Source organism: Streptomyces sp. NRRL S-1813 (genome assembly GCF_000719605.1).
GTDB lineage: Bacteria > Actinomycetota > Actinomycetes > Streptomycetales > Streptomycetaceae > Streptomyces > Streptomyces decoyicus.
Genome location: NZ_JOHB01000022.1, coordinates 113,821 through 170,466, shown reverse-complemented (window position 1 = coordinate 170,466; position 56,646 = coordinate 113,821). Strand labels below are relative to the sequence as shown.

At 70.9% G+C, this 56,646-nt stretch carries 48 protein-coding genes, 1 tRNA gene and 3 pseudogenes (2 of these 52 cut by a window edge); 24 read left to right on the top strand and 28 right to left on the bottom strand.

The features are described 5' to 3' along the window. Window positions 1–1,357, bottom strand: the beginning of a protein-coding gene (topA, locus tag IF67_RS0126830) for a type I DNA topoisomerase (RefSeq protein ID WP_030989852.1). 1,481 nt of this gene lie to the left of the window's left edge; 1,357 of the gene's 2,838 nt are visible here — the first part of the coding sequence; its start codon is at window positions 1,355–1,357; its stop codon lies off the left edge, out of view. A 515-nt stretch (window positions 1,358–1,872) separates the two neighbouring features. On the opposite strand from topA, the gene IF67_RS0126825 reads away from it, so the two are divergent. Continuing rightward, window positions 1,873–2,565 carry a hypothetical protein gene (locus tag IF67_RS0126825; RefSeq protein WP_030989849.1) on the top strand — a complete coding sequence of 231 codons (693 nt, stop codon included), beginning with the start codon at window positions 1,873–1,875 and terminating at the stop codon, window positions 2,563–2,565. Between the two features lie 50 nt (window positions 2,566–2,615). Further along, window positions 2,616–3,020 carry a DUF2752 domain-containing protein gene (locus IF67_RS0126820; protein WP_234341355.1) on the top strand — a complete coding sequence of 135 codons (405 nt, stop codon included), beginning with the start codon at window positions 2,616–2,618 and terminating at the stop codon, window positions 3,018–3,020. Between the two features lie 63 nt (window positions 3,021–3,083). Here IF67_RS0126820 and IF67_RS0126815 read toward each other — a convergent pair whose 3' ends face one another. From IF67_RS0126815 to bldG, 7 genes are all read right to left on the bottom strand, one after another. Next, window positions 3,084–3,488 carry a hypothetical protein gene (locus IF67_RS0126815; protein ID WP_030989846.1) on the bottom strand — a complete coding sequence of 135 codons (405 nt, stop codon included), beginning with the start codon at window positions 3,486–3,488 and terminating at the stop codon, window positions 3,084–3,086. A 296-nt stretch (window positions 3,489–3,784) separates the two neighbouring features. After that, window positions 3,785–3,982, bottom strand: coding sequence for a hypothetical protein (locus IF67_RS0126810; protein ID WP_030989844.1), 198 nt, complete (start codon window positions 3,980–3,982; stop codon window positions 3,785–3,787). Between the two features lie 87 nt (window positions 3,983–4,069). Further along, window positions 4,070–5,617 carry a DUF7059 domain-containing protein gene (locus tag IF67_RS0126805; RefSeq protein WP_420708717.1) on the bottom strand — a complete coding sequence of 516 codons (1,548 nt, stop codon included), beginning with the start codon at window positions 5,615–5,617 and terminating at the stop codon, window positions 4,070–4,072. A gap of 132 nt (window positions 5,618–5,749) precedes the next feature. Further along, window positions 5,750–6,334 (bottom strand): hypothetical protein, encoded by a 585-nt coding sequence (locus IF67_RS0126800; protein WP_037839895.1) that lies wholly within the window; start codon window positions 6,332–6,334, stop codon window positions 5,750–5,752. Between the two features lie 218 nt (window positions 6,335–6,552). Further along, window positions 6,553–8,958 (bottom strand): sodium-translocating pyrophosphatase, encoded by a 2,406-nt coding sequence (locus tag IF67_RS0126795; protein ID WP_030989839.1) that lies wholly within the window; start codon window positions 8,956–8,958, stop codon window positions 6,553–6,555. 944 nt (window positions 8,959–9,902) lie between these two features. Further along, the gene (locus IF67_RS0126790; protein WP_030989836.1) at window positions 9,903–10,340 is read right to left on the bottom strand and encodes an ATP-binding protein; all 438 of its coding nucleotides are present in this window, start codon (window positions 10,338–10,340) and stop codon (window positions 9,903–9,905) included. 111 nt (window positions 10,341–10,451) lie between these two features. Further along, on the bottom strand, window positions 10,452–10,793 hold the full coding sequence (gene bldG, locus IF67_RS0126785) for an anti-sigma factor antagonist BldG (protein ID WP_004571875.1): 342 nt from the start codon (window positions 10,791–10,793) through the stop codon (window positions 10,452–10,454). A gap of 162 nt (window positions 10,794–10,955) precedes the next feature. Between bldG and IF67_RS0126780 the strand changes: the two genes are divergently transcribed. Further along, on the top strand, window positions 10,956–13,319 hold the full coding sequence (locus IF67_RS0126780) for a DEAD/DEAH box helicase (RefSeq protein ID WP_234341353.1): 2,364 nt from the start codon (window positions 10,956–10,958) through the stop codon (window positions 13,317–13,319). Window positions 13,320–13,457: 138 nt separating this feature from the next. Here IF67_RS0126780 and IF67_RS46370 read toward each other — a convergent pair. The 7 genes and pseudogenes from IF67_RS46370 to ssd form a co-directional block, all read right to left on the bottom strand. Continuing rightward, window positions 13,458–13,649: pseudogene (locus IF67_RS46370) on the bottom strand (Rv3654c family TadE-like protein); the annotation flags it as partial. 55 nt (window positions 13,650–13,704) lie between these two features. Continuing rightward, complete coding sequence (locus tag IF67_RS0126770; protein ID WP_078889646.1) at window positions 13,705–14,118, bottom strand: TadE family type IV pilus minor pilin; 414 nt, start codon at window positions 14,116–14,118, stop codon at window positions 13,705–13,707. Then, complete coding sequence (locus IF67_RS0126765; RefSeq protein WP_051818636.1) at window positions 14,105–14,311, bottom strand: DUF4244 domain-containing protein; 207 nt, start codon at window positions 14,309–14,311, stop codon at window positions 14,105–14,107. Before IF67_RS0126765 ends, IF67_RS0126770 begins: the two co-directional genes overlap by 14 nt. Window positions 14,312–14,562: 251 nt before the next feature. Beyond that, window positions 14,563–15,159 (bottom strand): type II secretion system F family protein, encoded by a 597-nt coding sequence (locus IF67_RS0126760; RefSeq protein WP_051818634.1) that lies wholly within the window; start codon window positions 15,157–15,159, stop codon window positions 14,563–14,565. Between the two features lie 258 nt (window positions 15,160–15,417). Next, window positions 15,418–16,326, bottom strand: a complete 909-nt coding sequence (locus IF67_RS0126755; RefSeq protein ID WP_030989825.1) for a type II secretion system F family protein — start codon at window positions 16,324–16,326, stop codon at window positions 15,418–15,420. Further along, complete coding sequence (locus IF67_RS0126750) at window positions 16,323–17,483, bottom strand: TadA family conjugal transfer-associated ATPase (RefSeq protein ID WP_030989824.1); 1,161 nt, start codon at window positions 17,481–17,483, stop codon at window positions 16,323–16,325. The genes IF67_RS0126755 and IF67_RS0126750 overlap by 4 nt, the downstream gene beginning before the upstream one ends. Then, window positions 17,480–18,760, bottom strand: a complete 1,281-nt coding sequence (ssd, locus tag IF67_RS0126745; protein WP_037839875.1) for a septum site-determining protein Ssd — start codon at window positions 18,758–18,760, stop codon at window positions 17,480–17,482. The genes IF67_RS0126750 and ssd overlap by 4 nt, the downstream gene beginning before the upstream one ends. Before the next feature lie 458 nt (window positions 18,761–19,218). Here ssd and IF67_RS0126740 point away from each other — a divergent pair, with 458 nt between their 5' ends. After that, window positions 19,219–20,124, top strand: a complete 906-nt coding sequence (locus IF67_RS0126740; protein ID WP_030989819.1) for an HAD family hydrolase — start codon at window positions 19,219–19,221, stop codon at window positions 20,122–20,124. Window positions 20,125–20,490: 366 nt separating this feature from the next. Here the strand turns inward: IF67_RS0126740 and IF67_RS0126735 are convergent, their stop codons facing one another. Further along, on the bottom strand, window positions 20,491–21,390 hold the full coding sequence (locus tag IF67_RS0126735; protein ID WP_051818632.1) for a hypothetical protein: 900 nt from the start codon (window positions 21,388–21,390) through the stop codon (window positions 20,491–20,493). A 101-nt stretch (window positions 21,391–21,491) separates the two neighbouring features. On the opposite strand from IF67_RS0126735, the gene IF67_RS0126730 reads away from it, so the two are divergent. The 9 genes and pseudogenes from IF67_RS0126730 to IF67_RS45240 all read left to right on the top strand — a co-directional run bounded on the left by IF67_RS0126730 (window position 21,492) and on the right by IF67_RS45240 (window position 31,832). Further along, window positions 21,492–22,478, top strand: a complete 987-nt coding sequence (locus IF67_RS0126730) for an ATP-binding protein (protein WP_030989815.1) — start codon at window positions 21,492–21,494, stop codon at window positions 22,476–22,478. A gap of 393 nt (window positions 22,479–22,871) precedes the next feature. Next, entirely contained in the window at window positions 22,872–25,208 is a 2,337-nt protein-coding gene (locus tag IF67_RS0126725) for a SulP family inorganic anion transporter (protein ID WP_030989814.1), read from the top strand. Window positions 25,209–25,358: 150 nt separating this feature from the next. Further along, the gene (acs, locus tag IF67_RS0126720) at window positions 25,359–27,323 is read left to right on the top strand and encodes an acetate--CoA ligase (protein ID WP_030989813.1); all 1,965 of its coding nucleotides are present in this window, start codon (window positions 25,359–25,361) and stop codon (window positions 27,321–27,323) included. Between the two features lie 165 nt (window positions 27,324–27,488). Continuing rightward, window positions 27,489–27,707: pseudogene (locus IF67_RS46365) on the top strand (IS30 family transposase); the annotation flags it as partial. A 117-nt stretch (window positions 27,708–27,824) separates the two neighbouring features. Further along, window positions 27,825–28,228, top strand: a pseudogene (locus IF67_RS39555) (IS30 family transposase); the annotation flags it as partial. Window positions 28,229–28,595: 367 nt separating this feature from the next. Continuing rightward, window positions 28,596–29,948: a Na+/H+ antiporter NhaA gene (gene nhaA / locus IF67_RS0126710; RefSeq protein ID WP_420708718.1), complete on the top strand. Its 1,353-nt coding sequence runs from the start codon at window positions 28,596–28,598 to the stop codon at window positions 29,946–29,948. 44 nt (window positions 29,949–29,992) lie between these two features. Next, the gene (locus tag IF67_RS0126705) at window positions 29,993–30,451 is read left to right on the top strand and encodes a phage holin family protein (protein WP_030989811.1); all 459 of its coding nucleotides are present in this window, start codon (window positions 29,993–29,995) and stop codon (window positions 30,449–30,451) included. Then, window positions 30,448–31,386, top strand: coding sequence for an alpha/beta fold hydrolase (locus IF67_RS0126700; RefSeq protein ID WP_030989810.1), 939 nt, complete (start codon window positions 30,448–30,450; stop codon window positions 31,384–31,386). The genes IF67_RS0126705 and IF67_RS0126700 overlap by 4 nt, the downstream gene beginning before the upstream one ends. Window positions 31,387–31,634: 248 nt before the next feature. Next, a complete protein-coding gene (locus IF67_RS45240) occupies window positions 31,635–31,832 on the top strand; it encodes a hypothetical protein (protein ID WP_078889645.1) in 198 nt (65 codons plus the stop codon). Between the two features lie 118 nt (window positions 31,833–31,950). Here IF67_RS45240 and IF67_RS0126695 read toward each other — a convergent pair whose 3' ends face one another. From IF67_RS0126695 to nth, 3 genes are read right to left on the bottom strand one after another with little or no spacing between them, the layout of a single operon-like run. Then, window positions 31,951–33,150 carry a MarP family serine protease gene (locus IF67_RS0126695; protein ID WP_030989808.1) on the bottom strand — a complete coding sequence of 400 codons (1,200 nt, stop codon included), beginning with the start codon at window positions 33,148–33,150 and terminating at the stop codon, window positions 31,951–31,953. A 13-nt stretch (window positions 33,151–33,163) separates the two neighbouring features. Beyond that, window positions 33,164–33,892 carry an NUDIX hydrolase gene (locus IF67_RS0126690; RefSeq protein WP_030989805.1) on the bottom strand — a complete coding sequence of 243 codons (729 nt, stop codon included), beginning with the start codon at window positions 33,890–33,892 and terminating at the stop codon, window positions 33,164–33,166. A gap of 53 nt (window positions 33,893–33,945) precedes the next feature. Further along, the gene (gene nth / locus IF67_RS0126685; RefSeq protein ID WP_078889644.1) at window positions 33,946–35,118 is read right to left on the bottom strand and encodes an endonuclease III; all 1,173 of its coding nucleotides are present in this window, start codon (window positions 35,116–35,118) and stop codon (window positions 33,946–33,948) included. 314 nt (window positions 35,119–35,432) lie between these two features. Here nth and IF67_RS0126680 point away from each other — a divergent pair, with 314 nt between their 5' ends. Both IF67_RS0126680 and IF67_RS0126675 read left to right on the top strand, forming a co-directional pair. Beyond that, window positions 35,433–36,107, top strand: a complete 675-nt coding sequence (locus tag IF67_RS0126680; RefSeq protein WP_006604164.1) for a Crp/Fnr family transcriptional regulator — start codon at window positions 35,433–35,435, stop codon at window positions 36,105–36,107. A gap of 249 nt (window positions 36,108–36,356) precedes the next feature. Beyond that, complete coding sequence (locus tag IF67_RS0126675) at window positions 36,357–37,166, top strand: nucleotidyltransferase (RefSeq protein ID WP_030989801.1); 810 nt, start codon at window positions 36,357–36,359, stop codon at window positions 37,164–37,166. A gap of 157 nt (window positions 37,167–37,323) precedes the next feature. Here the strand turns inward: IF67_RS0126675 and IF67_RS0126670 are convergent, their stop codons facing one another. From IF67_RS0126670 to IF67_RS43225, 4 genes are all read right to left on the bottom strand, one after another. Continuing rightward, window positions 37,324–38,160, bottom strand: a complete 837-nt coding sequence (locus IF67_RS0126670) for an MBL fold metallo-hydrolase (RefSeq protein ID WP_030989800.1) — start codon at window positions 38,158–38,160, stop codon at window positions 37,324–37,326. After that, a complete protein-coding gene (locus tag IF67_RS0126665; protein ID WP_030989798.1) occupies window positions 38,157–39,098 on the bottom strand; it encodes an NUDIX hydrolase in 942 nt (313 codons plus the stop codon). The genes IF67_RS0126670 and IF67_RS0126665 overlap by 4 nt, the downstream gene beginning before the upstream one ends. Window positions 39,099–39,223: 125 nt before the next feature. Next, window positions 39,224–39,688 carry a RidA family protein gene (locus tag IF67_RS0126660; protein WP_030989797.1) on the bottom strand — a complete coding sequence of 155 codons (465 nt, stop codon included), beginning with the start codon at window positions 39,686–39,688 and terminating at the stop codon, window positions 39,224–39,226. Continuing rightward, window positions 39,685–39,843, bottom strand: coding sequence for a DUF4177 domain-containing protein (locus tag IF67_RS43225; RefSeq protein ID WP_107050307.1), 159 nt, complete (start codon window positions 39,841–39,843; stop codon window positions 39,685–39,687). Before IF67_RS43225 ends, IF67_RS0126660 begins: the two co-directional genes overlap by 4 nt. Window positions 39,844–40,052: 209 nt before the next feature. Between IF67_RS43225 and IF67_RS0126650 the strand changes: the two genes are divergently transcribed. Together IF67_RS0126650 and IF67_RS0126645 are read left to right on the top strand one after the other, a co-directional pair. Further along, entirely contained in the window at window positions 40,053–41,111 is a 1,059-nt protein-coding gene (locus IF67_RS0126650; RefSeq protein WP_030989795.1) for an ArsA-related P-loop ATPase, read from the top strand. Beyond that, window positions 41,108–42,520 (top strand): ArsA family ATPase, encoded by a 1,413-nt coding sequence (locus IF67_RS0126645; protein ID WP_030989792.1) that lies wholly within the window; start codon window positions 41,108–41,110, stop codon window positions 42,518–42,520. Before IF67_RS0126650 ends, IF67_RS0126645 begins: the two co-directional genes overlap by 4 nt. Window positions 42,521–42,819: 299 nt before the next feature. Here IF67_RS0126645 and IF67_RS0126640 read toward each other — a convergent pair whose 3' ends face one another. Further along, window positions 42,820–43,161: a WhiB family transcriptional regulator gene (locus IF67_RS0126640; protein WP_030989791.1), complete on the bottom strand. Its 342-nt coding sequence runs from the start codon at window positions 43,159–43,161 to the stop codon at window positions 42,820–42,822. Window positions 43,162–43,543: 382 nt separating this feature from the next. On the opposite strand from IF67_RS0126640, the gene IF67_RS0126635 reads away from it, so the two are divergent. Further along, the gene (locus IF67_RS0126635) at window positions 43,544–45,751 is read left to right on the top strand and encodes a transglycosylase domain-containing protein (protein WP_030989789.1); all 2,208 of its coding nucleotides are present in this window, start codon (window positions 43,544–43,546) and stop codon (window positions 45,749–45,751) included. A 167-nt stretch (window positions 45,752–45,918) separates the two neighbouring features. Here IF67_RS0126635 and IF67_RS0126630 read toward each other — a convergent pair whose 3' ends face one another. Continuing rightward, a complete protein-coding gene (locus tag IF67_RS0126630) occupies window positions 45,919–46,383 on the bottom strand; it encodes a GatB/YqeY domain-containing protein (RefSeq protein WP_030989786.1) in 465 nt (154 codons plus the stop codon). A 128-nt stretch (window positions 46,384–46,511) separates the two neighbouring features. Between IF67_RS0126630 and IF67_RS0126625 the strand changes: the two genes are divergently transcribed. From IF67_RS0126625 to IF67_RS0126615, 3 genes are all read left to right on the top strand, one after another. After that, on the top strand, window positions 46,512–47,438 hold the full coding sequence (locus tag IF67_RS0126625) for a metallophosphoesterase (RefSeq protein WP_030989784.1): 927 nt from the start codon (window positions 46,512–46,514) through the stop codon (window positions 47,436–47,438). 256 nt (window positions 47,439–47,694) lie between these two features. Beyond that, window positions 47,695–48,423 (top strand): hypothetical protein, encoded by a 729-nt coding sequence (locus IF67_RS45820; protein ID WP_030989782.1) that lies wholly within the window; start codon window positions 47,695–47,697, stop codon window positions 48,421–48,423. Between the two features lie 12 nt (window positions 48,424–48,435). Continuing rightward, window positions 48,436–48,509 (top strand) — tRNA-Pro (locus IF67_RS0126615). 365 nt (window positions 48,510–48,874) lie between these two features. On the opposite strand, the gene IF67_RS0126610 is transcribed toward IF67_RS0126615, so the two are convergent. Further along, entirely contained in the window at window positions 48,875–50,149 is a 1,275-nt protein-coding gene (locus IF67_RS0126610; protein WP_030989780.1) for an LCP family protein, read from the bottom strand. 231 nt (window positions 50,150–50,380) lie between these two features. Beyond that, a complete protein-coding gene (locus IF67_RS0126605; RefSeq protein WP_030989778.1) occupies window positions 50,381–52,477 on the bottom strand; it encodes a bifunctional polysaccharide deacetylase/glycosyltransferase family 2 protein in 2,097 nt (698 codons plus the stop codon). A 57-nt stretch (window positions 52,478–52,534) separates the two neighbouring features. On the opposite strand from IF67_RS0126605, the gene IF67_RS43915 reads away from it, so the two are divergent. From IF67_RS43915 to IF67_RS0126590, 3 genes are all read left to right on the top strand, one after another. Next, entirely contained in the window at window positions 52,535–52,672 is a 138-nt protein-coding gene (locus IF67_RS43915; RefSeq protein WP_158713173.1) for a hypothetical protein, read from the top strand. A gap of 674 nt (window positions 52,673–53,346) precedes the next feature. Beyond that, entirely contained in the window at window positions 53,347–54,147 is an 801-nt protein-coding gene (locus tag IF67_RS0126595; RefSeq protein WP_030989773.1) for a TetR/AcrR family transcriptional regulator, read from the top strand. Between the two features lie 323 nt (window positions 54,148–54,470). Next, window positions 54,471–55,763 (top strand): cytochrome P450 family protein, encoded by a 1,293-nt coding sequence (locus IF67_RS0126590; RefSeq protein ID WP_030989770.1) that lies wholly within the window; start codon window positions 54,471–54,473, stop codon window positions 55,761–55,763. Window positions 55,764–55,902: 139 nt separating this feature from the next. On the opposite strand, the gene IF67_RS0126585 is transcribed toward IF67_RS0126590, so the two are convergent. Further along, window positions 55,903–56,646 carry the 3' portion of a class I SAM-dependent methyltransferase gene (locus IF67_RS0126585; RefSeq protein WP_030989769.1) on the bottom strand. Its footprint extends 90 nt past the window's final position, so 744 of the gene's 834 nt are visible here — the last part of the coding sequence; its start codon lies off the right edge, out of view — the gene reads right to left on this strand; it ends in the stop codon at window positions 55,903–55,905.

The following is a 56,646-nucleotide window of genomic DNA, read 5'->3' as shown; positions in this document are numbered from 1 at the left end:
AGGTGATGGTCTTGCCGGACGCGCTGAACTCGGCGTCCCGGCCGTCGGCGGCACGGCCACCGATCTTGACGGTGACGGAATTACCGGTCGCGTCCTTCATCTGGGAGGCGACGGTCCGCTTCCAGATCAGCTCGTAGAGCCTGAACTGGTCGCCGGTCAGACCGGTCTCGGCCGGGGTACGGAAGCGGTCGCCGGAGGGGCGGATCGCCTCGTGCGCCTCCTGGGCGTTCTTGACCTTGCCGGCGTAGGTGCGCGGCTTGTCCGGCAGGTAGTTCGCGCCGTACAGGTGCGTCACCTGCGCCCGGGCCGCGACGACCGCGGTGTCCGAGAGCGTGGTGGAGTCCGTACGCATATAGGTGATGAAGCCGTTCTCGTACAGCTTCTGCGCGACCTGCATCGTGGACTTGGCGCCGAAGCCGAGCTTGCGGCTGGCCTCCTGCTGGAGGGTGGTCGTACGGAACGGCGCGTACGGCGAGCGGCGGTAGGGCTTGGACTCGACCGAGCGCACCGCGAAGTCGGTGTTCTCCAGGGCGGCGGCGAGCGCGCGGGCGTTCGCCTCGTCCAGATGGAGGACGTCGTTCTTGAGCTGCCCGTTGGCGCCGAAGTCACGGCCCTGCGCAATACGGCGGCCGTCGACGGAGTTCAGGCGGGCGGTCAGCACCGACGGGTCACTGGCGTCGCCGGCGCGCCCCGTCGAGAAGGTGCCGGTCAGGTCCCAGTACTCGGCGGAGCGGAAGGCGATGCGCTCGCGCTCCCGCTCGACGACGAGACGGGTCGCGACGGACTGCACCCGGCCGGCCGACAGCCGGGGCATGACCTTCTTCCACAGGACCGGCGAGACCTCGTAGCCGTAGAGGCGGTCGAGGATACGGCGGGTCTCCTGGGCGTCGACCAGCTTCTGGTTCAGGTCGCGCGGATTGGCGACGGCCTCGCGGATCGCGTCCTTGGTGATCTCGTGGAAGACCATCCGGTGGACGGGGACCTTGGGCTTGAGGATCTCCTGGAGGTGCCAGGCGATGGCCTCGCCCTCCCGGTCCTCATCTGTGGCGAGGTAGAGCTCGTCGGACTCGGCCAGCAGCTCCTTGAGCTTCTTGACCTGGTCCTTCTTGTCACTGTTGACGACATAGATCGGCTGGAAGTCGGCGTCGACGTTCACGCCGAGGCGGGCCCAGGGCTCGCCCTTGTACTTCGCCGGGACCTCTGCGGCGCCGTTGGGCAGGTCACGGATGTGCCCGACGCTGGCCTCGACCACGTAGCCAGGGCCGAGGTAGCCCTTGATCGTCTTCGCCTTGGCAGGCGACTCGACGATGACGAGTCGGCGGCCGCCGCCGTCTGCGGTCTCGCTGGTCGGGGACAACTTCGCTCTTCTCTCCGGTCGACGCTGGAATTGCCCCCCGGCCGGACGCCGGGGTGCACTGCGGTGACGCTTGACGCTTGACGCTGCGGAGTGTGACGGTACCTCCCGGCCCCGTGTCAAACGGAAAAACCCCGCAACGCCACTCGAACGGTAACCCGACTACATGCCTTCATGCCGCCCGGACCGCATCAAGGCGCTCGCCACGGGCCCGGGACGCGCCTTGTGGATCATGGCAGGGCCGCGCTGCACCCCGGCGCCCACCTCGGCCGTTCCCCGCGCACCGCGGCTCCGGCGCCGTCGGTGATGTCACACAGTGACGGATCCCCGGCGCATCGCCCCTCGCCCCGGGGCCGCACACCGAACCGTCCGCGGGCCGACGACCGTCACAAAGCGGCGGCCGGATGCCGTCATTGCCTTGATACAGCACGTAAGCGGGCTGGCAGGATGGATACGGCACGGCTCGCCGTTCGAGTCGAGTACTGCCGTCATCACGCACCCTCGGGGGGACCTCACCCATGGCGAACCAGTACCCCGGACCGCCGCCGGATCAGCCGCCTGGTCAGCCCGGCCAGAACCCCTACGCCACGCCGGACGACGGCCGGCCCGCCGATGCCGGATACGGCTACCCGCAGGGCGGCCGCCCCGGGGACCCCGGGTACGGCTATCCGCAGGCCGGCTCGCAGCCCCAGCCCGGATACGGCTACCCGAGCGATGTCCTACAGCCGCCGCCCGCGCCCGGTTTCCCGCCGAGCACTGCGCCGCAGCCCGCGCCCGGGGGATTCCAAAGCGGTCCCGGGGGATTCCAGGGCGGCCCCGGCGGGCTCCAGAGCGGCCCCGGGGGATTCCAGGGCGGGGCCCAGCCCGGCGGGATGGCGCTGGCGCTGGGCGATATAGCGGTGACCGGGGACACGGTCGTCACACCCGCCGGGCCGATGCCGCTCAAGGGCGCGATATGGACGGCGACCGACATGTCGCGGACGGAGGAGAAGACGCCGGCGCACGCGGTCGTGCTCGCCATCGTCTTCTTTTTCTTCTGTCTGCTCGGTCTGCTCTTCCTGCTGATGAAGGAGCGGGTGACCACCGGTTTCGTGCAGGTCACGGTGAACAGCGGTGGCCGGCACCACTCCACGATGGTCCCGGTGCAGTCACGCGAGCAGGTGCTGTTCGTGCTCAACCAGGTCAACTACGCCAGGTCGCTGAGCGTGTGAGCCCCGGGGAATCTCGGGGTCCCGGGGAGTCCTGGGGCCCCGCCGAGCCCGTGGAGCCCACGGGGGCCTCGATCCGGACCCGTACCGTCCGCCGGGCATCGATCGCTCTCGGCGTCGGAGCGTCGGCCGCCGTCTATCTCTGGCACACCGATCCGCACCAACCGGGGCAGCTGCTGATCCCGTGCCCGTTCAAATGGGCCACCGGGCTGCTGTGCCCGCTGTGCGGCGGGACGCGGATGGCGTACGACCTGATGCACGGCGACGTCGTGACGGCCTTCCATGACAACGCCGTGCTGCTCGTGCTGGCCGGGCCGGCCGTCGCGTACGCCGTCGGGCGCTGGCTGGTCGCGGGGCTCGGCGGACGCGTCCACCGGCCACGGCTCTCGGCCCGCGGCAATGCCGTGGTGCTCGGCATCGCCGCGGTGTGGATGGTCGCCCGCAACCTGGTCTCCTAGGGGGCGACACCCCCTGGGAGACGTCCCGGAGAGTCCGGCCCCGCTGTTCCGGACCCTCGTGCGTCAGCGGACGGTGACCTTGACCACCGGCGAGACGGTGCTGCCGGCGCCCATACGGAGCTGGTTGACGCCCTTGATGCCGAGCTTGACCCGTACCGAGTACGTGCCACTGGCGTTGACCGGCGTCTGAGCGGGCAGCGAGACCCACTTCGTGCCCTGCTTCTGCTGGACGGTGACCTTGGTGCCGGCCTTGATGCCCTTGGCGGTGCCGGAGATCCGGAACTCCTGCCAGGCGTTGACGGTGGCCGCGCTGGCCTTGGCCGTCAGTGCCGCGGCGGCCGGGGCGCTGGCCACGACGGGCGTGGGCGAGTGGAGGTCCTTCGGCGCGGCGAAGGCCGCGGCCGAGCCGCCGGCGAGGAGGGAGACGGCGATGGCGCCTACGGCGACGTAGCGGAGTGCACGGTTCATGTGGGTTCCTCACTGAAGGGTCGTGAGCCTGCCGGTCGTTGCTGACCTTCACTGAGGAACATGCCCATCGGCCCGGAAAAGTTCCCGCGTACCGCCACACATCGGCCATCTGTCACAGAACTGGCCGGAAGTGAACGTAGCGGCTCGCAACGGGAGTTGTGGGCGGCGCCCCGGCACCGGCGGTACGGGCCCGACGGCACAGCGGCCCGGGCACCACGGCTCCCCGTCCCCGGCTCAGCAGTCAGGGCTCCCGGCTCCCGGCTCCCGGCTCCCGGCTCCCGGCTCCCGGCTCCCGGCTACAACGCTGCCAGCAACCAGCCGCCCGTGGCCAGGAACACGACCCCGGACAGCAGCGCCGTCACGGTGGCCACCGGGCGGCTGACGCCCTCGGCGACCGGCGCTCCGGTCCGTGCGCAGACGCCCGTCCACACCAGCAGTCCGGCGCCGAACAGCGCGAACGCCGCACCGGCAAATACCTCGGGTCCACTCTCCATGCGGGCAGCGTGGCACCCCACGACGGCATCCCGGCGAACGCCGGATGAACGACGTCCGCTCGCTCCGCACCGCTCCCCCGGCCTCCGTCAGCCGCCCGCGGCCACCGGCTCCAGGAACCCCTGCTCGACCAGCGACCGGATCGAAGCCGGCGTACGGTCCCGCAGCTGCACCGGGTCCTCGCCGACGAGTTGGGCGATGGCGTCCAGAATCCGCCCGGCCGGGAGCGAGCCGTCACACACCCCGGCGAAGCCTGCGGCGACCGTGTCCACCTTCGTCGCGCGCCGCATACCGCGGTTCTGACGCAGCACCACATGCTCGGGGTCCTCCGCCCCGGGCAGCCCGACCTGCTCCTGCAGCACTTCGTCGGCGAGCCGGAAGTGGCCGGCCAGCAGCGCCGCGTCGTCCATGGCCCGCAGATAGTCCTGGCGGGCGAAGTGCCGTACGACCGACTCCCCCAGCGGTTGTTCCACCGGATGCGGCCATTCCTCGACCGTGACGGACGGGGAGTCCGATCCGGACTTGCGCAGGGTGATCCAGCCGAAGCCGATGGCCTTGGTCCTGCGTGCCTCGAATTCGTCGAGCCAGGCGTCGTACCGCGCGGCATACTCCTCGTCGCCGGTACGGTGGTCGCCGGCGTCACGCAGCCACAGCTCGGCGTACTGGGTGATGTCCTGCACCTCGCGCTGCACGATCCAGGCGTCGCAGCCGCGCGGCACCCAGGAACGCAGCCGGTCGTGCCAGTCCTCGCCCGCCACATGCTGCCAGTTGGCCAGCAGCTGGCAGTATCCGCCGTCGTTGAGATGCGCGGCGGACTGCTGGACGAGTGTCCGGCACAGGTCGTCGCCGCCCATGCCGCCGTCGCGGTAGGTGAGGCGGGCGCCGGGCGAGATCACGAACGGCGGGTTGGACACGATCAGGTCGTACGTCTCGTCACCGACGGGCTCGAACAGCGAGCCCTCCCGCAGGTCGGCCGGCCCCGCCCCGGAGAGCGCCAGGGTCAGCGCGGCGATCCGCAGCGCCCGGGGGTTGAGGTCCGTGCCCGTGACGTGGGTGGCGTGCTGCGCGGCATGCAGCGCCTGAATGCCGGAGCCCGTGCCGAGATCGAGCGCTTTGGTGACCGGCCTGCGGACCGTGAGCCCGGCGAGGGTCGTGGACGCACCGCCGACGCCGAGCACCAGCTCCGCGCGGTCCCGTTCCCCGACGCCCCGGATGCCGCCGGCGCCGCCGACCGCACAGCCCAGGTCGGAGACGATCCACCAGTCCTGCTCCTCGGGGCCGCTGTACGGGCGCACGTCCACGCTCGCGCGCAGCTCCTCGCCGTCCTGCACCAGCCAGCCGTCGGCGAGGCAGTCCGCGACCGGCAGCGCGGCCTGCGCCCGCCGCAGCTCCACCGGGCGCTGCAACAGGAACAGCCGCACCAGGGTCTCCAACGGGCTGTCGCCGCGCGTCGCCCGCAGGGCGGGGACGGTCTCGCTGCGCGCCAGCGCGGCATAGGCCGGCGCGCCGAGCAGATCCAGCAGCCCGTCGGCGGTGAAGGCGGCGGCCAGCAACGCCTCGCGCAGCCGGGCGGTGCGGGCGTTGCTCTCGGGGTCCTGGACATCAGCGGTGGGGAGGTGCGTACTCACACCCACCATTGTCGGCCCTGCCACCGACAATCGGCGACGGCCCGGCGCCACGCCCTTCTCGGGCGCGTCGCCGGGCCGTACGGAGCCGTTGCTGTTCGCGTACGCCGCGGGCTCTCCCCACGGGTGCGGGCGCTCCTGCCGTTACGACTTCTTGGACTGCGTGGGAGCCGGGGCGCCGGACGCGGCCGGGTTCTGGCAGCCCTTCTGGGCGGCCATCGCCTTGCCGACGTCGCCGGCCTCCAGGTTCTTGAAGGCTGCCTCGCTCTGCTTGTTGAGTTTGTTGATGCCGCTGGAGAGATCGCGCAGACCGTCCGCGAACTTGAGCTTGTCCGAGGTGTCGAGTTTGTTGACCTGCTTCTGCAGGTCCGCGTAGCCCTTGGACAGTGAGTTGAGCTCCTTGACGGCGTTCTGCTGGGCCTGCTTGCCCTGTTCGGTCGGCGGCTGCCCGGCCTTCTCCAGGGACTTGGCCAGCGAGGCGTAGGCGCTGGAAATCTTCTGGAAGGCCGCCGAGTCCGTCTGCTGGACCTTCTTGGAGTCCGTGCTGCCGTCATCGGCCGTCTGCATGGCGCCGTTGGCGTCCTGGATCTGCTTGAACTGAGCCTGCGCAGGGTCGCAGAAAGTCTTCGCCCAGTCATTGAGCTTCTTGTTGCTGTCGTCGCTGCAGCCGGTCAGCGCGAGCACCAGTGCCGCACCGCCGGACAGTGCAGCCACAAGCTTCTTGTTCACCGGATTGGTCCCTTCCATGGCTCTCGGCCCCGGAACATACACGGCCAAAGGGCCTGGGCCACCGGTCGGGCATCCCCTCCGGCCCTCATTGCAGCCATTTGCACCAAGGACCGCAGGGCCACCCGAGCATGCGGAAGGCGGGTGGCCGGCAGCTGCAAAATACGCCGTCCACCCGCCCAGTTGAGCGGTCCGCGAGGCCTTCGGGAGGTCCTTTCCGGCTAGGACGCCACCGCCGTCTCGGCTGACTTGGCGATGCTTTCCGGATCTTCGGAGTTGTCTTCGTCACCTACGGCGATTCCCCGCCGCTTGGAGACGTAGACCGAACCGACGATGACGGCGATCGCCAGCGCCGAGACCACGATCCGTACGCCGACGCTCTTGTCCTGGCCGTACGAGAACTTCACCACAGCGGGCGCGATCAGCAGCGCCACCAGGTTCATGACCTTCAGCAGCGGGTTGATCGCCGGTCCCGCGGTGTCCTTGAACGGGTCACCCACGGTGTCACCGATGATCGTCGCGGCATGCGCCTCGCTGCCCTTGCCGCCGTGATGGCCGTCCTCGACGAGCTTCTTGGCGTTGTCCCACGCGCCACCGGAGTTGGCGAGGAAGACCGCCATCAGCGTGCCGGTGCCGATCGCGCCCGCCAGGAACGAACCGAGCGCGCCGACGCCGAGCGAGAAGCCGACCGCGATCGGGGTGAGCACCGCCAGCAGCCCGGGGGTGGCCAGCTCACGCAACGCGTCCTTGGTGCAGATGTCGACGACCCGCCCGTACTCGGGCTGCTCGGTGTAGTCCATGATCCCGGGGTGCTCGCGGAACTGCCGGCGCACCTCGAAGACCACCGCTCCCGCCGACCGCGACACCGCGTTGATCGCCAGCCCGGAGAACAGGAAGACGACCGAGGCGCCGAGGATCAGCCCGACCAGGTTGTTGGGCTGCGAGATGTCCAGGCTCAGCCCCATCCCGCCGGCGGCGTTGCCGACCTCCCGTACAGCGGTGGCGATCGCGTCCCGGTACGAGCCGAAGAGCGCGGCCGCGGCCAGTACGGCGGTCGCGATGGCGATGCCCTTGGTGATGGCCTTGGTGGTGTTGCCGACCGCGTCCAGGTCGGTCAGCACCTGCGCGCCGTCACCGGTGACGTCGCCGGACATCTCCGCGATGCCCTGCGCGTTGTCGGAGACCGGACCGAAGGTGTCCATCGCCACGATCACGCCGACGGTGGTCAGCAGGCCGGTGCCGGCCAGGGCCACCGCGAACAGCGCCAGGATGATGGAGGCACCGCCCAGCAGATACGCCCCGTACACGGCCAGGCCGATCAGCACCGCCGAGTAGACGGCCGACTCCAGACCGATCGAGATGCCGGCGAGGATGACCGTGGCCGGGCCGGTCAGCGAGGTCTTCCCGATGTCCCTGACAGGACGTCGGCTGGTCTCGGTGAAGTAGCCGGTCAGCTGCTGGATCAGCGCGGCCAGCACGATGCCGATGGCGACCGCCACCAGCGCCAGCATCCGCGGGTCACCGCTGCGGCCCAGCACCTCGGTGTCGGTGACACCGGTCAGGTCGCCGTAGCTGGACGGCAGGTAGGTGAACACCGCGATGGCCACCAGCACCAGCGAGATGCCCGCGGAGATGAAGAAACCGCGGTTGATCGCCGTCATGCCGCTGCGGTCGCTGCGCCGGGGCGCGACGACGAAGATGCCGACCATCGCGGTGAGCACCCCGATGGCCGGGACCAGCAGCGGGAAGGCGAGCCCGGCGTCACCGAAGGCCGCCATGCCCAGGATGAGGGCGGCGACCAGGGTCACCGCGTACGACTCGAAGAGGTCGGCCGCCATACCGGCGCAGTCACCGACGTTGTCGCCCACGTTGTCCGCGATGGTCGCGGCGTTGCGCGGGTCGTCCTCGGGGATGCCCTGCTCGACCTTGCCGACGAGGTCGGCGCCGACATCCGCGGCCTTGGTGAAGATGCCGCCGCCGACCCTCATGAACATCGCGATCAGCGCGGCGCCGAGACCGAATCCCTCCAGCACCTTGGGCGCGTCGACCGCGTACACGAGCACCACGCAGGACGCGCCGAGCAGGCCCAGCCCCACGGTGAACATGCCGACGACGCCACCGGTACGGAATGCGATCTTCATTGCCTTGTGCGAGACGGCCGTAAGATCCTTTTTCCCGGTGTCCCCCGCGGCCGGAGTGGCTTCCCGGGCGGCCGCCGCCACGCGCACATTGCTGCGTACGGCGAGCCACATGCCGATATAGCCGGTGGCCGCGGAGAATCCGGCGCCGATCAAGAAGAAGGCGCTGCGTCCGGCGCGCTGCGTCCAATTGTCCGCGGGCAGCAGCATGAGCAGGAAGAACACCACGACGGCGAATACGCCGAGGGTCCGCAACTGCCGTGCCAGGTAGGCATTTGCGCCTTCCTGCACGGCCGCCGCGATCTTCTTCATACTGTCGGTTCCCTCACCGGCCGCGAGCACTTGGCGGACCAGCACCGCCGCGACAGCCAGCGCCGCCAGGGCGACCACGGCGATCACCAGCACGAGGCCGCGGTTGCCCGCCGTAAGTGAGGGCCCCGCCAGAAAAGTGGGGGTGTCAAGCAACTGAGGGGTGTAAGGCCCCGCCATTCGTCCTCCTTGACGTTTGGCACATGGGCGCGCGGAAGCACGCTCAGGCGTCCTGAGCAAGATGTGGACGGATTGTAGGGAGCCACGGTTGATCAAAACAGTACGCGTCAAAGGGAATTCGCCGTGAGCAGCGAAGATCAAAAGGTCGACGCCACACGGAATTCGCCCGGACGAAGGAATGCGACGAATTCGCTGACCATCGCCCGATGATCTCTCTGTCGTACTGATCGCCCATTGATCGCAAACTGATCGTCGCTGCTCAAGGACATCGCCTCGGAGCCTGAGGCGATGGAGGCTTGCGTGACGCCGGAGAGAATTGATCCGCCCGTATACGACCGAACGGGTGCCCCGCAGCGCGCGGACCGCTCCCCGGCACCCGATGAGAGCCCGTCAGATCGAGTCCGGATCGCAACCCATGAGGGTTGGTGGGCGGGGGGCGGGATAGGCGCCTGGGCGATGGGCGGGAAACAGGGGCAGGCGGCAGGGCGAGGGGGGGCGGGGCCGAGGCAGGGGCGGGGGCCGGGGCCGGTGTCCGGGGTCGGCTTACGGTGCCGCGCGTGACGGGGTCAGCAGAGGCCGCCGGACAGCGGAGGCCGCGTCGGGCAGCGGCGGCCCGCACGTGTCACGGTGGGGACAGTGAGGAGGGGCGAGCCATGCCGCTGCCCGCCCCGGGGACGGCGTCGCTCAGCTCACCATCGCGTCGGCCGGCCCCGTCGGGCAGCCTGAGGGAGCCGACGGGCAAGATCGAGAAAAAACCGGCGGTCCGGGTGCCGGACGCCGGATGGGGCGCGAGCCCGATCAGCTCACGCGAGCGGCCGGGATGCGCTCGACCGGGGCGCGGCCGAACGGTCCACGAGGGCGGCAGGCGCAACGACGTGTGCCCCGCCGGCTACGGACGTACGCCGCGGCTTCCAGGGCATCCCACAAGGCGCTCCGCCGGAGCGCTACGGCAGGACAGCAGCCGTCGCGGTGGGCCAGGTCATGCGGATCAGTCCGCCGTCCTTGCCCGCGGTCACCTCGACATCGTCGACCAGTCCGCTGATCACGGCGAGGCCCATTTCGTCCTCGCCCTCGGCGTCGCTCTCCGCGGCGCCCTCGGTCTCGTCGGTGCCCCCGGACGTACCGGAGTCGCCGGACACCCCGTCGCCCACCTCGATCGAGAACTTCTTCTCGTCCTCGATCAGCAGGACACGGACGGGCTCCTCGATGTCATGGCTCTCGTGCAGCCCCACGGCCCGGCTGCACGCCTCACCGACGGCGAGCCGCACCTCGTCCAGTACGGCCTCGTCCACCCCGGCGCGCCGTGCCACGGCAGCCGCGACCAGACGTGCGGTGCGGACGTGCTCGGGAAGGGCGCTGAAGCGAAGTTCGACGGTGGCCATGCCATCCCCCTCGTTATGCGGGCGTGCGGCGCAGGGGGCCGGACACCGTGTCCGGGACCCCCCACTGCTTCCTCCCCCCGCACCTGATGGCGCGGGGGACCGGCGAAGTCGTCAGTCAGTAGCTGCGACGGCTTCGTCGACCGAGGTGTGAATCGGGAACACCTTGGTCAGTCCGGTGATACGGAAGATCTTGAGAATGCGCTCCTGGTTGCAGACCAGGCGCAGCGAGCCCTCATGGGCACGCACCCGCTTGAGTCCGCCGACCAGCACGCCGAGCCCAGTGGAGTCGAGGAAGTCGACACGTTCCATGTCCACCACGAGGTGGTAGCTTCCGTCGTTCACAAGCTCGACCAGCTGCTCCCGCAGCTTGGGCGCGGTGTATACATCAATCTCGCCACCGACCTCGACGACCGTACGGTCGCCAACGGTCCGGGTCGACAGGGACAGGTCCACGGATCCTCCAGCACCTTGCTATCGAGCGGTCGCCCCCCTGGGGCCTCCCCACCGAAGGTAGGGGCGGATCTGGCAGCCGCGATGGCATTCAATCACTTACCGGCAGGCGTGCACGACGCCCTTTGAGCATTGTCCGTCACTCCGGTGACACACTCGGTGCCGATGGCCTCCAATCCAGTCCCGCCGGATGCGGGCGCGCGCCCTTCCCCAGGCATGATTCTCGAACGTCTCGCCCGGGGCGCGACCCGCGCTGCGCGCATCACTCATACGGAGCACTTGCCCCCGCGCATCGGCCGCCATGCCGACTGGCCGGAACAGATCCGGCCGGAAGTGATCGATGCCATCCGTTCGGCCGGAATCGAGCGTCCCTGGGCCCACCAGGCACGGACATCCGAACACGCGCTGCGCGGCGAGTCGGTCGTCGTCGCCACCGGCACCGCCTCGGGGAAGTCCCTGGCGTATCTCGCGCCGGTCCTCTCCACGCTCCTGGACGGCTCCGAGGCCCCGAACGGGCGGGGCGCCACGGCCCTGTATCTGGCCCCCACGAAGGCGCTGGCAGCCGATCAGAGGCGTGCCGTACGCGAACTGGCCGCCCCGCTGGGCACCGCGGTGCGGCCCGCGGTCTACGACGGCGACACCCCCGTCGAGGAGCGCGAGTGGGTCCGCCAGTACGGCAACTACGTCCTGACCAACCCCGACATGCTGCATCGCGGCATCCTGCCGGCGCACGCCCGCTGGTCCTCCTTCCTGCGCGCGCTGCGCTATGTCGTCATCGATGAATGCCACAGCTACCGCGGCGTCTTCGGCTCCCATGTCGCGCAGGTCATCCGCCGGCTGCGCCGCATCTGCGCCCGGTACGGCTCCGAGCCGGTGTTTCTGCTCGCTTCCGCCACGGCCGCGAAGCCGGCGCAGGCCGCGACCCGGCTCACCGGTCTGCCCGTGGTGGAGATCACGGAGGACACCTCGCCGCGCGGCGAGTTGGTCTTCGCGCTCTGGGAGCCGCCGCTGACCGAACTCCACGGCGAGCAGGGGGCCCCGGTCCGCCGGACCGCGACCGCCGAGACCGCGGATCTGCTCACCGACCTGGCCGTCCAGGGCGTACGCACCGTCGCCTTCGTCCGCTCCCGGCGCGGCGCCGAGCTGATCGCCCTGATCGCGCAGGAGCGGCTCGCGGAGGTGGACCGCTCGCTGCCCGGGCGGGTCGCCGCGTACCGGGGCGGATATCTGCCCGAGGAGCGCCGCGCCCTGGAACGCGCTCTGCACAACGGCGATCTGCTCGGCCTGGCCGCCACCACCGCGCTCGAACTGGGCGTGGACGTCTCCGGTCTGGACGCCGTGGTGATCGCCGGCTATCCGGGGACCCGGGCGTCCCTGTGGCAGCAGGCCGGCCGGGCGGGCCGTTCGGGGCAGGGGGCGCTCGCCGTGCTCGTGGCCCGCGACGACCCGCTGGACACCTATCTCGTCCACCACCCCGAGGCGCTCTTCGACCAGCCCGTCGAGTCCACCGTCCTCGACCCCGACAACCCCTACGTGCTCGCCCCGCACCTGTGCGCGGCCGCCGCCGAACTCCCGCTCACGGAATCCGACTTCGTGCTCTTCGGACCCGCGGCCGGTGGTCTGATGCCGCAGCTGGAGGCCGCGAACCTGCTGCGGCGGCGCGCCAGGGCCTGGCACTGGACGCGCCGTGAGCGGGCCGCCGACCTCACCGACATCCGCGGCCAGGGCGGCCCGCCGGTGCAGATCGTGGAGGCCGGCACCGGGCGGCTGCTGGGCACCGTGGACGCCGCCGCCGCGCACACCACCGTCCACGACGGCGCGGTCCACCTCCACCAGGGCCGTACCCATGTCGTCCAACACCTCGACCTGGCCGACAACGTGGCGCTCGTCGAGGAGGCCAGTCCGCCCTATTCCACAACTGCCCGCGACACCACCGCCATCGCCGTCCTCGAGACCGACACGGAGGTCTCGTGGGGCGACGGCCGGCTGTGCTTCGGGTCCGTCGAGGTCACCAATCAGGTCGTCTCCTTCCTGCGCCGCAAACTGATCACCGGCGAGATCCTGGGCGAGACCAAGCTCGATCTGCCGCCCCGTACGCTGCGCACCCGCGCGGTGTGGTGGACGGTCACCGAGGACCAACTCGACGCCGCCCGCATCAACCCCGAGCAGCTGGGCGGCGCCCTGCACGCCGCGGAACACGCCTCCATCGGCATGCTGCCGCTCTTCGCCACCTGCGACCGCTGGGACATCGGCGGCGTCTCGATTCCTCTCCACCCGGACACCCTGCTGCCGACCGTCTTCGTCTACGACGGCCATCCGGGCGGCGCCGGCTTCGCCGAGCGCGCCTTCCACACGGCCGCCGCCTGGCTCACCGCCACGCGCGATGCCATCGCCTCCTGCGAATGCGAGGCCGGCTGCCCTTCCTGCATCCAGTCGCCCAAGTGCGGCAACGGCAACGACCCGCTCCACAAGCGGGGAGCCATCCGGTTGCTGGGCGAGCTGTTGCGCGGGGCGCCACGGGGGACGTGACGGGAGTGCCGCCACGGGCGGGGCCCGGACCTCGGCAGCCGTGGCGGGCCGGGCCCGCGCCGGGTCGCTGCGCCCCGCCGGTCCGGCGCGGGCCCGTACCCGCGAGGTGAACGGGCTGCGGCCCGCTTCGGCCGAGACATCGGCGACCGGCCCGGCCACCGCACAGCGCACCAGGCGGGTGTGCTGCGCGGCCGCCACCCGGCGGGCCGCCGCACAGGCGCCGGCCGGGCCCTGAAGTGCGTGATCAGCGGCGGCCAGCGCCGCCAGGTCCGCGGCGCCGCCCGCCCGGTGGCGTGCCGTGACGGCCTGTCCGACGGCGATCAGGGCCACGAAGACCGCACACAGCGCCGCCGCCGCGAAGACCGTCCAGACCGTCGCCGAGCCCTCATCGGCGCACCGTCTCCTCTGCAAGAGCCACCGCCTCCCCTCCGACCTGGACCGTCAGCTGCCCCACACCGGGCAGTTCGGCGTCGACCCGTACGCGCACCAGGTCGCCCTCCCGCGTCAGCGCGATCCGCGCGCCCCGTGGAGCCGCCCCCCGCGCCGCCGAGAGCGCCGCCGCCCGTGGTTCCGACCGCGCCGCGGCACGCGCCCCCGCCTGCGCCGCGTCCACACACTCGATACGGGCACAGACCGCCATCAGCCCCCAGATGAGCGCCGCCACCACCGCCACCAGCACGGGCAGGACCACGGCGGCCTCCGCGGTCACAAATCCGGCGTCCCGCGCGCCCCGCGGGGCGTCCCGGGTCCTGGGCCCGGGGGCCCGACGACGCGGGGCCCCGCGATCAGAACTGGACATTGATCGCCCTCTCGAGCACCGACTGGAGCAGCGCCTTCACCGGTCCGCTCGTCACGACCTTGTAGAGCACGGCCGCCAAGGCGCAGGCCGCGAGCGTCCCCACGGCGTACTCCGCCGTGGTCATCCCCCGGTCGTCGGCCCCGAGCGCACGCAGCTCCGCCCACCACCGTCGGAACATTCCACCCCGAAACATTGCATCCCCCTTTGTATGACCTCTGTGTGTGACCTCTGTTGGACGGCCTCGGATGATCGGTTGAAGGGCCTCGGATGAAGGGCCTCTGGCATGACCGTTGGCGGGTCTCGCTCGGCCACCGGTCATGCGGCCGGTGCGTGGGGCGTCCACCCACCGGCGACACAGCCGGTCAGCCGGACTCCTCCACCGCCGGCGTCCACCCGCCCCGCACCGTTTCCTCCCCCGGCCGTCGAACTCGCCTCGCTGCCCGCTCAGTTACGCCCCAGCAGACCGCCGGCCAGGCCGATCAGTACCGGCGCCACTCCGAGCGCCAGGAACGCCGGCAGAAAGCACGCCGACAGCGGCAGGGTGACCAGCACCCCGGCCCGTCGCGCACGCGCGGTCGCGGCTCGGGCCTGCTCCGCGCGGAGTTCGGCGGCGATCCGGGAGGCCGATTCGACGGCCGGGACCCCGGATATTCCGGCGCGTTCCATACAGCGCGCCAGCCCTTCGGCCCCGGGGAGAGCGGCCAGCCGCGGCCATACGACGGCGGGTTCACCGCCCAGACGCAGTTCCGCCGCCGCCTGACGCAGCCGCTCGGCAACCGGTCCGTCGAGCGACCGGCCCACCGCTTCGGCCGCTTCCCTCGGTCCGGCTCCCGCCGCGAGGCAGGCCGCCAGCAGATCACCGGCCGGTGCCAGTTCCGCCCGTACCTCCGCGTCGGCCAACCGCGTTGCCTCCGCGCCCCGTTGGTGCGCCAGCCGACGATGCGCGCCGTATCCCACGGCGAGTCCCGCCAGGACACCCGCCACGCCACCGACGAGAATGACCATGAAACCGGCCGCTCCCAGGGGCCCGGCCCACTCCATCGCCCGACCGCTCCGTGGCGCACCGCCCTTCGTCGTCGCCGCTCGCCCGCGCCATCGGAGCCGGATGAACGCCCCGCGGCGGGCGCCGCCCGCGCCGTACCGTTCGGCCCCACCGCGCCACACCCCCGGCACCCGTCTCTGCACGGCTCGCACGCGACGCGCCTCCCGCACCAGCGCCACCGCGCACAGCACCGCCGCCACGGCCGCAATCACTATCCCCACCCTGTGGACAACTTCCGCGCTCACACCGACCCCTCCCTACCCGTCTTCCGCGGCCTGGACGATCCGGACCGTCCAGGCCACCCCGCACCACTCCAGGAGCCCGCCGACCGCCAGGCAGCCCCACCCGGCCGGGGTGTGCAGCAGCACCCGCAGGGGGTCTGCGCCCAGTGCGCTGCCCATCAGGAGCCCGGCCACCGGCAGCAGGGCGAGCATCAGCGCGGTGGCCCGGGGTCCCGCCAACTGGGCCCGTAGCTCGTCACGTTGGTCCCGTTGGGCCCGGAGCCCGGCCGCGATCCGCTCCAGCCCCGAGGCCAGCCCTGCGCCGCCCTCCACCGCCACCTGCCAGCACGCGGCCATCCCGGTCAGCCCCGCGGCGCCCGGCAGCCGCGCCGCCTCCCGCAGCGCCCGGGCCACGTCCCCTCCGTACCGCGCAGCCGCCACCACCGCCGAGCCGGCCGCTCCCAGCCCCGGGGCGCCCGCGGCGAGCAGGGCCTGGGCGGGCTGCCGCCCGGCCCGCAGCTCCCCCGCCACCGCCGCGCACAACCCGATCACCGCGGCAGCCCGCCGGTCGCGCGCACGCACCGCTCCACGGGCGGCCAGCCACCGCCGGACGAGGAGGAGGCCCACCACGGAGGCGAGCAGCGGGAGCACGGACCCGCCCAGCACCCCCAGCACCAGCCCCGTCGGCAGACACCAGATCTCCCGCCCGACGTCTCCCCAGCGCCCGAAGCTCCAGCGCCGCCCCGCTTCCCCTTCGACCACCCGCCCCGCGCACCACTTCCGCGCCCTCTCGCCCCGCCGCCCCATCGCCGGGTCCGCCTCTCCGGCGCCCCCGAACAGCGCCCGGGCCCGCCGCCGTACGTCGTCCCGTCGACCACCGGCCAGCCGGACCGCGGCCGCAGCACAGAGCGCCGCGACCACCAGCGCCACGCCGGCCGCGCTCATCGGCCCCCGCCCCGTTCACACAGCCGCATCAACCGCCCCCAGCCCCGCGCCTCTTGGAAGCCGTCCGGGCCCCAGACGGCAGCCGGCACGGTCACCACGAAGCCGTCGCGGTCCCGCTCCAGCACATGGAGCTCGGCGATCCGGCGCCGGCCGGACCGGTCCCGCACGAGATGCAGCACGACCGAGAGCGCGGCCGCCAGCTGGCTGTGCAGCGCGGCGCGATCCAGGCCCGCCGTGGAACCGAGGGCCTCCAGACGCGCGGGGACATCACATGCGGCGTTGGCATGGACCGTTCCACAGCCGCCCTCATGCCCCGTATTCAGCGCCGCCAGCAGGTCCGTGACCTCGGCGCCGCGCACCTCCCCGACCACCAGCCGGTCCGGCCGCATCCGCAGCGCCTGCCGTACGAGGTCCCGTAGCGTCACCCGGCCGACGCCCTCCTGGTTGGCGGGCCGGGTCTCCAGCCGCACCACATGGGGGTGGTCCGGGCGCAGCTCCGCCGAGTCCTCGGCCAGGACGATCCGCTCGGCCGGGCCGACCAGTCCGAGCAGCGTGCTGAGCAAAGTGGTCTTCCCTGAGCCCGTACCGCCGCTGATCAGGAACGAGAGCCGGGCCGCCAGCAGCGCGCGGAGCAGCCGGTCGCCGCCCGGCGGGACCGTGCCGGCCGCCACCAGCTCCGCAAGGCCGAAGGCCCGCGGCCGCAGCACCCGTAACGACAGACAGGTCCCGGCGACCGCCACCGGGGGCAGCACCGCATGCAGCCGGGTGCCGTCCGGAAGCCGGGCGTCCACCCATGGCCGGGCATCGTCCAGCCGCCGGCCGGCCACCGCCGCCAGCCGCTGGGCGAGTCTGCGCACCTCTGCCGCGTCCCGGAAGCGGACCTCGGTGCGTTCCAGCCCGCCGCCGCGGTCCACCCAGACCTCGTCCGGCGCGGTGACCAGGACGTCCGTGACGTCGGGCGCGGCCAGCAGCGGTTCCAGCGGGCCGCTGCCCACCATCTCCGACCGCAACGAGGCCACCACACCCAGCACTTCGGCATCTCCCAGGAGCCGCCCCTGTTCACGCAGTGCCACCGCCACCCGGGCCGGCGTGGGCTCCGCCCCGGCCTCGGCGAGCCGCCTGCGCACCATCTCCAGCAAGTCCTGGCCCTGGCTCATGACCGGCCTCCCTTCCGGGCAGCCGTACGGTGAGCCAGGGGGCCGGCTGCCGGCCACGGCACCGCACTGCCTCTCGGCCCGGCCCCCGGTCGCGGCCCGCCGGCCGGAGCCGGCCCCGCACCGCTGCCCGGCCCGGGCCCCGGCAGCGCAGCGGAACCCGGCCCGCCGCCTTCGCCCCCGCAGTCCGCCACCCGTCCCCAGAACCCCGCGCAGAACCGTGCCAGCGGCCCACGCGCCTGCGCTCCCGGCGGCACGCCACGCGCGAGATCCGCCGACAGGTCCGCCTCCCAGGGCACTTCCCCGGCCAAGGGCAGCTCCATGAGGCGGGCGATATCGTCCGGCGGCAGTCCGTGCCCATGGCGTCCGGGAGCCCCGAGCGCCACCACCCGCAGGTCGCCGAGCACCTTCTGCACCCCGGAGGCCACCCGCTGGGCCGCGGCGACCGCGCGCAGTTCCGTAGGGACGATCAGCAGGCCCATGTCCACCTGTGCCAGAGCCTCCGCCACCGCCTCGTCGACCCTGCGCGGAAGGTCCACCACCACGACGCCGCCACGCCGGCGCGCCGCGGCCAGCACCGCGCGCATGGCCGGGGGCGGGATGGTGACATCGGAGCCCCGGTCCCAGCTGAGGACCCGCAGCGAGTGCAGCCGCGGCAGCGACTCCGCGAGGGCGCCGCAGGCCACCCGGCCGCGCGATTCGGCGAAGGCGGGCCAACGCAGGCCCTTTTCCTTCTCCCCGCCCAGCAGGACGTCCAGCCCGCCGCCCAGGGGGTCTCCGTCGATGAGCAGGGTGCGCCGTCCCGTACGGGCCGCGGTGACGGCCAGCGCGCCGGCCAGGGTGCTCGCTCCGGCGCCCCCGCGGCCACCGATGACACCGACCGTCAGGGCCGGGGGTCCGACGCCCTCGATCGCGTCGGCGATCCGGTCGGTCAGCCAGCGCTCGCCGTCGGGAAGGGCGAGGACGCTCTCGGCCCCGAGGGCGACGGCCTGGCGCCAGAGCTCGGGGTCGTCCTCCTCCCCGCCTGTGAGGATGACGCCCGGCCGCCGTCCGGCGCCGCGTAACCGGGGCGCGCAGTCGTCGCCGACGATCACCAGGGGCGGTGCTTCCCAGTCCCCTTTGCGGGCCGGCAGGCCGTGCGCCACTTCGGGCAGCGCACCGGCCGCCGCACACAACCGCAGAAGATCGTCGAGGAGCCGTTCGTCCTCGGTGATGATCAGCGGCCCGCCCGGCTCCTCACTGGTTCGGACCGCCCGTTCCGATGGCGTGGTTTCGGCCACGTTCTGTCCCCCTGTCGCTACACAACTCGCACCTCCGCGAACTCGCGGACTTTCACCGTGCAGCGATCGGGGAAATCTTGTGGATCTTGAACCAAAATTGTGGACAACGTCGCGACTGTGAATATCCCTGTCACCTATTCCAGCGACGAGGGGCAACTTCCGGGATCCGAGAGAGCCTTCCTCAGAGCAGCACGACAACTACGGTGCGTAATGGGATGCGCGCAGCGAGGGCGCGGGCGCCGCGGCGGCAAGGAGTGAAGTGGATCAGCGTCCGGCGGCGGAAAATGCGTCCGGACATGCGACGACCCCCGCCGGGGGGGAGAGCGGGGGTCGTCCCCACGGCCGACTCGGGGGGGGGAGGAGTCGGACCGGGTTAGCACGGTCGCGAACGATCCGTGACTTCCATGGTGTACCCGAGAGCCTTCTCAGGCAAACCCACGCGCCAGACCTTACGCCGAATGGTGGGCGCCTATGCTCGCCCCGTGGAAAACCACTCCGTGCCTCACTCGACTCCCCGTACTGCCGCGTTCTTCGACTTGGACAAGACTGTCATTGCAAAGTCGAGCACGCTGACCTTCAGCAAGTCGTTCTACCAAGGCGGCCTGATCAATCGGCGGGCCGTACTGCGCACTGCGTACGCCCAGTTCGTGTTCCTGGCGGGCGGCGCCGACCACGATCAGATGGAGCGTATGCGGGAATACCTCTCCTCCCTGTGCCGCGGCTGGGACGTGGCCCAGGTGCGGGAGATCGTCGCCGAGACGCTGCACGATCTGATCGACCCCATCATTTACGACGAGGCGGCCTCGCTCATCGAGGAGCATCACGCCGCGGGACGGGACGTCGTCATCGTCTCCACTTCGGGCGCCGAGGTCGTCGAACCGATCGGTGAACTCCTGGGCGCGGACCGGGTGGTGGCCACCCGTATGGTCGTCGGCGAGGACGGCCGTTTCACCGGCGAGGTGGAGTATTACGCCTACGGCCCGACCAAGGCGGACGCCGTCCAGGAGCTCGCCGTCTCCGAGGGATACGATCTCGCGCGCTGCTATGCGTACAGCGATTCGGCGACCGACGTCCCGATGCTCTCGGCGGTCGGTCACCCGTACGCGGTCAATCCGGACCGGGCGCTGCGCCGCGAGGCGGTCGCGCGTGGTTGGCCGGTTCTCTCCTTCAATCGTCCGGTACCGCTCAAGCAGCGGCTCCCCGCATTGTCGATGCCCTCGCGGCCGGCGCTCGCCGTCATGGCCGCGGCGGGTGCGGCCATGGCCACCGCGACGCTGGTCTGGTACGCGAGCCGACGGAAAACCACAAAGCCACATCTTCGCCTTATTGGCCGGAGCGCTCACGCCCGTAATGCCCGCGTTTGAAGTCAAACGTAAAGATCTGCGACACGGGGTTCCGCTTGCCCCGCCCGAGTAGTACAAAGGACTTAACGGCCCGCGAGACCAAGGACATCCGAGAGGAACACCTTTAACGCAGGAAGTGGCCCACGGACCGATGCATGAATGCCAAGCACCCACGCGACGTCGACCCGTCGATTGCGGGCCAGCCGCACCAGGTAACCGGACGAAGATTCCGACCTGATGGGCACATATTCGAGCACGCATGGTAACTCGGCGGACATGCCAGCGGCGGTACCACTCATTGGTACCGCCGCAACCCTGTTCAGGGGCGAATGAAGCAATGTTTCAGGAATCCATGAAAACTCCCGAAGCTTTCGCCTCGGCTCCTTCTTATGCCGCGCCGCGCTGGAGCGCCTCACAGACCGCAGTGCTCTCCCGTACACCGAGTTCCACCGCGCGGCCGCAGTGCGCGATCCACGCCGCGACACCCTCCGGGGTGCCCGAGACATAGCCTTCCAGCGCCGCGACGTAGGCCGCGCGCCCCAGTTCGGCGTGCCCGACCTCGGCGGGGCAGATCGACTTCGGGTCCAGTCCGCTGCCGACCAGCACGATCCGCTCCGCGGCCCGCGCGACCAGCCCGTTGCATGTGGCGAACGGCCGCAGGGCGAGCAGCTCGCCGTGCACCACCGCCGCGGTCACCAGGGCCGGCGCCTCGGTGCCGGCGAGCAGCAGCCGCGACAGCCCGTCCAGCCGCCCGGCAACCTCGTCGGCATCCGGCAACGCCAGCTCGATGAGCGGTTCGTCCACCGGCTCACCGGCCAGCCGGGGCCGTCCCACCGTCTCGTCCGCCGACTCCCCCGGCTGCCGCCCCTCGGCCGCCTCGGAGCTTCGGCCTCCTCCTGATGCCGCCACCAGATGGAGGCGCGCCAGCACCCGCAGCGGTGACTGCCGCCACACACTGAGCAGTTGCCCGCCCTCGGCCGACAGCCGCAGGGCCGCGCCGACCGTCCGCGGTTCGCTCTCGGCGCCGAAGTCGGTGCGGCGCCGGACCTCTTCGAGCGCCCAGTCGGCCCCCGAAAGCGCCGCGGAACCGCGCGCTCCGCGCAGCGCCGCCTCGGAGGTCACCTCGTTGCTGCGGCGTCGCATGACACGGTGCCCGTAGACCCGGTCGACGCCCTTGCGTACGGAGTCCACGGAGTCGGCGACCCCCGGGAGCGAGGCCAGGGTCACGAGCGGGTCGTCGCTCGCTTTGGGGGGTGCGGGGGACGTCCCCCGGGAGTTTCCAGCCATGGGTACGACCCTACGCACCACCAGGGCCGACCCCTCGAAGGAGTGGTCTTCCTCACGCAGGGCTGTCACGCAGAGCTATCTCACACTTACCCTTGGTGAACATGAAGATCGCTTTCGTAGGCAAGGGCGGCAGCGGCAAGACCACCCTGTCCTCCCTGTTCATCCGCCATCTCGCCACGGCCCGGCTCCCCGTGATCGCCGTGGATGCCGACATCAACCAGCATCTGGGCGCCGCCCTCGGCCTCGGCGATACGGAGGCCGCCGCGCTCCCCGCGATGGGCGCCCAGCTCCCGCTGATCAAGAACTATCTGCGCGGCAGCAATCCACGGATCCCGTCCTCCGAGTCAATGATCAAGACCACCCCGCCCGGTGAGGGCTCGCGGCTGCTGCGGGTCGGCGAGGACAACCCCGTCTACGACGCCTGCGCCAGGACGGTGGGCCTCGACGACTCCGCCGTGCGGCTGATGGCGACCGGGCCGTTCACCGAGTCCGACCTGGGCGTGGCCTGCTACCACTCCAAGGTCGGCGCGGTGGAGCTGTGCCTGAACCACCTCGTGGACGGCCGCGAGGAGTATGTCGTCGTCGACATGACGGCCGGCTCCGACTCCTTCGCCTCCGGGATGTTCACCCGCTTCGACATGACCTTCCTGGTCGCCGAGCCGACCCGTAAGGGCATCGCCGTCTACCGCCAGTACAAGGAGTACGCACGGGACTTCGGCGTCCCCCTGAAGGTCGTGGGCAACAAGGTGCAGGGCCCCGAGGATCTGGCGTTCCTGCGCGACGAGGTGGGCGACGATCTGCTGGTGACCGTCGGCCACTCCGACTGGGTGCGCGCCATGGAGAAGGGCCGCCCGGCCCCCTTCGCGTACCTGGAGGAGGCCAACCGCCGCGCCCTGGAGGCGCTGCACCACACGGCCGACGCCGCATACGGGCGCCGCGACTGGGAGCGCTATACGCGCCAGATGGTGCACTTCCACCTGAAGAACGCGGAGAGCTGGGGCAATGCGAAGACCGGGGTCGACCTGGCGGCGCAGGTCGACCCCTCGTTCGTGCTCTCCGAGGGGACGGCCGCCCCACAGCCCGCTTGACCTGCCAGGCGTCGCGGACGGGCCCGGAGAGGCGCTGGAGAGGTGAGCCGCCCTCCGGCGCCCGCGGCCCGGCCCCCTCAATCCCACCGCCTGCGCACACCTCCGAGCGACGGACCGGAAGGCCTGCGCACAAGGCTCCCCGCTCCGAGAAGAGGCATCAACACCACAAGCCAAAAGCCATCACATTCATCCGATAAGGGGAAGGATGACGGCATATGAACTAAAAGACTTCTCCCGCCCTTTACCTGTCATTACGATCCATTTACCGATGCTTGAGAGTCACCGGACCTTCGCTCCACAGCGACAGCCGCCGGCCGGCTCACGTCCCGCCGCAATACACCGCCGCCCCACGATCGCGCCCCGCGCGACCGCGTCGCCCCGGAGGAGACGGGAATGCCGCAGATCGAGAAGTCGCCGCCGCAGCCGCCGCGCACACCGGACCACACCGAGCCCCCTCCCGCTTCCCGTCCGCCCTCCGGGCCCGGCCCCCGAACGAAGAAGACCGGCCGGGCGGCCTTCCGCCGGGACCTCTCCGCCTCGGCCGTCGTCTTCCTGCTCGCCGTTCCGCTGTCGCTGGGCATCGCCCTGGCCACCGGCGCCCCGCTCCAGGCCGGTCTGGTCGCCGCGGTCGTCGGCGGTCTCGTCGCCGGTCTGCTCGGCGGCGCCCCGCTCCAGGTGAGCGGCGCGGCAACCGGCCTCCTGGTGGTCACCGCCGACCTGGTCCAGCGCTACGGCTGGCGCGCCACCTGCGCCATCACGGTCCTGGCCGGCCTCCTCCAACTCGCCCTGGGCGCACTGCGTGTGGCCCGTGCGACGCTGGCGGTGAGCCCCGCGATCGTGCACGGCATGCTGGCCGGCATCGGGGTCACCATCGCCCTCGGGCAGCTCCATGTGGTGCTCGGCGGCAGCCCCGACAGCTCTGCGATCGCCAACGCCACCGCGCTTCCCGGCCAGTTGGCGCATCCGCACCCCGTCGCGCTGCTGATCGGCGCGGTCACCGTCGCCGTGCTCATCGGCTGGGGGCGGCTGCCGGGCCGGGCCGGACGGTGGGCGCGGATGCTGCCGGCCCCGCTGGCCGCCGTGCTCGCCGCGACGGCCGTCAGTACGGGGACGGCGGTGGCGCGCGTGGAGCTGCCCTCCTGGCGGCTGCCCGAGCTGCCCGCGCTGCCGCACGCCTCCCTGCCGGCGCTCGCCGCCGCGGTGCTGACCGTCACTCTCGTCGCCAGTATGGAGTCCCTGCTGTCGGCGGTGGCCGTGGACCGGCTGGCGGCCGAGCGGCCGGACACGCCCACCGAGCGTGCGCGGCTCAACCGCGAGCTGGCCGGCCAGGGCACGGCCAATGTCGTCTCCGGGCTGCTGGGCGGACTGCCGGTCTCCGGGGGCGCGATGCGCGGCTCGGCCAATGTGCGGGCCGGCGCGGCCACCCGCCGCGCCACGGTGCTGCACGGCGTATGGGTGCTGTTGTGCGCCGGGCTGCTGGCCGCGGCATTGGAGCTGATCCCGCTGGCCGCGCTCGCCGCGCTGGTCATGGCCGTCGGCGTACGGATGGTGAGCTTCGCGCACATCCGGCACGTACAGCGGCACCGCGAGTTCCCGGTGTACGCCGCCACCTTGGGCGGCGTCGTCCTCTTCGGCGTGCTCCAGGGCGTGGGGACGGGCATCGCGGTCGCGGTCTTCCTGGCCCTGCGCCGACTGACCCACACCCGGATCACGGTGACCGAGGAGGCGGACGGCCACCGGGTGCGCGTCAGCGGGCAGTTGACGTTTCTGGCGGTGCCGCGGCTGACCCGGGCGCTGGCGCAGGTGCCTGCCCATACGGACGTCGTCGTCGAGCTGTGCGGCTCGTTCATGGATCATGCCGCCTACGAGGCGCTTCAGTCCTGGTCCACCGCCCATCAGGCGCACGGCGGCTGGGTGACGCTCGGCGGCCGTTCGGGCCGGCCGATCGCCGAGCCGGCCAGCGCGCACTCCTGCCGGCCGTGGACGCCATGGCGCAACCACCACTGCACCCGGCCCGCCCCCGGCCGGGCAGCGGACCCGGAGAGCAGCGGCAGCCAACTGCTGGGCGGGGTCAGCGCGTTTCAGCGCCATACGGCTCCGCTCGTGCGCGAGGAGCTGGCCCGGCTGGCGCGGGAGGGCCAGCGGCCCACCCAGCTGTTTCTGACCTGTGCCGACTCCCGGCTGGTCACGAGCATGATCACATCCAGTGGGCCGGGCGATCTGTTCACCGTGCGCAATGTCGGCAACCTGATGCCACCGCCCGGCTCGGACGCCTCCTGCGACTCCGTGGGCGCGGCGATCGAGTACGCCGTGGAGGTGCTGCGGGTCGGTTCGATCACGGTGTGCGGCCATTCGGGGTGCGGTGCCATGGCGGCGCTGCTCGGCTCCGCCGCGCCCGAAGAGGCCGAGCCGACCCCGCTCACCCGCTGGCTGCGGCACGGCCGTCCGAGCCTGGCCCGTATGCAGCGCATCGGACGGCTGGGGCGGGGCGAAGTCGCGTTGAGCGGACGGCCGGTGAGCGATGACCAGGAACGGCTGGCACTCGTCAACATCATGCAACAGCTCGACCACCTCAGGGCACATGCCTGTGTGGCCCGCCGGGTGGCCGAGGGCGCACTCACCCTGCACGGCATGTATTTCCATGTCGGCGAGGCCCAGGCATACGTGCTCGACGAGGCCAACCGGCGGTTCTGCGCGGTCCGCGGCGAACCGGCGCCGGTGACGGGCTGACCTGCGCGAAGGCCCCTCAACACCTCTGGAACAGACCGCATCGGAACAGGTCTACACCAATATTTTTCCACAGCCCTTGTCAGGGCCAGGCGTGGACTGATGAGCTATGACCTGGGGACACATCGGCCGCCCCTGGGAATGGGAGATGTTGTGAGCAACGAAAGCCTGGCCAACCTGCTCAAGGAGGAGCGGCGGTTCGCGCCGCCCGCCGATCTGGCCGCGAATGCCAACGTCACGGCCGCCGCGTACGAAGAGGCCGCGGCGGACCGGCTGGGCTTCTGGGCGGAGCAGGCCGGACGTCTGTCGTGGGAGACCGCACCCACCCAGACCCTCGACTGGTCCAACGCACCCTTCGCGAAGTGGTTCGCCGACGGCAAGCTCAACGTCGCCTACAACTGCGTGGACCGGCATGTGGAGAACGGCCTGGGCGACCGCGTCGCCATCCACTTCGAGGGCGAGCCGGGTGACACCCGCGCGATCACGTACGCCGAGCTCCAGCGTGAGGTCTCCAAGGCCGCCCATGCGCTGATCGAGCTGGGCGTGCAAACGGGCGACCGGGTCGCCATCTACATGCCGATGATCCCGGAGACGGTCATCGCCATGCTGGCCTGCGCGCGCCTGGGCGCGCCGCACTCCGTCGTCTTCGGCGGCTTCTCCGCGGACGCGCTGGCCACCCGCATCAACGACGCCGACGCCCGTGTGGTGATCACCGCCGACGGCGGCTACCGCCGCGGCAAGCCGTCCGCCCTCAAGCCCGCCGTCGACGAGGCGCTGACCAAGCCCGGCACGGAGAACGTCCGCAGCGTCCTGGTCGTCCGCCGCACCGGCCAGGAGGACGTCGCCTGGCACGAGGGCCGTGACGTGTGGTGGCACGAGATCGTCGAGCGGCAGAGCGACCAGCACACGCCCGAGGCCTTCGACGCCGAGCACCCGCTGTTCATCCTCTACACATCCGGCACGACGGGTAAGCCCAAGGGCATCCTGCACACCACCGGCGGCTACCTCACCCAGGTGTCGTACACCCATCACGCCGTATTCGACCTCAAGCCGGAGACCGACGTCTACTGGTGCACCGCCGACGTCGGCTGGGTGACGGGCCACTCGTACATCACCTACGGCCCGCTCTCCAACGGCGCGACGGAGGTGCTCTACGAAGGCACACCCGACACCCCGCACCAGGGCCGCTGGTGGGAGATCGTGCAGAAGTACGGCGTGACGGTCCTCTACACCGCGCCGACCGCGATCCGCGCCTGCATGAAGTGGGGCGACGACATCCCGGCGAAGTTCGACCTGTCGTCGCTGCGCATCCTCGGGTCGGTGGGCGAGCCGATCAACCCCGAGGCATGGATGTGGTACCGCAAGCACATCGGGGCCGACGCGACGCCGATCGTCGACACCTGGTGGCAGACCGAGACCGGCGCGATGATGCTCAGCCCGCTGCCGGGCGTCACGGCCACCAAGCCCGGCTCGGCCCAGTTGGCGCTGCCCGGTATCGCCGCGACCGTCGTGGACGACGATGCCCGCGAGGTCCCCGACGGCGCCGGCGGCTACCTCGTGCTGACCGAGCCCTGGCCGTCCATGCTCCGCACGATCTGGGGCGACGACCAGCGCTACCTCGACACGTACTGGTCGCGCTTCGAGGGCAAGTACTTCGCCGGCGACGGCGCCAAGAAGGACGACGACGGCGACATCTGGCTGCTCGGCCGGGTGGACGACGTGATGCTGGTGTCCGGTCACAACATCTCCACGACCGAGGTCGAGTCGGCGCTGGTCTCGCACCCCAAGGTGGCCGAGGCCGCGGTCGTCGGCGCCACCGACCCGCAGACGACCCAGGCCATCTGCGCCTTTGTCATCCTGCGCGGCGGTGCGGCGGAGGACGAGGGCCTGGTCGAGGAGCTGCGCGCCCATGTCGCCCAGCAGCTCGGCCCGATCGCCAAGCCGAAGCGCATCCTGCCGGTCGCGGAGCTGCCCAAGACCCGCTCCGGCAAGATCATGCGACGGCTGCTGCGCGATGTCGCCGAGAACCGCGACCTCGGTGATGTCAGCACCCTCACCGATTCCTCGGTCATGGACCTGATCCAGACGAAGCTGCCGAGCGCGGCCAGCGAGGACTGAGCGAGCGCGGATGGCAGAAGGGGCACCCGGCCGACCCTTGGGTTCTAGGAGTCGTTGCAACATCCCAGTTCAGGGGATGCATTGGACTTCGAGATCCGTAGGGACCGGACGAAGCCTCAGGGCAGGAAGAAGCTCACCCGGGAGCGGGAGGCAGACTCCCGGCTCATGCAGCAGGGTGTGCGCAACCGGGAAGCGTGCCGGATCGTCGGGATCGACGAGCGGACCGGCCAGAAGTGGCGTAACGGGCGTCACGCATACGGAAACCGGAAGGCGCTGCCACCGATCACCATGGTGGCAGCGCCTTCCGGGCCGTCCCGGTACCTGCGTGAGGAAGACCGCATCCACATCGCTGACCGGCTGCGGGAGAACGCGACCGTGCGGGCGATCGCCGCGGAGCTGGGCCGCAGCCCGTCCACCATCAGCCGGGAGATCCGCCGCAACCGGCATCCGGGGAGCGGGGCCTACCGCCCGCACGCGGCCCAGGCCCGCGCAGACGCACGCACCCTCGTCGAACGCGCCACCCGCTACGTCATGCTCCTGCACCTGCCGGGCGGCCACGGAGCTGAGGCTGTCCTGACCGCTCTGACGGCCACCGCCCAGAGCCTGCCCGTCCAGCTGAGGCGGTCACTGACCTGGGACCAGGGCAGCGAAATGGCCCGCCACAGCGAGCTCACCCTCGCCACCGACATCCCGGTCTACTTCTGCGACCCCGCCGGCCCCTGGCAGCGCGGGTCGAACAAAAACACCACGGCCTGCTGCGGCAGTACTTCCCGAAAGGCACCGACCTCTCGGTCCACAGCCCCGAACACCTCGTGACCGTCGCCGACCAGCTCAACCGCCGCCCACGCAAAACGCTCGGCTGGGAAACCCCAGCCGAGCGCCTGCAAAAACTACTCGCGGCCTGATCAACACGACCACGTGTTGCAACGATCCCTAGAAACCGCCACCCGGCCGGGTGCCCCTTCCCTCATCTCCGGCGGTCCGCGCGCCCGGCCGGCCCGGCTCTGTGCAGCGCACCCGGTACCTCTCCCGCGCCCCTCCGCTGCCCGCCCTCCAGCGGCCCGAAGCCCGAATTGCCCGTAAAGTGAGGCCCCCGGATAGCCGCTTGCACCCGCCCGGTAAAGTGGGAGCCGCGTCAATGACACGCTAAGAAACTCAGGGTGCGCCGGGAAGTCTGGTCGGCAACTGCAACAGCCGTACGCAGCTACCGAGAGGCCCGGAGGTCACCGCGTGAGCGCCCCCACCAACCGTCGTTCCCCCTTCCTGGGGCGGATGCCGCTGCCCGAGCGGAACTTCGTCGCGGACGCGCTGCGCGCCGAAACCGTCGGCGGTGTCCTTCTGCTCGCCGCCGCCGTAGCGGCCCTGATCTGGGCCAACACCCTCGGCGGGAGCTACGAGGCCGTCCGCGGCTTCCACCTGGGACCGGCCGCACTGGGCCTGGACCTGTCCGTCCAGCACTGGGCCGCAAACGGACTGCTCGCGGTCTTCTTCTTCGTCGCCGGCATCGAGCTCAAGCGCGAACTGGTGGCCGGTGAGCTGCGCGACCCGAAGGCCGCCGCGCTCCCCGTGATCGCCGCGCTCTGCGGGATGGCGATGCCGGCGGCCGTCTACGTCGCAGTGAACGGCATCGGCGGCGGCTCCCTCCAGGGCTGGGCAGTCCCCACCGCCACCGATATCGCCTTCGCGCTCGCCGTACTCGCCGTGATCGGCACCTCCCTGCCCGCCGCGCTGCGCGCCTTCCTGCTCACCCTCGCCGTCGTCGACGACCTCTTCGCGATCCTGATCATCGCGGTCTTCTTCACCTCGAAGATCAACTTTCTGGCGCTCGGCCTCGCCGTCGCCGGCCTGGTGATCTTCTACCTGCTGCTGCGCAAGGGTGTGCGGGGCTGGTACGTCTACCTCCCGCTCGCCCTGGTCATCTGGGGCCTGATGGAGAACAGCGGGGTGCACGCCACCATCGCCGGCGTCGCCATGGGCCTGATGCTGCGCTGCACCCGGCGCGACGGCGAGACGCAGTCGCCGGGCGAGCACATCGAACATCTGGTCCGCCCGCTCTCCGCCGGCCTCGCCGTCCCGCTGTTCGCCCTCTTCTCCGCGGGCGTGTCCATATCCGGCGGCGCCGTCCATGACGTCTTCACCCGGCCGGAGACCCTGGGGGTCGTACTCGGCCTGGTGGTGGGCAAGGCCCTCGGCATCTTCGGCGGCACCTGGCTCACCGCCCGCTTCACCAGGGCCGAACTCAACCCCGACCTCAAGTGGCCGGATGTCTTCGCCCTCGCCTCCCTGGCCGGCATCGGCTTCACCGTCTCCCTGCTCATCGGCGAACTCGCCTTCTCCGAGAACCCGGTACTGACCGACGAGATCAAGGCAGCGGTGCTCATCGGCTCGCTGCTGGCGGCCGTGTTCGCCGGCATCTTCCTCAAGCTCCGCAACACCAAGTACAAGAAGCTGTGCGAGGAGGAGGAGCGGGACGAGGACCAGGACGGCATCCCCGACATCTACGAACTCGACAAGCCGGAGTACCACCTGCGGATGGCGGCGATCCACGAAGCCAAGGCCGCCGAGCACCGGCGGCTTGCCGAAGTGGCCTCCGGCACGCATGCCGGAGACGATGGTCCGGCATGATCTGAGAGGCTTTGCATCCGGGTGAAGAGATGAGGGAGACGGCGATGAGCGCAGTGCACGACGGCACGGACCGCAGCCTCGGACAGCTGGTGGCCACGGCCACGGCCGAAATGTCCGCGCTGGTGCACGACGAGATCGCGCTGGCCAAGGCGGAGTTCCGCCAGGACGCCAAGCGGGCCGGCATCGGCAGTGCCGCGTTCATGGTCGCGGGCGCACTGGCGCTGTTCGCGCTGCCGGTGCTGAGCTTCGCGGCGGCGTACGGCATCCACAACCTCGGCCTCGGCCTCGCCTGGTCCTTCCTGATCGTCGGCGGCGCCTTCCTGGTCCTGGCCGGGCTGCTGGCCCTCCTCGCAGTGGTCAAGGTCAAGAAGATCAAGAAGCCGGAGAAGTCCATCAACTCCGCCAAGGAGACCGCGGCCGTCCTCCAGAACGCCAAACCGCACCCGCGCCTGGAGCCGGTGGAGCACCCGGTGCTGGAGTCTGTGACACGCTCATCGGTATGACAGCCCCTGACAGCACCGCTTCGGTCGTGCGGCTCGACGTCCCCGGCGGGAAAGCGGTGTCGCACCGCGACGTCGCGGCCAACGGCGCCCGCTTCCACATCGCGGAGATGGGCGACGGCCCGCTGGTGCTGCTCCTGCACGGCTTTCCGCAGTTCTGGTGGACCTGGCGGCACCAGCTTCCGGCCCTGGCCGAGGCGGGCTTCCGCGCGGTGGCCATGGATCTGCGGGGCGTCGGCGGCAGCGACCGCACCCCCCGCGGCTACGACCCGGCGAATCTCGCCCTGGACGTCACCGGCGTCATACGGTCCCTGGGTGAGCCGGACGCCGCGCTCGTCGGGCACGACCTGGGCGGCTATCTCGCCTGGACGGCGGCGGTGATGCGGCCCAAGCTGGTGCGCCGGCTGGCCGTGAGCTCGATGCCGCACCCGCGGCGCTGGCGCTCGGCGATGCTCGCCGACGTCCGGCAGAGCGCCCAGAGTTCGCACATCTGGAACTTCCAGCAGCCCTGGCTGCCCGAGCGCCGGCTGACGGCGGACGACGCGGCGCTGGTGGGCCGGATGATCCGCGACTGGTCCGGGCCCCGGCCGCCCGAGGACGAGGCGATCGCGGTCTACCGGCGGGCGATGAGCATCCCCTCGACGGCGCACTGCTCCATCGAGCCGTACCGCTGGATGGTGCGCTCGATGGCGCGCCCCGACGGTATCCAGTTCAACCGCCGGATGAAGATGCCCGTCCGGGTCCCGACCCTGCATCTGCACGGTTCACTCGACCCGGTGATGCGCACCCGCAGCGCGGCCGGCTCCGGCGAGTACGTCGAGGCGCCGTACCGCTGGCGGCTCTTCGACGGCCTGGGGCACTTCCCGCACGAGGAGGACCCGGTGGCGTTCTCCACGGAGCTGATCAACTGGCTCAAGGACCCGGAACCGGACCGCTGACGAGCCGCGACGGGAGCACGGTCCAGGGGCAACGAGGCCGCCTGGGCCGACCGTTGAGGGCGCTGGACCGCACCCCCCTTTTCCGGTCCGCCCGCGCACCGCTGAGCGGGCGGACCGGACCGCTCAGCGGGGAACGTCCGCAGGGAGATCGAACGCTCGTATGACGAACAGCCACTTGCCTCGCGCATAGGCCAATTGGCGGTCCCCGACGCGGTTACGGACCTTGGGCCACGGGCAGAGTCGAGGGTATGGGCTGGACGCACGACTACCGTGACGTGGCACGCAACCGCCGCAACAGTGCTGTTGCAGTGGGTACTCAGGACAGGGGAGCCCCGGACCTCGGGTCCGGCCAATCCCCCGATCCGGCGCACCCCATGGGCATTCCCCTCATCCTGCGCCGCAGAGCGCGCTGGATGAGCGCACGGCTACGCCATCCCCGTACCTGAACCTCCACGCCGCCGTCGTCGGGGCGCGGGAAGCCCGTCTCCCCGCGCCTGACGCGCCCCGCAGCGCGTGCCCGGCCGTGATCACCGGACACGCCCCCGGGGGCAGCGCGGACAGGCCCTAGATCGCGCAGCCCTGGCTGTCGACCTGCTGCCGGGCCGTACGCCCCTTGAGGACGTCCTGGCGGACCTCGTCGGCGGTCAGCGCATAGCCGGTGTTGGAGTCGTCGAGCGACTTCGCGAAGACGACCCCGTAGACCTTGCCCTGCGGGGTGAGCAGCGGGCCGCCGGAGTTGCCCTGCCGGACCGTGGCGTAGAGGGAGTAGACATCGCGGCGTACCGTGCCGCGGTGGTAGATGTCCGGGCCGTTGGCCTGGATGCGGCCGCGGATACGGGCGGAGCGCACGTCATAGCCGCCGTTCTCCGGGAAGCCGGCGACGATGGCGCTGTTGCCGCTGTTCGCGTCCCCGTTGGTGAACTGGAGCGCCGGCGCTTCCAGCGAGGGAACTTCCAGGACCGCGATATCGCGCTGCCAGTCGTAGATCACGACCTTGGCGTCGTACGTACGGCCCTCGCCGCCCACCTGGACGGTCGGCTCGCGCACACCGCCGACCACGTGGGCGTTGGTCATCACGCGGTGCCGGCCGAAGACGAAGCCGCTGCCTTCGAGGACCTTGCCGCAGCCGGGGGCGGTGCCGACGACCTTGACGATGCTGCGCCTGGCCTGCGCCGCCACCGGGCTGGTGGCCAGCCGGGGGTCGGGCGCCGGCACATTGTTGATCGGCTCGTTGGAGAACGGCGTGAAGACCTGCGGGAAGCCGTTCTGCGCGAGGACCGAGGAGAAGTCGGCGAACCAGGTGCCGGCCTGCTGGGGCATCACCCGGGACACGCCGAGCAGCACCTTGGAGTTACGGACCTCCTTGCCGAGCGTCGGCAGGGACGTACCGGCCAGCGCCGAGCCGATCAGCCAGGCGACCAGCAGCATCGCCAGGACGTTGACCAGCGCGCCGCCGGTCGCGTCCAGCGCTCTCGCCGGTGACCAGGTGATGTGGCGGCGCAGCTTGTTGCCCAGATGGGTGGTGAACGCCTGGCCCACGGAGGCGCACACGATCACGATGGCCACCGCCGCGATGGCCGCGAAGGTGCCGGGTGTCGCGTCTCCGGTGATCTCGTTCCAGATCACGGGCAGCAGATAGACCGCGATCAGGCCGCCCCCGAGGAAGCCGATCACGGACAGGATGCCGACGACAAAGCCTTGCCGATAGCCGATGATCGCGAACCACACGGCCGCGACCAGCAGCAAGATGTCCAGGACGTTCACGCCGGACACCGTCTCACGAGCGCCAGTCCAGCGGGACCGCCTTGTCACGGTCCCACGGAATCTCCCAGCCGGCGTAATGCAGGAGCCGGTCGATGACTCCGGCCGTAAACCCCCACACCAGGGCGTTCTCGACAAGGAAGGCGGGCCCGGTGTGGCCACTGGGATGACGCGTGGTCACGCGATGGGCCGGGGCCGTGAGATCTGCCACGGGGACCGTGAAGACCCGGGCGGTCTCCGCCTCGTCGACCGCGCCGACCGGGCTCGGCCGACGCCACCACCCCAGAACCGGTGTCACCACGAAGCCGCTGACGGGGATGTAGAGCCGCGGCAGCACGCCGAAGACCTGCACACCGGACGGATCGAGACCGGTCTCCTCCTCGGCCTCGCGCAGCGCCGCCCGCACCGGACCGGGCCCGTCCGGATCGCCGTCCTCCGGGTCGAGGGCGCCACCGGGGAACGAGGGCTGGCCGGCATGCGAGCGCAGAGTGCCCGCGCGCTCCATCAGGAGCAGCTCGGGGCCGCGGGGGCCGTGACCGAAGAGGATCAGCACCGCGGACTGCCGGCCGCCGCTCTCCGGCGGCAGAAAACGGCTGAGCTGGCGCGGCTCGATCGTCGCGGCCGCGCGGGCCACCGGGGACAGCCACTCGGGCAGTCCCTCGGCCGTGACCATGACATCCCGGCCGGAGGCCGCCCCGCGGGCGTCCGCCTCCTCGCCGTACCGCTGCTCCCGTGCACTCCTCATACGCGCCCCCTCAGGCCTGGCGTCGATCGTCGGTCAGCTCTGGACGGCGGCCGTCATGAAGCGGCCACCGGGGGCGCCATCGGGGGAGCGGGCTGCCCCGGATAGTCGGCCGGCGGCTTCAGCCGCTGCCCCGGCTGGCCGCCCAGCTCGTACTTCAGCAGCTTCTTCGCCTTCTCCGGGTCCGTCTCGCCCTCGCCGTACGCGGGGCACAGCGGGGCGATGGGGCACGCTCCGCAGGCGGGCTTGCGGGAGTGGCAGACACGGCGGCCGTGGAAGACCACCCGGTGCGAGAGCATCGTCCACTCGCTCTTGGGGAAGATCTCGGCGACATCCGCCTCGACCTTCTCGGCGTCCTCCGCGGTGGTCCAGCCGAAGCGGCGGGCGAGGCGGCCGAAGTGGGTGTCGACGGTGATGCCCGGAACGCCGAAGGCGTTGCCCAGCACCACATTGGCGGTCTTGCGGCCGACCCCGGGGAGGGTGACGAGGTCCTCCAGGCGGCCCGGCACCTCGCCACCGAAGCGGTCGCGCAGCGCGGCCGACAGACCGAGCAGCGACTTCGTCTTGGCCCGGAAGAAGCCGGTCGGCCGGATCAGCTCCTCCAGCCGCTCCGGGTCCATCGCGGCCATGTCCTCGGGCGTCGGGCAGACCGCGAAGAGGCGCGGGGTGGTCTGGTTGACCCTCAGGTCGGTGGTCTGCGCGGACAGGACCGTCGCGACCAGCAGCTCGAAGGGGTTGGTGAAGTCCAGCTCGGGATGGGCGTACGGATACAGCTCGGCCAGCTCACGGTTGATCCGGCGGGCCCGCCGGACCATGGCGGCGCGCGACTCGGGCTTGCGCGCGGGTGCCTTCTTGGCAGGGGCCTTTGCGGTGGCTGTCTTGGCCGTCGTCTTCTTCGCCGTCGTCTTCTTGGCAGTGGCGGTCTTCTTGGCGGGTGCCTGTTCGGCGGCCGCAGTGGCCTTCTTCGCGGTGGTCTTCTTCGCGGTGGTCTTCGCGGTCGCCTGCTCGGCGACGGCCTTCTGCGCGGTGGCCTTCTTCGTGACGGCCTTCTTCGCTGCGGCCTTCGTGGCCGCCGCCGGCTTCTCTGGAGTTTCGTTCACGGCGGCCTTCTTCCCTGCCGAGGTCCTGCCTACCGAGGTCTTCTTCACGGAGGTCTGCGCGGTGGTGTCCTGCGCCGCCGGTCGCGACGCGCCGGGCTTGCGGACGGCCGGCTTCCGGCCGGACGTCACCCCGGAGGGCGATTTGTTACTTTTATCGGAATTCGAGGTGCGGTCGGACCGCTGTTCGCCCACAGCGGAATTACGCCCTGCACTCACTCGTCCGGCCCCCCACTCCTCTGCTCTCACCGGCGTATTGGACACTCGGCCAGACTAAGGCCAGCCACTGACATCCGGCTTGATCACTGTGATTCCTGACCCCAATCGGCCCCCTGCCTTACGGCTCGCGGCACCGGTCCGGCAAACTTGTGATTGATCGCACTGTTTTGCATTCCGGCATGATGGGGACCACAGTCCCCCGGAGCATGTCGACAAGGAGAGATCTCGTGGACGACGTTCTGCGGCGCGCACCGCTCTTCGCGGCGCTCGATGACGAGCAGGCGGCCGAGCTGCGCGCCTCAATGGGAGAGGTCACGCTCGCCCGCGGCGACGCCCTGTTCCACGAAGGGGACCCCGGCGACCGCCTGTACGTGGTCACCGAGGGCAAGGTGAAGCTGCACCGCACTTCCCCGGACGGCCGGGAGAACATGCTCGCCGTCCTCGGCCCCGGCGAGCTGATCGGTGAGCTCTCGCTCTTCGACCCGGGCCCGCGTACGGCCACGGCTTCCGCCCTCACCGAGGTCAAGCTCCTCGGCCTGGGCCACGGCGACCTTCAGCCCTGGCTGAACGCCCGCCCGGAGGTGGCCACGGCCCTGCTGCGTGCAGTCGCCCGCCGACTGCGCAAGACCAACGACCAGATGTCCGACCTGGTCTTCTCGGACGTGCCGGGCCGTGTGGCCCGCGCCCTGCTCGACCTGTCGCGCCGCTTCGGCGTGCAGTCCGAGGAAGGCATCCACGTCGTCCACGACCTGACGCAGGAGGAGCTGGCGCAGCTGGTCGGTGCCTCGCGCGAGACGGTCAACAAGGCGCTCGCGGACTTCGCGGGCCGCGGCTGGCTGCGCCTGGAGGCGCGCGCCGTGATCCTGCTGGACGTCGAGCGGCTGGCCAAGCGCTCGCGCTGATCCGGCTCGTACACAGCCTGGCAAGGGCCCCGCTCCGGCGGGGCCCTTCGTCGTGGTCCCGCCGGCCGCTCCGCCATGGAGCCGCGCGACCACCGGACCGCCCTCCGAGCGGGACCACCGGCTCGCCCCGTAAGCAGGACCACCGGCTCCCTCGGCAATCGGGGCCACTGGCTGACCCGGTAGTCGGGACTACCGGCTGCCCCCGTAATCCGGTCGCCCCACCGCCGGCCCCCTCGCCATAGTGGCGCCATGACCAACGGCACGGGGCTGGACCGGGACGGCTGCTTCGTACGGGAAGGGGCCCTGGACCGCGTCTCCGCGCCGTTCGCGCCCGTCGTGGCGGAGCTCGGCGCCCGGATCCGCGAGCGCTTCGGCCCCGACCGCCTGCACAGCAGCTATCTCTTCGGCAGCGTCCCGCGCGGCACCGCCGTCCCCGGAGTCTCCGACCTCGACGCGCTGCTCGCCCTGCGGGACGAGCCCACCGACGCCGACCGCGCCGTCGTCCACGCCGTCGAGCAGGGCCTGGATGCCGCCTTCCCGCAGATCAACGGCGTGGGGATCCTGCTGTTCGGCGTGGACCGCCTGCGCAGCGAGCGGGAGCGGTACGACCACGGCTGGTTCGTCGCCTGTCTGTGCACCCCGCTCAGCGGCCGGGATCTCGCCGCCGAGCTGCCCCGCTACCGCCCCACGTCGCTCCTCGCCCGCGAGACCAACGGCGACCTGATCCACAGCCTGCCCGGTCTGCGCGAGAAGGCCACGGCGGCCACCACGGAAGCCGAGCGCATCCGGCTGACCCGGGGGGTGGCGCGCCGGCTCGTACGCACCGGCTTGACCCTGGTCATGCCGCGCTGGGGCGGCTGGACGAGTGATCTCGCCGAGTCCGCCGAGGTGTTCGGGCGCTACTACCCGGCGTACGCCGAGCAGATGTGCGCCGCGGCGCACGCCGCCCGGACGCCCGCCGCGTACCCGGAGCTGCTGGACGAGCTGCTCACCGGCCTTGCCCCCTGGCTGGCCGCCGAGTATCTGGCCGTCCACGGGGCGAAGGCACCCCGGCCGTAGGCGAGCTGACGGCGCCTCTCGGCCGACGGAGGACAGGTCTTGGCCGTCAGCCCGGCCTGCGGTCGCCGCCGTCAGCCCCGGCCGCCGACCCGCCGATCTTCGCCATCGGCCGCGCGCACAGCCCCGACACCAGCCCCTGCCCGTCAGCCCCCGCCCGTCAGCCCTCGATCAGCCCGTGCTCGCCCAGGTAGTCCAGCTGTGCCCGCACCGACAGCTCGGCGGCCGGCCACAGGGAACGGTCGACATCGGCGTACACGCTGGCGACGACCTCGGCGGGCGAGCGGTGGCCGGCCTCGACCGCGGTCTCCACCTGGGCGAGCCGGTGCGCCCGGTGCGCCAGATAGAACTCCACCGCCCCCTGGGCATCGTTCAGCACCGGCCCGTGGCCCGGCAGGACCGTCGCCACCCCGTCGTCGACGGTGAGGGACCGCAGCCGGCGCAGCGAGTCCAGGTAGTCGCCCAGCCGTCCGTCGGGGTGGGCGACGACGGTGGTGCCGCGCCCCAGGATCGTGTCGCCCGTGAGCACCGCGCGGTCGGCCGGGAGGTGGAAGGAGAGCGAGTCCCCGGTGTGGCCCGGTGTGGGCACCACACGCAGTTCCAGGCCTCCGGTGGTGATGACCTCACCCGCGTCGAGCCCCTCGTCGCCCAGGCGCAGCGCCGGGTCCAGCGCGCGCACGGCCGAACCGGTCAGCTCGGCGAAGCGGGCGGCGCCGTCGGAGTGGTCCGGGTGACCGTGGGTCAGCAGGGTCAGCGCGATGCGCTTGCCGGCCCGCTCGGCGGTGTCGATGACGGCTCGCAGGTGGCTCTCGTCGAGCGGCCCGGGGTCGATGACGACGGCGAGATCGGAGTCCGGCTCGGCGACGATCCAGGTGTTGGTGCCGTCCAGCGTCATCGGCGACGGGTTCGGGGCCAGGACACACCGGGCGCGCGCGGTGGCGGGCCCCGAGATCACTCCGCCACGGGGCTGACCGGGGAGGGCGGATGCTTCGGTCATGCGGGGGTCCCTCCCGAGGGGCCGGGGCGGTCCGAGGAGCCGTCGGCGTCCCCGGGAGCACCGGTGGCGGCGTCGGTCTGCGCGATGTGCTTGGTGAACTCGTCGTGCCCCGGCCAGCTCAGCTCGATCTCGTCGCCCACGAGGCGGGCCCGGGCCAGCACCGGCGTCAGGTTCTGGGCCTCTGCCGCCGCCAGCGTGTCCTCGACCGTGGCGTACGGCTGGAGCGAGCGGAGCGTGGCGATGGTCGGCGGCATCATCAGCAGCTCACCGCGGTCGTAGCCGGCGGCCGCCTCCTCCGGCCGGATCCACGCCGTACGGTCCGCCTCCGTGGAAGCGTTCCGGGTGCGCTGGCCCTCGGGGAGCGCCGCCACGAAGAACCAGGTGTCGTAGCGCCGCGGCTCGAACTCCGGGGTGATCCAGCGGGCCCAGGCACCGAGCAGATCGGAGCGCAGGACGAGCCCGCGACGGCCCAGGAAGTCGGCGAAGGGCAGTTCATGGGCGACGAGGGCGGCGCGGTCGGCCTCCCAGTCCTCGCCGGTGGTGTCCGTGACGACCGTGTCGGCCGAGGCGCCCGCGAGCAGCACGCCCGCCTCCTCGAACGTCTCGCGGACCGCCGCGCAGATGATGGTCTGGGCGGTGGCCGGGTCGACGCCCATACGGACCGCCCACTGGGCACGTGACGGGCCGGCCCAGGCCACCGGGCGCTCGTCGCGCGGATCGACGGAGCCGCCCGGATAGGCGTACGCGCCCCCGGCAAAGGCCATGGAGGTGCGTCTGCGCAGCATGTGGACGGCGGGGCCGCCGGAAGCGGAGTCCCGCAGCAGCAGGACGGTGGCGGCCCGCCGGGGCTCGGGAGGGGTCAGCTCGCCGTTCGCGAGCGCCCGGATGCGGTCCGGCCATTCGGGCGGGTACCACTGGCCATTGGTCGTGGACGACATGGCCGGATGCTATGCGCTCACGCGCGGATGTTCGAGGGTGTCTTGCGCGCCGGAGGGCCCCTGCTGACGAGGGGCCCCCGGGCGCACGGCACACGCCCCGGGCTTCAGCGGCCCTGACCGGGTGCCTATTCGGCGATCTCGACCTGGATCTCGACCTCGACCGGTGCGTCGAGCGGCAGCACCGCCACGCCCACCGCGGACCGGGCGTGCACGCCCTTGTCGCCGAGGATCTCGCCCAGCAGCTCGCTGGCGCCGTTGAGGACGCCCGGCTGGCCGGTGAAGTCCGGTGCGGAGGCCACGAAGCCGACGACCTTCACGACGCGCTGGATCTTGTCCAGGTCGCCGATGAGGGACTTCACGGCCGCCAGCGCATTGAGCGCACAGGTCGCGGCGAGCTCCTTGGCCTGCTCGGCGCTGACCTCGGCGCCCACCTTGCCGGTGGCCGGCAGCGCGCCGTCCACCATCGGCAGCTGGCCGGAGGTGAAGACGTACGAGCCGGAGCGCACCGCGGGCTGGTACGTGGCCAGCGGCGGCACGACCTGCGGCAGCTTGAGGCCGAGCGCCGCGATCTTGTCCTCCGCCGCGCTCACGCCTTCTCCCGCTTCAGGTAGGCCACCAGCTGATCGGGGTTGTTCGGGCCCGGAACGACCTGGACCAGCTCCCAGCCGTCCTCGCCCCAGGTGTCCAGAATCTGCTTCGTCGCGTGCACGAGCAGCGGCACGGTCGCGTATTCCCACTTGGTCATGGGCCGAGCGTAATGCCTGTCCACGACAGCGGTGGACGCCGTCCGCCACAGGCCGCCCGCACCCGTCCCGCACGGCGTTCGGGAGCGCGGCAACCGGGCCCCTACGGGACATCCCTGAGCCTTCCCGGAGGGACCGCGGGCAGATTCTCCGGGGCTTCCCAGGCGTATCCCGTGCGTAGCCGGGACGCGGACTGGTTAGGCTCCTTGGCGTGAGCAGGCTCCATGTCGTCAGCGGCAAGGGTGGCACCGGCAAGACCACGGTCGCCGCTGCCCTCGCCCTCGCCCTGGCCACCGAGGGTCGCCGTACCCTCCTGGTCGAGGTCGAGGGTCGACAGGGCATTGCCCAGTTGTTCGAAACAGAAGCGCTTCCCTACGAGGAACGCAAGATCGCGGTGGGCCCGGCGTCGGAAGGCGCGTCGCCCTGGGCATCCCCGCGGACGGAGGCCGCGGGAGAGGCCTCTCGGGGCGGTGGCGGGAGACGGGCCGGCGGTGAGGTCCACGCCCTGGCCATCGACGCCGAACGCGCCCTTCTGGACTACCTCCAGATGTTCTACAAGCTCGGCAGCGCCGGCCGGGCGCTGAAGAAGCTCGGCGCGATCGACTTCGCCACGACCATCGCGCCGGGCCTGCGGGACGTCCTGCTGACCGGCAAGGCGTGCGAAGCGGTGCGCCGCAAGGACAAGAGCGGAAAGTTCGTCTACGACGCGGTCGTGATGGACGCCCCGCCGACCGGCCGCATCACCCGCTTTCTGAACGTCAACGACGAGGTCGCCGGCCTCGCGAAGATCGGCCCGATCCACAATCAGGCGCAGGCCGTGATGCGGGTCCTCAAGTCGCCCGAGACCGCGGTGCATCTGGTGACGCTCCTGGAGGAGATGCCGGTCCAGGAGACCGCGGACGGCGTCGCCGAGCTGCGCGCCGCCGGCATCCCCGTGGGCGGCATCGTCATCAACATGACCCGCCCGGCGCTGCTGGACAACGGCGACCTCGACAGCGCCGCCCGTGGAGCGCGTACGGGCGTCGCCAAGGCGCTCTCTCAGGCCGGTCTGGGCGGCGCCCGCCGCGGCGGCCTGGCGGACCGGCTGATCGACCCCCTGCTGGAGCAGGCGCGCGAACACGCCGAGCGGGTCGAGCTGGAGCGCGCCGAGTACGCCGAACTCACCGCCATCGGCCTGCCCACCCACGAGTTGGAGCTGCTCCCCGAGGGAGTGGACCTCGCCGGGCTCTACCACCTGGCGAGAGACCTGCGGAAACAGGGGCCCATATGACCTCGGACAACACGACGCTGGACGCCTCGGCCCCGCGGCTCGAGGTCGATACGCTGATCGACGACCCGCACACCCGCATCGTGGTGTGCTGCGGCTCGGGCGGCGTCGGCAAGACCACGACGGCCGCGGCCCTGGGCGTGCGCGCCGCCGAGCGCGGCCGCAAGGTCGTCGTGCTCACCATCGACCCGGCCAGGCGGCTGGCCCAGTCGATGGGCATCTCCGAGCTCGACAACGTCCCACGCCAGGTCAAGGGCGTCGACGAGAGCGCGGGCGGCGAACTGCACGCGATGATGCTGGACATGAAGCGCACCTTCGACGAGATCGTCGAGGGTCATGCGGATGCCGACCGGGCCCACGCCATCCTGGAGAACCCCTTCTATCAGTCCCTGTCGGCCGGTTTCGCGGGCACGCAGGAGTACATGGCCATGGAGAAGCTCGGCCAGCTCCGCGCGAACGACGAGTGGGACCTGATCATCGTCGACACCCCGCCGAGCCGCTCGGCGCTGGACTTCCTGGACGCGCCCAAGCGCCTGGGCTCCTTCCTGGACGGCAAGTTCATCCGGGTGCTGATGGCGCCGGCGAAGGTGGGCGGCCGGGCCGGCATGAAGTTCCTCAATGTCGGCATGTCGATGATGACCGGCACCCTCAGCAAGCTCATGGGCGGTCAACTGCTGCGCGATGTACAGACCTTCGTGGCTGCCATGGACACCATGTTCGGCGGCTTCCGCACCCGCGCGGACGCCACCTACCGCCTCCTACAGGCACCCGGGACGGCGTTCCTCGTGGTGGCCGCTCCGGAGCGGGACGCGCTGCGCGAGGCGGCGTACTTCGTCGAGCGGCTGGCCGCCGAGCAGATGCCGCTGGCCGGCCTCGTGCTGAACCGGGTGCACGGCAGCGGCGCCGCCCAGCTGAGCGCCGAGCGCGCCCTGGCCGCCGCGGAAGCCCTGACGGACCGCATGGCGGAGGACACCCATGCGGACACCCACCCGGACACCGGGGCGGACCCCGGCACGGGCACCGGGGCGGACCCGGACGCAGCCCCCGCCGCCGACTCCGCCCCGCCCCCCGGCCGCGCCGAAAATAATCTTGAAGCCACCGGCATTGTGGATCTCGACGACGGGAAGGCTGGCTCACGTACCGCCGACAGCCCCTCCCCCGCTGCCGCGGCGGAGCATGTGACACCCACTTCAGCCTCAGCGGCGCAACTGGCCGCCGGTCTCCTACGGCTGCACGCGGAACGTATGCAGGTCCTCGCGCGCGAGCGTCGCACACGGGACCGCTTCACCGCGCTGCATCCCGAGGTTCCGGTGACGGAGGTCGCCGCGCTGCCCGGCGACGTCCATGACCTCGCGGGACTGCGCGCCATCGGCGACCGTCTGGCGCTGAACCCCACAGCCACCGACGACTGAGCCGTACCCACGGCCGGCTCAGCCACCCACCACGAAGCGCTCCTCACCACCCGCGAAGCACTCCTCACGCGACATTTCACGTGCCACGCGAATCTCACCGTGCCACGCGAATCTCACGTGTCACACACATTCCCGTGTCACACGTCTCACGAGGCGCGCCGGACAGCGCCCCCCGCCTCTCACCGAGCCTCAACTCCCGGGCGCGTTACAGATACTGGCGCCCATGTCACGACTCGACAGAACGCGCCACCGGCCGAACCTTCTCGGCCAAATCTCCCGGCCGGCCCCGGCTACCCGGACTACCCGACCGCGGCCAACGCATCGAAGGCCTCGTCCTCGCAGTCCAACGGCAGGATGCCCGTGCTGCGCTCGTATTCCGTACGCGCTGTCTCCAACAGCCGACGCCATGACGTCACGGTCGGGCGGCGGCGCAGCAGCGCCCTCCGCTCGCGCTCGGTCATTCCGCCCCACACGCCGAACTCCACCCGGTTGTCCAGGGCATCGGCCAGGCACTCCGTACGCACCGGACATCCGGTGCACACTGCCTTGGCGCGGTTCTGCGCCGCCCCTTGTACGAACAGTTCATCCGGATCGGTAGTGCGGCAGGCTGCCTGTGCACTCCAGTCGGTTACCCAGCTCATGCTGGCGCCGTCCTCTCCCGAATCGAGGCTCCCCCACGGCGGCAATCGGCATATTCACCGTTGCCAGTTGAGGACGTTACGGAAGGCAGGCAGGGCGCAACACCCCCTTCGGGCCCAATCTTGAATGGCCCGAACGGACTATGCGTACGCGGCAGATCACCCAACGGAGTGACCGAACGGCATACGTCACTTTGCACACAAGGCAGGACAGTTCACCGCCCTGACACGGGATTTCTCTCGACACACAGAGGCGCGTGGGGGGCGCGACCCGCGAAAGTAGGGGTTGACGAACTGATGCGTAACCGTTCAGCTGTGGTAGCTGAGAACAGGCTAGGCGAACAGGTGCGCCCCTGTCCGGCGATTGAGAACGTAGGCTGCCCTCATGCCTAAGAAGCGCGATGGCGGGGGTCTGTCCAAGACGCAGCAGGCCGCCAAGTTCCTCGGTGTCAGCGTCCTGGCCGGAGCGGTGCTCGCCGGCCTCGCGCTCCCGGCGGCCGGGGCGCTCGGCCTCACCGCCAAGGGATCGGTCGAGGGCTTCGACGACATCCCGGCGAACCTCAAGACGCCGCCGCTCAGCCAGCGGACCAGGATCCTGGACTCCAAGGGCGGCGAGATCGCCAAGGTCTACTCCCGTGACCGCACGGTCATCGGCCTCAAGGACATGTCGCCGTATATCCAGAAGGCGATCGTCGCGATCGAGGACGCGCGCTTCTACCAGCACGGTGCCATCGACCTGAAGGGCATCCTGCGGGCGCTCAACAAGAACGCCCAGTCGGGCGCCGTCTCCCAGGGGGCCTCGACGCTGACCCAGCAGTATGTGAAGAACGTCTTCATCGAGGAGGCGGGCGACAACCCGGACAAGGTCGCGCAGGCCACCCAGCAGACCCTCGGCCGCAAGGTCAAGGAGCTCAAGTACGCGATCCAGGTGGAAAAGGAGCTCGGCAAGCGCAAGATCTTGCAGAACTACCTCAACATCACGTTCTTCGGGCAGCAGGCCTACGGCATCGAGGCGGCCGCCCAGCGCTACTTCAGCAAGCACGCCAAGGACCTGAGCCTCGGGGAGTCGGCGCTGCTGGCCGGCATCGTCCAGTCGCCCAGCCGCTACGACCCGGTCAATGACCCGCAGGAGGCCACCCGGCGGCGCAACACCGTCCTCCAGCGGATGGCCGACATGAAGGACGTCACCCAGGCGGAGGCCGACGCGGCCGCCAAGAAGCCGATCAAGCTGGCGGTCAGCCGCCCCAAGAACGGCTGCATCACCGCCACCGACGGCGCCGGCTTCTTCTGTGACTACATCCGCACGGTCTTCCTCAGCGACAAGGCCTTCGGCAAGAGCCGCAAGGCCCGCCTCAAGCTCTGGAACCAGGGCGGCATGACCATCCGCACCACCCTCGACCCGCAGGCCCAGAAGTCGGTACAGGCGTCGATAAAGGAGCACGTCTACGACGACGACCCGGTCGCCACCGCCGCCACCATCGTCGAACCGGGGACCGGCAAGATCCTCGGCATGGGCCAGTCACGCCCGTACGGCTTCCGCGAGAACGAGACCGTGATCAACCTCTCGGTGAACCACGACATGGGCGGGGGCGCCGGCTATCTGCCCGGGTCGACCTTCAAGCCGGTGGTCGCGGCGGCCGCGCTGGAACAGGGGACGAATCCGGAGCAGGAGTACCCGTCGCCGTACCGGATGCCGTATCCCACCCCGGTCCAGACCTGCGAGGGCGAGTGGCAGGGCAACGGCTCCGAGAACGTCGAGAACGAGAACAAGGAAGAGGTCGGCCCGTACGGCATGAAGGAGGCGACCGCGAAGTCGGTCAACACCTACTTCGTACAGCTGATCAGCGATATGGGTGTCTGCCCCGCGGTCAAGATGGCGCAGAAGATGGGCATCGAGCGGGCGGACGGCAAGCCGCTCCAGCAGGTGCCGTCGATGACGCTCGGCACGCAGGAGATGTCGCCGCTCACGATGGCGGCCGGCTACGCCACCTTCGCCAGTGGCGGCCAGTACTGCTCACCGGTGGCGCTCGAGTCGATCACCGACGCGCGGGGCCGGGCGATGAAGGTCCCGCAGTCCAGTTGCCGTACCGCCATGTCCAAGAAGACCGCGGACACCATCAACACGCTGCTCAAGGGTGTGGTCGAGGACGGCACCGGCAAGGAAGCCGGGCTCAAGGGCCGCGACAGCGCCGGCAAGACCGGTACCACCGACAGCCGCTACGCCGCCTGGTTCGTCGGCTACACCCCCAACGCGGCCGGTGCGGTCTGGGTCGGGGACCCGCAGCACAAGCGCAAGATGTTCAACATCACCATCGGCGGCGTCCCCCACGAAAAGGTCTACGGCGCCGACACCCCCGGCCCCATCTGGCGCGACGCGATGTCCGGCGCACTGGAAGGACGCCCCGCGCCCGCCCTGCCGACCGTCCCGATCGACGACCCCGCCAAGGACAAGAACCAGGGCGACGAGGGCGACAAGGGCCGCGGCAAGCCCAAGCCCGGCCGGGGCGGCCACGGCGGTCACAACAAGCCGGGCGGCGGCTGGCACATCCCCGGCTTCCCCGACATCCTGGGCGGCGGCAACGGCGGCTGGTGAACGGCCGGTTGGGCCGGTCGGCGGGCGGAACGGCCGGTTGGGTCGTACGGCCGGTTGAGCGGCTGGTCGGCCCGGGCGGCGGAGATGTCGGTCCATAACGAAAGGCGAGGGGCGCCCCACACCATGGGGGCGCCCCTCGCCTTTCCCTCAAATACCCGCCCGGCGGCTCAGCCGGCCAGCAGCTTCTTCACCACTGCGGCCACCCGGCCGCCCTCGGCCCGGCCCGCCACCTGCGGGTTGACGATCTTCATGACGGCGCCCATCGCCCGCGGCCCCTCGGCGCCGGCGTCCTTGGCCTCCGCCACGGCCGCCGCGACCAGCTGCTCCAGCTCCTCGTCGGACAGCTGCTTGGGCAGGTAGTCCGCGAGGATCTCGCCCTCGGCGCGCTCGCGCTCGGCCGACTCCCCGCGGCCGCCCTTCTCGAAGGCGTCCGCGGCCTCCCGGCGCTTCTTCGCCTCCCGCGCGATGATCTTCTCGACCTCGCCGTCGGACAGCTCGCGCGCCTCGGTGCCCGCGACCTCCTCCTTCTGGATCGCGGTCAGCGTGAGACGGAGGGTGGAGGAACGCAGCTCGTCGCGCGCCTTGATCGCGATGGTGAGGTCGTCGTGCAGCTTGGACTTGAGCGTGGTCATGCCGTCGAGTATGCCCCCACCCACCGGCAACCGCCGCGCCTTTTCCCCCGCCCCGCCACGCCCGCCGCCCCGGCGAGGCGTCTCCCTCCCACTGCACCCACCCCCCGCACTCTGCGACGATGGGGACCATGCGCGCGCGATACGGAGTACCCCTGACCCTGACCGCAGTCGGTGCGGCCGGCCTGGCCTACGCCGCCGGCTTCGAAGTCCGCTCCTTCCGCCTCCGGCGCGTCACCGTGCCCGTACTGCCCCGCGGCATGCGGCCGTTGCGCGTCCTACAGGTCTCCGACATCCACATGGTCAGCGGACAGCGCAAGAAGCAGCGCTGGTTGCAGTCGCTCGCCGGGCTGCGCCCCGACTTCGTCATCAACACCGGCGACAACCTCTCCGACCCCGAGGGCGTCCCCGAGACGCTGGACGCGCTCGGCCCGCTGATGGAGTTCCCCGGCGCCTACGTCTTCGGCTCCAACGACTACTACGGCCCCAAGCTGCGCAATCCCGCCCGCTACCTCCTCGAGCGGGCCCAGGGCCGGCACGGCCTCAACGGCAACGCGCCCGCCGTGGGCGTCGTCCACAACCCGTGGGAGGAGCTGCGCGACGCCTTCGACGCGGCCGGCTGGGTCGGCCTGTCCAATTCGCGCGGCCGCCTCAAGCTGGAGGGCATCGAGATCGCCCTGACCGGCCTGGACGACCCGCACATCAAGCGTGACCGCTACGCCGAGGTCGCCGGCGGCCCGGAATCCGGCGCCGACCTCTCCCTGGCCGTCGTCCACGCCCCCTACCTGCGCTCCCTGGACGCGTTCACCGCCGACGGCTACCCCCTGATCCTGGCCGGCCACACCCACGGCGGCCAGCTCTGCATCCCCTTCTACGGGGCCCTCGTCACCAACTGCGACATCGACACCGACCGCGTGAAGGGCCTGTCCACCCACACCGCCGCCGACCACACCTCCTACCTCCACGTCTCCGCCGGCTGCGGCACCAACCGCTACACCCCGGTCCGCTTCGCCTGCCCCCCGGAAGCGACGCTGCTGACGCTGACGGCACGGGACTGAGCGGGGCGGAGCCAGGCGGAGACGGGGAGCCGGCGTTCGGGGGGCGGCCGCAGCGTTCGGGAGCGGCTGCGAGTAAGAGGCAGCCGCGGGTGAGGGGCGGGTGGGGCTTTTCCGGAGTCCGGCCCTCCTCGAATCCGGCCTTCTGGGAGTCCGGCCTCTGGAGTCCGCGAACGCCCCGGGGCCCGGCTCGCCCCGGGCCAGGGTTTTGCCGGATGGGGTCTCCCGCACTCGTTGATCATCCCCCTACCGTGGGGGGATGTCCGAACCCACCCGGACCTCGCAGTCCACGCGCCATGCCACCGGCCCGGCCGGCGCCGCCGCCCGCACCCCGGCAGCCGCAGTCGCCCCCACGAGCCGTCACCCGCTGGCGGCCGCCTTCCGCGTCCTCATCACCACGGCCGCCCTGACCGGCCTGCTCCTCGCGGCCCTCGCCACCACCGGCCCGGCCCAGCTCCTCACCCGTTTCACCGTGCAGGCCGACATCGCCTCCGTGTTGGTCTCCGCCTGCGCCGCCCACCGCGCCTGGACCGGCCGCCGCCCCGTAAGCCCCCGGCTCACCGGCGCGCTCCTGCCGTTCCTCTCGCTCCCCGCCCTCATCCACCACGTCTTCCCCGCCGCCGACTCCACCGCCTTCACCCTGCCGGCCGCCACCACCCCGGGCGTCACCCAAGCCCTCTGCCACCAGCTCCTCTACACAGTCGTCCCGCTCGCCGCTCTCGCCGACTGGCTCCTGCTCACCACTCCCCGCGGCTTCCGCCTTCCCTACGCCTGGCAGTGGCCCGCCTACCCCCTCCTCTTCCTCGCCCTCGCCCTTGCCCTCCCCGCCACTTCCGGCGCCCCTTCCCCCACCGCCACCACCGCCCTCTCCATCGGCATCGCCATCTGTGCCCTCCCCTTGATCGCCATCGGGATCGACCAGGTCAGGCCCGCCCCCCGGCTCCACAACAACCGGATTTCACCTACGGGGATCAGTCCGCTAAAGTAGAGCTCGTTGCTTCGGGGTGTAGCGCAGCTTGGCAGCGCGCTTCGTTCGGGACGAAGAGGTCGTGGGTTCAAATCCCGCCACCCCGACTGAAGGAACAGAGATCAGGGGCCTGATCCGCGAAAGCGGGTCGGGCCCCTGATTCGTTTCCGGGTGCGGGGCTCTTGGCGTCGTGGGAGGCCGGGCCGGGAATTCTTCGCTCGGGCGCCGTCTCATGACGTGCCGTCACTCGGGTCTCGCGGGAGGCCAGGTGGCGCGGGCCGAGGTGACATAGGTCACGCGCCTGGCCGGCGGCTTCCGTTGCAGGCGGGCGGGGCGAGCCCGAGGGTGCCGGGTGCGCGCCCAGGATCGTGGTCGGTCAGCGCCCCGGGGCGGGCCGGGGCGCTGACCGACGCCGGGTCCGGTGTCTTGCGCGTCGGGGGCTCCCGGGCGCCGTCGGACGAGGTGCGGCAGGTCAGTTCTTTTCGCTGAACGTCACCGGCTGGTCCTGGTTCAGTTCGGTGAAGAGTTTTTTGGCCTGCTGCGTGTTCCACTTCACGGCGCTGCCCTTGGAGGTGGGGAAGCTGAGGCTCGATACGGGGACGGTGAGGCGTTTGCCGTCGCCCGCGGTGACGGCCTTCATGGCCTTGAAGAGCGAGGTCAGGTTCGGCAGGCCCGTGTCGTCGTCCACGATGAGGGTGTCCAGGCCGGCGCTCATGGTGGGGTAGACCTTGGACGGGTCAAGGAGGGTGCCCGGGGTGGCGGCCTTGCGGGCGAGGGCGGCCAGGAACTTCTGCTGGTTCTGGCTGCGGCCCAGGTCGCCCTGGGCCTCCTGGTGGCGCTGGCGGACGAAGGCGAGCGCCGTGCGGCCGTCGAGTGTGTGACAGCCCTTCTTCAGATCCGCGCCGGACTTCTCGTCCTTGACGTCCCTGTCCAGGCACATCGGCACGCCGCCGACCGCGTTCACGATGCCGACGAAGCCCGCGAAGCCGATCTCCGTGTAGTGATCGATATGTACGCCCGTGTTGCGTTCGATGGTGCGGACGAGCAGGTCGGGGCCGCCGAACGAGAACGCCGCGTTGAGCTTGTTCTTCGACGCGCGGTAGTGCTTGCCGGTCTCGGGGCGGATGTGCGACGGAATGTTCACCCACGAGTCACGCGGCAGACTCACCATCGACGTTCCGTGGTCACCGGTGTGCAGCAGGATCATCGAGTCGGTGCGACGGCCCGCATCGGCCGAGCCGCCGGTGTGCAGATCCTTCTTGGCCCGTTCGGAGAGGCCCACACGGCTGTCGGAACCCACAATCAGATAGTTGGTGCCCCGGCCCTGCGGCGGGCGGTCCGCGATCTTGCCGAGGTTGACCTCGCGGTGGAGCTTGGTGTCGGCCCAGACGTAGGTGCCCACGGAGCCGACGGCCAGCACGGTGGACAGGACGATCAGCGCGCGCGTGACCCGGCGGCGCCTAGGAGGAGGGCCCGCGGCTCGTCTGCGCCGGCCGGTGTTGCCGCCACCGGGGCCCGCGGGGCCGGTGCGCAGGGGTCGCCGCCCGTTGCCGGTGCGGGCGTAGGGCCCGGACGGGGGCAGCGGCGCCTGCGGGACGGCCTGGTGCGCGTCGAGGTTCTGTGACCGTTCCGGGTGCATCCGAGGCGGGTGCGCAGCCTGGTGCCACACCTGCCCGGTGCTGTGGTGCGCCGCCGCTTCCCCGTCGCGCCAGGCACCTTCGGGCGGCCCCTCCAGCCAATCAGTCATGCGCGGCAGTCTGCATGCTCATCTGCTCTTCACCAAATGGTGCGCACATCTGCACAAACGTATGTACCGAATGCGGGGAATGCCGTGGGTCACGGGCCGGCAGCCGGGCGCGGGGGCACGGTCCGTCGCGCGTGTCCCGGCCCTGTCGCGGACGGGGAGCGCCCGGCCGCGCCCGCGGCGTCCGCCCCGGTCCGGTTCCGGGCGGACGCCCTGAGGGCGCTCTTTCGACACTCATCTCGACGACAGGCTCTCGTACGCGACCGGTTGTCCGATCTGTTGCGCGGCGGTGCCGGAACGGTGCATGCGCTGCCACTTCAGTCTGGTGCCGAGCAGGAAGGCCACCACGGACTGGATGACCACCAGATACATCAGCTGCCGGTAGATGAACAGTTGGAACGGCATCGCCCACAACTCCCGCAGACGCTCGCCGTCGAGCCGCAACGCGTATCCGGCGCAGGCCAGTTGGAGGGCGAGGAAGCCGAACCACACCACGGCCGAGATCTCCGGACCGCGGAAGAGCGCCCCGTACAGGGCGAAGACGTCGACGATCGGCGCGAACAGCGGCAGGGCGACCTGGAAGAGGGCGAGGTAGCTCAGCCCGCGGCGTCCGAAGCGGCCGGACGGGCCCATTTCGATGACGGCACGACGGTGCTTCCACATGGCCTGGAGCGTGCCGTAGCACCAGCGGTACCGCTGCCGCCACAACTGGCTCAGCGAGGTGGGCACTTCGGTCCAGGCGATCGCGGACTCCTCGTAGACCACCCGCCAGCCCGCCTGCCACAGGGCCATGGTGAGGTCGGTGTCCTCGGCGAGGGTGTCCTCGCTGACCCCGCCGACGCCCATCAGCGCGTCCCGGCGGAAGGCACCGATGGCACCGGGGACCGTCGGCATGCACTCCAGCACCTCGAACATCCGCCGGTCGAGGTTGAATCCGAAGACATATTCCAGGTGCTGCCATCTGCCCAGCAGGCGGCGCCGGTTGCCGACCTTGGTGTTGCCGCTGACCGCACCCACGGCCGGGTGCGCGAGCGGCTGGACGAGCCGTTGGATGGCGTCCGGCTCGAAGACGGTGTCGGCGTCGACCATGACCACGATGTCGTACCGCGTGTGGGCCAGTCCGGTGTTGAGCGCGGCTGCCTTGCCCGAGTTGGTCTGGCGGATCACCTCCACACGGGGGTCACCGATCCGGCCGGCGATGTCCGCCGTATCGTCCGTCGACCCGTCGTCGATCACGATGATCTGTAGATGCGGGTGTGTGGAGGCGAGCAGCGAACGGACGGTGGACTCGATGCCCGCCTGTTCGTTGTAGGCGGGTACGAGGACCGTCACCGGGTCGACGATCTCCCGCAACCAGGGGGAGCCCGGACGGAAGCGCTCCAGCCGCCGGACATGGGCCCGGGCGAAGAAGACGAGCGACGCCAGCCGCAGCACTCCCAGACCGCCGGCGATGCCCAGCACCCAGGTCATACCGTTCACGAACCCGTGCCCGAGGGCCTTGATCCAGACCAGGGCCTGGCCCAGCCACCGCTCATGGGCGGGTGCCGGCGTATCGGCAGCGGCCAGCCCGGTCCCCGCCGTCACGGTGGTGAACTTCTTGACGTTCCGGTTGTTGAGCAGCCGCTCACTGTCGCTGTACGCGACGTCGTTCTGGCTGAACTGCCGGATCACGCCCTGTGACGGCTTGCGGAACCACCGGTCGGCGGCCACCAGCGTGTAACCCTCCGCACCGGCCCGCTGGGCCGCCTTCCACTCCGCGCCGCACATCGTGTCCACCGCGGTGGTCTGCGGCAGCCTCAGCAGCTTGGTGTGGATGCCCGCCGTGCCCGCCAGCGCCTTCTGCGTCAGCGACAGCTCCAGCCCGGCCCGGAAAGGCGAGGCCGAGCCCATGACCGCGCCGGTGTAGGTGTTCGACCCGATCTCGTGGCCCTCGGCCTTGATCCGGCGTACCAGGTCCGGATGCTTGGCCGCCTGGGCACCGCGCAGGAAGAAGGTGGCGTGTGCATGGTGCTTGCGCAGCAGATCGAGCAGGCGTGGCGTCCATACGGGGTCCGGGCCGCCGTCGTAGGTGAGCGCCACGGTGCGGGCGGGAACCGAGGCGGACTTCACCTTGTCACCGTTGAGGCGCACCACCGGGCCGCCCTTGTCCACCGCCGTCGGCACGGGGGTGGTGCAGTCACGCCGTGTCTTCGCGGCGTCGACCTCGTGGGTGGTCCAGCCTTCGAAGAGCAGCGCGCCGAACGCAAGGGGGAGCACGAGGATCAGCAGCAGCCAATGACCACGCGGGTCACGGGACTGCGCATGGCGGCCACGGTTGGAGCGGCGCCTCACGTGGCGACCGGGGTGACTTCGATCACGGTCGGCGCGAGGTGTGTCCGGGCTGCGGCCATGGCCGGCACCGAAGCCGCCGCGGCGCGGGTGAGGAACGACGAGAAGTCACCGGCAGCCGAGACGTCCGCCGCTCTCTTCGGCGACGCCTCCCGCCCGGCCGGGACGCGTCCGCGGTCGGCGGCGGACGCCCGGTAGGGGGCGCATCCGACGGCGACCGAGTTCCGCAGGACCTTTCCGTGCCGGACGGAAGCGTCGGCACATGACTGGGAAACGCGTATTTTCTGCCGTTTTGTGTTCCGGCTGGCCTCACACATGGTCGGCGAGTGTACTCATGGTCGATTTCGGATAACGGCACGTTCCTGGGACCTCTGGCCTGGGTGACAAGCCTCCGGCCCGACGGGCCCACACCGTGAGGAAAACCCGTTTCCCCAGGTCAGGGAGGTATGGCGGGGCCGTCTTGCCCGCTATTACACCCTCTGCATCGCGGTGTTGGAGCACCTTGATCTGAGAGTGTTGTAACACCTGACCTCGTCACGGGAGGAGGAGCGGGGGTCGCTGAGCGGCGCACGCACGGTGGCGAGAGGCCTACGGCGGGGTGGCGTACGGGCTCGGGGAGGCGGAGTACGGGCTCCGGGAGGCTGCGTACTGCTCGGGGAGGCCGGGTTTGGCCATGACGCACGGGCATCGGGCCGGACTAGCGGTGCCGACGACCGCGAAGCATCGTCGCGCTCCGTTCAGGGGTCGGAGAGGGCCTCACCGCCCGGTCCACTGACTGAAAACACCCTTATCCCCCAACGCCGCCAGGCCTACCTTTGACTGTGTGACCAGATTCGATATCTGGTCATGAAGTCGGGGGGAGGGGGCATCGCGTGGAACGCTCGCAGCGCGCAGACCACATCCTGGACGTCGCAGGGGAGTTGCTGGTCGCCTGGGGCTATGGGCGGGTGACGATCGACGAGATCGCCCGCCGTGCCAAGGTCGGCAAGGGCACGGTGTATCTGCACTGGAAGACCAAGGACGCACTGCTCCTTGCCGTGATGCTGAAGACGCAATCCCGCATCCATCAGCGGCAGTTGGAACGCATACGGGCGGATCCGCTGGAGATTCTGCCGAGCCGGCTGATGCGGCGGCACTTCCTCGACTTCCAGGGCGAGCCGGTATTGCGCGCGCTCTACACCGACGACGCCGACATCCTCGGCCGGCTCAACGACACCGCCAAGAAAGAGTTCGCGGAACTGATGGGCCAGGGCGACCGGTATCTGCGTCGCCATCTCGAAGCGCTCCGTGAACACGGTCTGGTGCGCGACGACACCGACGTACACCATCAGCAATACGCCTTGTTGGCGACATCCAACGGGTTCTTCACGGCCGAGGCGCTGCTGGCCGACCGCGCCCCGGACACCCTGGAGGTACGCGCCGACATTCTCGCCCGAACCATCCGAAGCGCGCTGGAGGTGTCAGCGGACGCCGGACCGGGTTCCGGTGGCCCGGATTCCGGTCCGGGCTCCGACCTGGGCTCCGGTCCGGGCTCCGGATCCGGATGCGGTCCGGATGCCGCTTCCACCCGTATGCGCGTCGCCGCGGCTGCGGCCGCTCCCGAAATCATCGCCTGCTACGAGCATTTCACCGAGCTCTGCGCTCAGGAGATGCGCCGGCAGATACGTGACTGAGGCTGCGCTGTGCACTCAGTGCGGCGTACGCGGCGCGACGGACTCAGTGCAGTGCATTCCCACAGCGGATTCGGATTCGGGTTCGTGCAGTAGTGCAGTAGTGCAGTAGTGCAGTGAATTCATGCAGGGAGCTCGTGCGGTGGTCTTCATGGGCTCGATTGCATGGTGCCGGCCCCACGGATCTGATTCCGCATAACCGACTTCCCGGCCGCAGGATGCTCAAGCGCGTCCTGCGGCAAGAACCGAGCCACATCCAAGTCCAGGTCCGCCCGGATTCCTGCCCGGACTCCCGGACCCGCTCCCAACCCGGAGGAGATCGAAAGATGTCGGCATTATCCAGCTCCCCGTTCGCTGCGCACGTCGGGAAACACCCGGGCGAGCCGAATGTGATGGAGCCGGCGCTGCTCACCGACCCGTTCGCGGGCTATGGCGCGCTGCGTGAGCAGGCCCCGGTCGTACGGGGCCGGTTCATGGACGACTCACCGGTCTGGTTCGTGACGCGCTTCGAGGAGGTTCGCCACGTCCTGCGCGACCAGCGGTTCGTGAACAATCCGGCCTCGCCGCCCCTGGCCCTATCGGCCGAGGAGAACCCGCTGACCCGGCTGATGGACATGCTGGGTCTCCCGGAACATCTCCGCGTCTACATGCTCGGGTCGATTCTCAATTACGACGCCCCCGACCACACCCGGCTGCGCCGTCTGGTGTCGCGCGCGTTCACGGCCCGGAAGATCACCGATCTGCGGCCGCGTGTCGAGCAGATCGCCGACGAGCTGCTGACCCGGCTCCCCGAATACGCCGAGGACGGCGTCGTCGATCTCATCCAGCACTTCGCCTACCCCCTGCCGATCACCGTCATCTGCGAGCTGGTCGGCATACCCGAAGCGGACCGTCCGCAGTGGCGGGAGTGGGGTGCCGACCTCCTCTCGATGGACCCGGAACGGCTCGGCGCAACGTTCCCGGCGATGATCGAGCACATCCATCAGATGGTCCGGGAGCGGCGCGGCGCGCTCACCGATGATCTGCTCAGCGAGCTGATCCGTACCCATGACGACGACGGCGGCCGGCTCAGCGACGTCGAGATGGTCACCATGATCCTCACGCTCGTCCTCGCCGGTCACGAGACCACCGCCCACCTCATCAGCAACGGCACGGCGGCGCTGCTCACCCATCCCGACCAGCTGCGCCTGCTCAAGGACGACCCGGCCCTGCTTCCCCGGGCCGTCCATGAGCTGATGCGCTGGTGCGGGCCGGTGCAGATGACCCAGCTGCGCTACGCGGCCGCCGACGTGGACCTCGCCGGTACGCGGATCCACAAGGGCGACGCCGTACAACTCGTCCTGGTTTCGGCGAACTTCGACCCCCGCCACTACACCGACCCCGATCGTCTCGATCTGACGCGTCACCCCGCCGGTCACGCCGAGAACCATGTGGGTTTCGGTCACGGTGCGCATTACTGCCTGGGCGCCACCCTCGCCAAGCAGGAGGGCGAGGTCGCGTTCGGCAAACTGCTCGCGCACTACCCGGAGGTGTCCCTGGGCGTCGAACCGGAAGGTCTGGAGCGGTTGCCGCTGCCCGGCAACTGGCGGCTGGATTCCCTGCCGTTGCGGCTGGGGTGAGCGCACGCCGCGCTCGTACCCGCGGGGCGTGGTTGAGCGACGGCAGAGGGCCCGTACGGACCCGGAGGGACGGCGGCCCCACCGGGTCCGCTGCCCGTACAGCGGTGCTGCCCGCGCAGCCTGTGGGCACGGCTCGTCCTCAGTCGGCCCGGCTTGCCTTCAGCGAGTACATGAGGGGGATGCGGGGGCGGTCCCCGGGGAAGCGGTGGTAGCCGTCGGCGTTGCGGCGTAGTGCGGCGAAGCGCTGGAACATCGTCATGTCGTGTTCGTGCAGAAAGTCGATGCGCAGGCCGGTGCCGGCCAGGGCCGAGACGACATCGCCGAGTGGATGCTGCCATTCGACGCTGCGGTTGTTCACCGTCGGGGCGTCGAAATCCGTGTAGGTACCGGGAGTTTCCTCCACCCAGGCGTCACGGCTGAAGTAGTCGTGGACGAGGCGCGAGCCGGTCTCGTCGTCCAGGGCGTCGCACAGCGGGTGGAATTCGGCGAGGTAGAGGAAACCGCCGGGGGCGACGAGGGAGGCCGCGGTATCGGCCCAGCGCTCCAGGTCCGGGAGCCAGTTGAGGGCGCCGATGCCGGTGTAGACGATGTCGTACGCGGTGTCGGGGACGGCTTCGGCGGCGTCGTAGACATCGGCCGTGACGAACGCCGCGCGGTCGGGGCCGTAGCCGAGTTCGGCGGCCAGTTCGCGGGCGGTTTCCACGGCGGGTTCGGAGAAGTCCAGGCCGACGACGCGGGCCGCGCCGCGGTGGGCCCAGGAGAGGGTGTCCTGGCCGAAGTGGCACTGGAGGTGGAGGAGGGAGCGGCCGGTGACATCCCCGACCTCTGCGACCTCGAAGTCACGGAGTACGTCGCGGGCCCGGCGGAATCCGTCCTGGTCGTA

What these genes read in the sequence shown, in the direction of transcription:
- IF67_RS0126825 (WP_030989849.1), top strand. Translation starts at nt 1,873, where the DNA reads ATGGCGAACCAGTACCCCGGACCGCCGCCGGATCAGCCGCCTGGTCAG.
- IF67_RS0126815 (WP_030989846.1), bottom strand. Translation starts at nt 3,488, where the DNA reads ATGAACCGTGCACTCCGCTACGTCGCCGTAGGCGCCATCGCCGTCTCC.
- IF67_RS0126810 (WP_030989844.1), bottom strand. Translation starts at nt 3,982, where the DNA reads ATGGAGAGTGGACCCGAGGTATTTGCCGGTGCGGCGTTCGCGCTGTTC.
- IF67_RS0126805 (WP_420708717.1), bottom strand. Translation starts at nt 5,617, where the DNA reads ATGGTGGGTGTGAGTACGCACCTCCCCACCGCTGATGTCCAGGACCCC.
- IF67_RS0126795 (WP_030989839.1), bottom strand. Translation starts at nt 8,958, where the DNA reads ATGGCGGGGCCTTACACCCCTCAGTTGCTTGACACCCCCACTTTTCTG.
- IF67_RS0126790 (WP_030989836.1), bottom strand. Translation starts at nt 10,340, where the DNA reads ATGGCCACCGTCGAACTTCGCTTCAGCGCCCTTCCCGAGCACGTCCGC.
- IF67_RS0126780 (WP_234341353.1), top strand. Translation starts at nt 10,956, where the DNA reads ATGGCCTCCAATCCAGTCCCGCCGGATGCGGGCGCGCGCCCTTCCCCA.
- IF67_RS0126770 (WP_078889646.1), bottom strand. Translation starts at nt 14,118, where the DNA reads ATGTCCAGTTCTGATCGCGGGGCCCCGCGTCGTCGGGCCCCCGGGCCC.
- IF67_RS0126765 (WP_051818636.1), bottom strand. Translation starts at nt 14,311, where the DNA reads ATGTTTCGGGGTGGAATGTTCCGACGGTGGTGGGCGGAGCTGCGTGCG.
- IF67_RS0126760 (WP_051818634.1), bottom strand. Translation starts at nt 15,159, where the DNA reads ATGGAGTGGGCCGGGCCCCTGGGAGCGGCCGGTTTCATGGTCATTCTC.
- IF67_RS0126755 (WP_030989825.1), bottom strand. Translation starts at nt 16,326, where the DNA reads ATGAGCGCGGCCGGCGTGGCGCTGGTGGTCGCGGCGCTCTGTGCTGCG.
- IF67_RS0126750 (WP_030989824.1), bottom strand. Translation starts at nt 17,483, where the DNA reads ATGAGCCAGGGCCAGGACTTGCTGGAGATGGTGCGCAGGCGGCTCGCC.
- IF67_RS0126740 (WP_030989819.1), top strand. Translation starts at nt 19,219, where the DNA reads ATGGTGGGCGCCTATGCTCGCCCCGTGGAAAACCACTCCGTGCCTCAC.
- IF67_RS0126735 (WP_051818632.1), bottom strand. Translation starts at nt 21,390, where the DNA reads ATGGCTGGAAACTCCCGGGGGACGTCCCCCGCACCCCCCAAAGCGAGC.
- IF67_RS0126730 (WP_030989815.1), top strand. Translation starts at nt 21,492, where the DNA reads ATGAAGATCGCTTTCGTAGGCAAGGGCGGCAGCGGCAAGACCACCCTG.
- IF67_RS0126725 (WP_030989814.1), top strand. Translation starts at nt 22,872, where the DNA reads ATGCCGCAGATCGAGAAGTCGCCGCCGCAGCCGCCGCGCACACCGGAC.
- nhaA (WP_420708718.1), top strand. Translation starts at nt 28,596, where the DNA reads ATGCCGCTGCCCGAGCGGAACTTCGTCGCGGACGCGCTGCGCGCCGAA.
- IF67_RS0126705 (WP_030989811.1), top strand. Translation starts at nt 29,993, where the DNA reads ATGAGCGCAGTGCACGACGGCACGGACCGCAGCCTCGGACAGCTGGTG.
- IF67_RS0126700 (WP_030989810.1), top strand. Translation starts at nt 30,448, where the DNA reads ATGACAGCCCCTGACAGCACCGCTTCGGTCGTGCGGCTCGACGTCCCC.
- IF67_RS45240 (WP_078889645.1), top strand. Translation starts at nt 31,635, where the DNA reads ATGGGCTGGACGCACGACTACCGTGACGTGGCACGCAACCGCCGCAAC.
- IF67_RS0126690 (WP_030989805.1), bottom strand. Translation starts at nt 33,892, where the DNA reads ATGAGGAGTGCACGGGAGCAGCGGTACGGCGAGGAGGCGGACGCCCGC.
- IF67_RS0126675 (WP_030989801.1), top strand. Translation starts at nt 36,357, where the DNA reads ATGACCAACGGCACGGGGCTGGACCGGGACGGCTGCTTCGTACGGGAA.
- IF67_RS0126670 (WP_030989800.1), bottom strand. Translation starts at nt 38,160, where the DNA reads ATGACCGAAGCATCCGCCCTCCCCGGTCAGCCCCGTGGCGGAGTGATC.
- IF67_RS0126665 (WP_030989798.1), bottom strand. Translation starts at nt 39,098, where the DNA reads ATGTCGTCCACGACCAATGGCCAGTGGTACCCGCCCGAATGGCCGGAC.
- IF67_RS43225 (WP_107050307.1), bottom strand. Translation starts at nt 39,843, where the DNA reads ATGACCAAGTGGGAATACGCGACCGTGCCGCTGCTCGTGCACGCGACG.
- IF67_RS0126645 (WP_030989792.1), top strand. Translation starts at nt 41,108, where the DNA reads ATGACCTCGGACAACACGACGCTGGACGCCTCGGCCCCGCGGCTCGAG.
- IF67_RS0126640 (WP_030989791.1), bottom strand. Translation starts at nt 43,161, where the DNA reads ATGAGCTGGGTAACCGACTGGAGTGCACAGGCAGCCTGCCGCACTACC.
- IF67_RS0126635 (WP_030989789.1), top strand. Translation starts at nt 43,544, where the DNA reads ATGCCTAAGAAGCGCGATGGCGGGGGTCTGTCCAAGACGCAGCAGGCC.
- IF67_RS0126630 (WP_030989786.1), bottom strand. Translation starts at nt 46,383, where the DNA reads ATGACCACGCTCAAGTCCAAGCTGCACGACGACCTCACCATCGCGATC.
- IF67_RS0126625 (WP_030989784.1), top strand. Translation starts at nt 46,512, where the DNA reads ATGCGCGCGCGATACGGAGTACCCCTGACCCTGACCGCAGTCGGTGCG.
- IF67_RS45820 (WP_030989782.1), top strand. Translation starts at nt 47,695, where the DNA reads ATGTCCGAACCCACCCGGACCTCGCAGTCCACGCGCCATGCCACCGGC.
- IF67_RS0126610 (WP_030989780.1), bottom strand. Translation starts at nt 50,149, where the DNA reads ATGACTGATTGGCTGGAGGGGCCGCCCGAAGGTGCCTGGCGCGACGGG.
- IF67_RS43915 (WP_158713173.1), top strand. Translation starts at nt 52,535, where the DNA reads ATGGCCGGCACCGAAGCCGCCGCGGCGCGGGTGAGGAACGACGAGAAG.
- IF67_RS0126590 (WP_030989770.1), top strand. Translation starts at nt 54,471, where the DNA reads ATGTCGGCATTATCCAGCTCCCCGTTCGCTGCGCACGTCGGGAAACAC.